The sequence below is a fragment of the Pseudomonas sp. GD03875 genome (assembly GCF_029840585.1).
In the GTDB taxonomy this organism is placed as follows: domain Bacteria; phylum Pseudomonadota; class Gammaproteobacteria; order Pseudomonadales; family Pseudomonadaceae; genus Aquipseudomonas; species Aquipseudomonas paralcaligenes.
On sequence record NZ_JAOCCV010000025.1, the window covers coordinates 1 to 57671 of the forward strand.

Here is a 57671-nt window from a genome sequence, read left to right on the forward strand (position 1 = left end):
CAGGCTCAGGCCTTCCTTGGCCACAGCTGTGCCAGCAGCATGCCGGCGAACATCAGCGCGCAACCGGCGTAGCCCTTCAGGGCTAGTGCTTCGCCGAGCAGCAGCGCACCGGCGATGGCGGCGAACACGGCCTCGAGAGAGAGGATAATGGCGGCGTGGGAGGCGATGGCGTGCTTCTGCGCCACCACCTGCAGGGTGAAGCCCACGGCCACGCCGAGCAGGCCCCCATAAAGGATGGCCGGGCCGGCGGCGAGGATGGCGTCCAGCCGTATCTCTTCGAACACCACCGCCAGGACCAGGCTGAGCACCGCGCAGGTGGCGAACTGCAGCAGCGCCAGGCGCAGCGGATCGTGGCGGCTGGCGAAGAAACTTACCATCAGCACGTGGATGCCCCAGACGAAGGCGCCGGCGAGCTGCAGCCAGTCGCCGGAGGCGACCTGGAAGCCCTCGCCGACGCTGAGCAGGAACATGCCGACCACCGCCAGGCCCGCGCCCAGCCAGGTGCCCAGGCCGGTGCGCTGGCCGATCAGCAGGCCGAGCAGCGGTACTACTATGACGTACAGGCCGGTGATGAAGCCGGAGTTGGTCACGCTGGTGAACAGCAGGCCGACCTGCTGCAGGTTGATCCCCAGCGACAGCGCCAGGCCCATCGCCAGGCCGCCCAGCAGCAGGCTTCGGTTGAGCGGTTCGGGTCTGCTGGTCGTGCGGCGGCCGAGCCAGAGCACCAGCGGCAGCAGCGCCAGGGTGGCGAGGGTGAAGCGCAGGCCGGTATAGAGGAAGGGCCCGATGGCGTCCATGCCTAGGCGCTGGGCGACGAAGGAGGAGCCCCAGATCATCGCGGTCAGCAGCATCAACAGGTCGGCGCGCAGGGCTTGGCTTCGCATGGTGGTTCTCGGCGGGAAAAGCTGGCGACTTTGCCGCAAAGCACGGAACTTGACCACCCCGTCACGGCTGGGCATGCTGAGCGCCGCCTCGCTGGCCCGCTCGACAACAACAACAGGAAAGTACATGGCCGCTTACGAGATTCTCATCGCTGACGACCATCCGCTGTTTCGCAGCGCCCTGCAGCAGGCGCTGACTCTGGGGCTGGGCTCGGAGGTCCGCCTGGTCGAGGCGGCCAGCATCGCCGAACTGGAAGCCTGCCTGGGCGAGAAGAGCGACTGGGACCTGGTCCTGCTCGACCTCAACATGCCCGGCGCCTATGGCTTCTCCGGCCTGGTGCTGTTGCGCGGCCAGTACCCGCAGATTCCGGTGGTGATGATCTCGGCGCAGGAAGAGGCGGCCGTGGTGGCGCGCTCGCGGGAGTTCGGTGCCAGTGGCTTCATTCCCAAGTCCAGCCCGCTGGAGATCATCCAGCAGGCCGTGCGCCAGGTGCTCGATGGCGATGTCTGGTGGCCGCCGCAGGTTTCCGCCGCCGCCGCTGTCTCGGCCGAGGCGAAGGCGGCCAGCGCGGGTCTGGCGAGCCTGACGCCGCAGCAGTTCCGCGTGCTGACCATGGTCTGCGAAGGGCTGCTGAACAAGCAGATCGCCTTCGAGCTGAGCGTCTCCGAGGCCACCATCAAGGCTCATGTCACCGCCATCTTCCGCAAGCTGGGCGTACGCACCCGCACCCAGGCGGCCCTGTTGCTGCAGCAGATGGAGTCGATCCCGGGGTCATGAGCCTGTTCAGAACTGACCGTGAGAGCGGCCTTGGCCGCGAATCGGGCAAGATGGGAAAAAGCTTCGCGGCCGAGGCCGCTCCTACAACGGTGCGTCTTTCCTTGCTTGCGAGATCACAAACAGGTTCATAGAGCCTTCACGCATTTTTGACGGTGTGGCCCCTAAGGTGCCGCGCTTCATCGCTCAGGACAGCCATTCTTCCATGTCGCCATTCAAGGGCCAGACCGGCCTGAAACGTATCCTCAACGCCGCTGGCTATTCCTTCGACGGCCTGCGCGCGGCCTTTGTCGGAGAAGCCGCCTTCCGCCAGCTGGTGCTGCTCAACGCGGTACTGATTCCCCTGGCCTTCTGGCTCGACGTCAGCCCCGTGGAGCGGGCGCTGATGGTGGCGGTGAGCATGCTGTCGCTGATCGTTGAGCTGCTCAACTCGGCGGTGGAGGCGGCGATCGACCGCATTTCCCTGGAGCGCCATCCGCTATCGAAGAACGCCAAGGACATGGGCAGCGCCGCGCAGCTCACTTCCCTGGCGGTGATCGCGTTGGTCTGGGGCATCATTCTGCTGGGGTGAGTCGGGCCCGGTGCGCGTGGCGCACCCTACGTCCATCCACGACGTGCATCGTTCTCGATGCGCGTGCGGGTTTTACCCGCCCTACAGGACGCCGGCCTTCTTCCAGGCCAGGTAGCGGCCGACCAGCTCCGGTCCCAGTTCGTTGGGGCGCGCGTCCAGTACGGGCACGCCGTGGGCGAGCAGGCGCTCGTGCAGGCCGGCGCGGGCGTTGAGGTAGTCCACCGTGCCGCAGTAGGCCAGGGCCTGTTCGTAGTTCTGCACCTGGGTGTGGCGCAGGCGGTCCAGCACTTCCTCGCGCAGGCTGGCGATCAGCACACGGTGCTGATGGCCCAGGCGCTTGACCGCGCCGAGCAGTTCCTCATCGTCCTCGTCGCGCAGATTGGTCACCAGCACCACCAGGGCGCGGCGGCGCTGGCGGGCGAGCAGGGCGTTGATGGCGGCGGCGTAGTCCGCCGGCCTCCGGGTGCTGTCGAGGGCGTAGACGGCGTTGAGCAGGCTGCTGATATGGGCCTGGCCCTTGACCGGCGCGACGTACTGGTCCTGATTGCCGGCGAAGGTGGCCAGGCCCACGGCGTCTCCCTGGCGCAGGGCGACGTAGCTGAGCAGCAGGCAGGCGTTGAGTGCGTGGTCGAAGTGCGACAGCTCGTCGTCCTGGCTGCGCATGCGCCGGCCGCAGTCGATCAGGAAAACGATCTGCTGGTCGCGTTCGTCCTGATACTCGCGGGCGATGGGAGTACGTTTGCGCGCGGTGGCCTTCCAGTCGATCTGGCGCAGGGTGTCGCCGTCGCGGAATTCGCGCAGCTGGTGGAATTCCATGCCGAGGCCCCGCCGCTGGCGCTGGCGCACGCCCATCTGGCTGAGCCAGTCGTCGACGGCCATCAGCTGGGCGCCATAGAGGCGGGCGAAGTCGGGGTAGACACGGGTCTCGCTGGCCTGGTCGAGGAAGCGCCGCGACTGCCACAGGCGCAGCGGGCTGGGCAGCAGCAGCTCGCAGCGCGGGAAGCGGAAGTGGCCGCGCTTGAGCGGGCGTACCCGGTAGCCGAATTCGGTCTGTTCGCCCGGATGCAGCTCCACCCGCTGCGGCAGGAACTCGAAGTCCATGTGCTCGGGCAGGTGGTCGAATGCCTGCACGGCCAGGGACTGGCGATAGTCGTGGTGCAGGGCCAGACGCACCTCGCTCCAGCGCCCCAGCGGCAGGTTGCCCGGCAGCTGGCGCTCCATGCGCGGCGAGGGCAGGCGGTGCAGCCAGGCGGCGTCCAGCGCCGCGACCAGCAGCAGGGCGAGCAGCAGCCCCCACCACAGCGGCTGCAGCGTCGCCGGCAGCTTGGTGCCGAGCAGCGGCAGGCTGCCGAGGACGATGGCCAGGGCGAGCAGGCCGCCGAGCAGGCCGAGGAACAGGCGGGATGGCTTCATGCGATCACAGGCGCGGGGCCGGAACCTGGTCCAGCAGTTGCTGCAGCACCTGGTCCACGGAGAGGCCCTCGATATCCAGTTCCGGCGCCAGGCGCACGCGGTGGCGCAGCACGGCCAGGGCGCAGGCCTTGACGTCATCCGGCAGGACGAAATCGCCGCCGCGCAGCAGGGCGCGGGCGCGACCGCCGCGCACCAGGGCGATGGAGGCGCGTGGGCCGGCGCCCATGGCCAGGCCTGGCCAGGTGCGGGTGGCGCGGGCCAGGCGCACGGCATAGTCGAGCACCTGGTCGTCGATAGGCAGCTCGCTAGCGATCTTCTGCAGCGCCAGTACGTCCTTGGCCTGCAGCAGGGTGCGCAGCGGCGCGACCTCGAGCATGTCGGCCCTGGCCGAGCGGGTCACCTGGCGCACCAGGCTCAGCTCCTCGTCGGCCTGCGGATAGTCCATGCGCAGCTTGAGCATGAAGCGGTCGAGCTCGGCTTCCGGCAGCGGGTAGGTGCCTTCCTGCTCGATGGGGTTCTGGGTGGCCAGCACCAGGAACGGCTGGGGCACCGGCAGGGCGCGCCCTTCCAGGGTGATCTGGCGCTCCTGCATCACTTCCAGCAGGGCGGCCTGGGTCTTGGCCGGGGCGCGGTTGATCTCGTCGGCCAGCAGCAGGTTGGTGAAGGCCGGCCCCTTGCGCAGCTTGAACTGCTCGCTCTGCAAGTCGTACACGGCATGGCCGGTCACGTCGCTGGGCATCAGATCCGGGGTGAACTGGATACGTGCGAACTCGCCGCCGAAGCAGCGGGCCAGGGCGCGTACCAGCAGGGTCTTGCCCAGGCCGGGTACGCCCTCGACCAGCACGTGGCCGCCGGCGATCAGGGCGGTGAGCACGTCGTCCACCACCTCGCGCTGGCCGACCACGGCCTTCTGCAGTTCCAGGCGCAGGGCCTGGAGCATCTGGCTGGCGCGCTGGCGCTGCTGGCCCGCAGGGTTGGCGGGCGCCGCCGCTGCGGTAGCCGGCGCGGCGGGTGCGGCGGCCGGGGCTGGGGGCGCTTCTGCACCGGTATCGGGTTGCTGCGGAATTTGTTCGCTCATAGGGCATTCCTGAGGGTTTGCAGGTTGGCGACCTGGCGGGTGAAGTCGGCGGCGGAAAGGCGGCGGGTCGGCAGCGGACGCATGGCGGCGCTCACCGCGCCGCTGGGCAAGCGGGTGAGGCGGCCGAGCACCTGCCACTGGTCGGCGACCGGCAGCCGCTCGAAGCCTGGGTGGCGATGGCGAGCGCGGCGCAGGATGTCGCGCTGCAGGCTGCCCAGCAGGTGCTGCTGGCCGGCGCGGCGCAGGAGGAAATCGGCGCCGGCGCGCAGGTGTTCTTCGAGCTGGCGGCGCGCGTGGACCGGCGGTGCGAGCAGCGGGCCGTGGCGCATGCCCACGTGCCACAGCAGCAAGCCGATCAGCAGTGCCAGCGCGGCGAGGGCGGCCGGGTAGTGTTTCAGCAACTGGCTGAAGAGGCCGTCGCGCTCGGCGTTGTAGACCAGGGTCACCGCGCTGTCCTGGCCCAGATACCAGAGCAGCCAGGCGTTGTCGTAGTCGCCGATGCTGTCGTTCTGCCAGAGCCAGGCGTCGGTGAGCACCGTAACCAGGCCCTTGCCGTGTTCCAGCTGCAGCATGTGGGTGGCCTCGGCGCTGTTGGCCCAGGCGTAGGCCCGGTTCTCGCCGTCCAGCAGGTGATAGCCGGTGTCGAACTCGACGTAGGCCGGCGCTTCCTCGTTCTCCAGGTAGATCTTGGTCAGCTCGGGGTAGCGGTCTTCTTCTTCGGCCTGTTCTTCTTCGGGCGCTTGCTCCGCTTCGGCCTCGTCTTCCGCGGCCTCGTCTTCTTCCTCGATGGTCTCGCCGTCCTCGGACTCGGCTTCCTCGTCGTCCTCGTAGTCGTCTTCTTCGTAGACGCTGGTCTGGCGGATGCCGAGGCTGTCCAGCAGCAGGTCGCCGCTGCGGCCGTCCTCTTCGTCCCAGATCTCTTCGGCGACGAACACCAGGTGGCCGCCCTGGGCCGCCCAGTCCAGGACCTGGCGGGCCTGGCGCGGCGTCATGTTGTGGCGCGGGGCGAACAGCATCAGCGTCTGCCCGGTCGAGGGCAGGCCATTGAGCACGTCCAGGCCGTCCGCTCGCTGGACCGTGATCTTCTGCTCGCGCAGGAACATTTCCGCCGCCAGGTATTCGTTGGCGCGGGCTTCGGGCGAGGGACCATGCTTGATGGTCTGCTCGTAGGGTTCCAGGCGCTGCACGACCAGCAGGCCCACCCAGAGGGACACGACCAGCAGGAGGCCCGTGAGGCCGATCTTGAGCGGGCGGCTCATGCGGCGGCCCCCGCTGCGAACAGGCGCCGCCAGCCTTCGCACAGGCCGCGCTTGAGCGTGTCCGGCGGTGGGCGGTGGCCGTAGGCGAGGTTCTGCCAATGGCGGGTCAGCACGCCGCTGAACCGGCTCAGCTCCTCGCGATCCAGGCGCTCGACCATGCGCAGCACCTCGCCCTCGGTATGCGAGCCCTTCAGCGGCAGGCGGAAGTCATGCAGCAAACGGCTGAGCAGGGCGCGGTAGAGGAGGCCGAGCGCCTCGCGCGGGTGTTCGTTCCAGAGCCTCTCGGCTTCGCTCGCCACGTCGTCGGGCAGACTTTCCGGCGCGACCTCCAGGCCGAACAGCTGGCTCGGCATCTCGCGCACGCGGTGGCGCTGCAGGCCCAGATGGCTGGCGAAGGTTTCCAGCCATTCCCGATAGCGCCACAGCAGCAGGCCGATGGCGAGGAACAGCAGGGTCCACAGCAGTATCTCGAACCCGTGCGCCACCACGTCGAGCTTGCTCCAGAACTCGCCGAGTTTGAGCAGCTTCTTGATCATGTCGATGAAGCTCTGCACATCCTCGTCGCTGGGCTCCTCGGCCTTCTCCTCCTCGCCGAAGCGCCACAGGGTCACCGTCTCGTTGTTCTCGAAGGGCGGCGCTTCGAGCATCTTGCCGATGCTGTCCTTGGCGGCCTGGCTGCTCAGCGGCTGGTTGAGCAGGCGCTCGGATTCCGGCCCCAGGGGATCGTCGATGGGCACGGGGCAGGCGGTCGGCGCCTTGGCGGCCAGCGCGTCGGTCGCCGGCAGGACGAGCATCAGCGCGGCGCAGGCCATCAGCAGGGCGTAGGCGCTGCCGACGAGGCGCTGGCGCAGGCGTCGGAAGGTCAGCTCAATGTCCCATGCCTCGAGTTCGGTGCGCCGGTTGAGGTAGAGGGTGAAGCCGCAGGCGACGTAGATCGGCTCCCAGAACACCAGCACCAGGGCGTAGAACAGGTTGGACAGGTGCTCGACCCAGACCCATTTGCCGCTGCTGGCTTCGACCAGGGTGTCCCAGTCCAGCTGGATTTCCACCTGCTGCGGCACCATGAGCCAGATCAGGGTGATCACGCCCATCCACAGCAGCATTTCCAGATGCACGCCGAGGATGGTCAGCCAGGCCGCGCTGCCCGCGTGACGCTGGCCAAGCACCATCAGGCGCTTGCTGCGGGCTTCTCCGCCCAGGCCTTCGAGCTGCAGCACCGGCAGGTCGAAGCTGCGGGTGGGGCTCAGGCGGCGCCAGGTCAGGCTGGCGAGCAGTTGCGGCTTGAGCAGGCGCGGGAAGGCCTTGAGCGCCTCCTTGAACGTCGGGACGTCGCCGAACAGTGAGCGCGAGAGGATGTGCAGGGGCAGCCGCTCCCAAGCCGGTTTCAGCCACCAGAGCAGGATGCCGACGACGGTCGGGTACTGCCAGAACAGCGCCGTGAGCACGGCGAACAGCGGCAGGGTCACGATGGCCCAGCTGGCCATCAGCAGGCCGGCGTGACGGCGCGCCAGGAGCACGCCTAGGTCGATGGCCTCCCAGGCGCTGCGCGGGCGGATGGCGACGCTGGCGTCAGTCAGGCGCATGGCGTTTCCGTCCGGCAAACACGAAGTAGGCGATCACCAGCAGCCACAGGCCCGCGCCCACCCAGTACTTGATGGTGGGGGTGGTGTAGGTCATGGACGACCAGTAGGCCTCGACGAAGGCGGCGATCAACAGGAACAGGATGACGCCCGCGACCAGTTGGATGGCCTTGCCGGCGGCCTGGCGCAGCGCTTCTCCGCGGCCCAGGCGGCCGGGGGAGAGCAGGGCCCAGCCGAGCTTGAGGCCGGCAGCGCCTGCGAAGGCGATGGCGGTGAGTTCGAAGGCACCGTGGCCGATGACGAAGGACCAGAACGTCTCGCTGTAGCCGATGCGGGTCAGGTGGCCGGCGACGGCACCGATCACCAGACCGTTGTAGAGCAGGAAGAACAGGCTGCCGAGGCCGAAGATCAGGCCGCCGGCGAAGGTCTGAAAGGCAATGCCGATGTTGTTCATGATGTAGTAGCCGAACATCATCCAGTCGTCCCCGGAGTCGCGTTCGGCGAAGCGGCCGACGCGGCGCGCGGAGGGGTCGTACATTTCCTCCATCTGCCTCACCTGCTCGGGGTCCATCAGGCTGTAGATGAGGTCAGGGAACAGCCAGGTCAGCAGCCCCATGCCGATCAGCGAGCCGAAGAATAACGCGCTGCCGGCCAGCACGGCCCGCCATTCGCGGCGCACCAGTTGCGGGAAGCCGGCCAGGATGAAGCTGATGATCTGTGCGCCCAGGTGGCTGCGGTGGCGGTAGAACTGCTGGTGGCCGCGCATGGCCAGCCGCTGCAGCTGGTCGATGAGGTGGCTGCTGTAGCCGCGCTCCTGAGCCAGGGCCAGGTGCTGGCAGAGATGTCGGTAGTCGGCGGCGAAGCTCTCGCAGTCGCGGCGCTCGGCCTTGCCCTTCTCCATGGTGTCCAGGCGTTCGGCGAAGCGTTGCCAGTCGGCGCCGTGGCGCTGTTCGAACAGGTGCTGTTTCATACCGTGCCCACCAGGCCGCGGGCGATGCCGTGCAGGCGCGCTTCGGCGTGTTCGGGCAGGCTTTCCAGCGGCTCGGCGAGGATGCCGGCCAGCTCGGCGCGGCGTGCGCCGGACAGGCTGGTGTGGCGCTCGGCGAAGTCCATCACGGCGCGCTGTTCGGCCAGGCTCAGCGGGAAGGGTGCGCGCTCGACATCGGCCTCGGGAATCTGCGGGCGCTTGAGTTCATCTTCCTGATAGACCACTAGGGTGCCGGCGGCGAGGTCGCCGAGGCGCTTGAACGAGGGATGGCTGAGGCTGCTGATGGCGCCGACGCAGTAGGCGAAGGGCAGCATGTCCACCGCGCGCAGCAGGTTGCGGGTCAGCGAGGCGGCCCAGCCCACGGGGGTTCCGTCATCGTGGACCACGCGCAGGCTCATGGCCTTCTTGCCTGGCGTGCGGCCCTGGTAGAGCACCTCGAACAGCACCGGGTACCACCAGTTGATCAGGAAATACAGGATGGTCCCCAGCCCCATGCCGAACTGGCCGAGGATGCCGAGCACGATGAAGGCACCCAGGAGGATGGCGCCGCGGATGAGCAGATCGATGCCGAACGCGAGAGCCCTCGGCATCAGGCCGGCGGGGCGGAGAATCAGGTCGATGCCTTCCGGGGTTTCCACCTGTCGGCGGGTGTCCAGGAGTGGCAGGTCGGAAAGCTCCGACTGAAGCGGGGAGTTGGGCTGCATCGGTCGACTGCATCGAGGAAAGCCCCGATGCTAGCCAGCAGCAGGGTGCTAAAGCAATCGGGCCGCCAGAGGCGGCCCGAACTTCTGTAGCGGATCAGTTGGACGCAGGCAGCACGCCGAAGATGGTGCGGTACAGGGCGCCGATGGTGATGATGCACAGCGGCAGGGTCCAGATCAGGCCGATGCCCAGCGGAATCATGCTGACCAGCATGATCAGGCCGAGGACGATGAACAGGCCGAAGACCTTGAACCAGTGCTGGGTGATGGCCTTGCGGGAGGTTTCCAGCGCTTCCCAAGGCGACAGACCACGCTCGATCACCAGCGGGATGGCCAGGATGTAGGCGATGCTGAGGTAGATACCGGGGATGACCAGCAGGATCATGCCGAGAGCGACCAGCACGTTCATCAGCAATGCGGTGATCAGCAGTGGTACGAACAGTCCCAGGCCCTTGAACACGTCATTGAAGCTGACGGTCTGGTCTGCTGCACGGCGGATGCCGACCAAGTTGACGCCGGCTAGGAATGGGTAGGCCATCGCCGAAGTCAGGGAGAAGAGGAGTTGGCCGCTCAGTCCACTGATTATGCTGGCTTCGGAGAGGATGCCTAGTGCGCTGAATACCATGCTAAGGATGACGAAGGCGAAGGACATCACTATGTAGAAGATGACGAATCCGCCGAAGATGATGCCCTTAGTGCCCTTGACGCGCTGCCAGGATTCGCTGATCAGGTCGCCGATGTTGAAGTCATATCCGCGGCTGAGTGCCTCGGCGATGGTGGGAACCTGACCGCTCGGGGTTTCCTGCAGGTTGCTGCTGGGGGCGGCGTAGGGATTGGGAGCGGTAGTATCACTCATGAGATGACGGTCCTTGCTGGGAGGGGAATTTCCTGACCGAAGCATCCTATAACCGGAGGCAATCGCCCACAAGCCGGGCGGCGTGAGCTACTTCAAGCTTTCGCCTCGGGACTCTCATGAAGCGGATGCTAGACTGCCGCGGCATGTTTTCCGGGGAGCTTCATCTTGTCCGCAAGTATCTTCTGGTACGACTACGAAACCACGGGTATCAACCCGCGCTGCGATCGGCCGCTGCAGGTGGCGGGCATCCGCACCGACGAGCAGTTGAACGAAATCGGCGAGCCGCTGAATCTCTACTGCCGTCCTTCCGACGACATACTGCCGCATCCGGCCGCCTGCCGGATCACCGGGATCACGCCCCGGGTGCTGCGCGACAAGGGGCTGACCGAGGCGGAGTTCGTGGCGCACGTGCATGCCGAACTGTCGCTGCCGGGCACCTGCGGCGCGGGCTACAACAGCATCCGCTTCGATGACGAGGTGACCCGCTACGCCCTGTACCGCAATTTCTACGACCCCTACGCCCGGGAGTGGCAGGGGGGCAACAGCCGCTGGGATCTGATCGACCTGGTCCGCGCGGCCTACACGCTGCGTCCCGAAGGCATCGAGTGGCCGCGGGACGAGGAGGGCAGGGTCTCGCTGAAACTGGAGCGACTCACGGTGGCAAACGGCATCGAACATGGTCAGGCCCACGATGCGTTGTCCGACGTGCGTGCCACGATCGGCCTGGCGCGCCTGATCAGGGACCGGCAGCCGCGTCTGTACGACTTCTTCTATCAGCTGCGCAGCAAGGCCAGGGTGTCGGAGCAGATCCAGCTGCTGCAGCCGCTGGTGCATGTCTCGGGGCGCTTCGCCGGTGCGCGCGGCTACCTGGCGGTGGTGCTGCCGCTGGCCTGGCATCCACGCAATCGCAACGCCCTGATCGTCTGCGACCTGCAGTCCGATCCCCAGCCGCTGCTGGAGATGGATGCCGAGGGGCTCCGGCGGCGTCTGTATACCCGGCGCGACGAGCTGGCCGAGGGTGAACTGCCGGTGCCGCTCAAGCTCCTGCATATCAACAAGTGTCCGGTGGTGGCGCCGCTCAAGGTGCTGCGGCCGAACGATGTCGAACGCCTGCAGATCGACCTGGGGCTGTGCGAGCGACGTGCCGAAACCTTGCGTGGCGCGCGGACGCAGTGGACGGGCAAGTTGTCCGAACTCTACGCCGCGGATGAATTCGAGCCGCAACAGGATCCGGAACAACGCTTGTATGAAGGTTTTCTCGGCGATCGCGACCGCAGGTTCTGCGAACAGGTCAGGCATTCGACCGGAGAACAACTGGCGCGAGGCAACTGGGCTTTCGAGGATGAACGTCTGCCGGAATTGTTGTTCCGCTATCGGGCGAGGAATTTCCCGGACTCATTGAACGATGCCGAGCGAGTGAACTGGCAGGAGTTCTGTCGGGACAGGTTGAATAACAGTGCTGCCGGGGCGCCCAATACCCTGGCCGACTTCGAGCAGGCGCTGCAAGTGGAGTGGTCGCAGGCTTCTGCCGAACAGCAACAAGTGCTGCAGGTCTGGCGCGAGCATGCGCAATGGCTGCGGGATCGTTATTGCGCCGTCTAGCTTTTCGCTGAAATAAAAAATGCCGGCGATTGCCGGCATTCTTGTCTTCCGATGGATTAACCGAGCAGGGTGGCCCAGCTTTCCACGGTATCGGCGCCCCACTTGGCTTTCCACTCTTTCAGAGTCTTGTGGTTGCCGCCCTTGGTTTCGATCACTTCACCGGTGTTCGGGTTCTTGTATTGCTTGACCTTGCGCGCGCGCTTGCTGGTGGCTGGCTTGGCTGCGCGGGTGGTCTTGCCGCCCTTGGCGCCTTCCGGGTCGAGCAGGGCGATGACGTCGCGCAGGGACTTCTGATATTCGCCCATCAGGGTACGCAGCTTGCCTTCGAATTCGAGTTCTTTCTTCAGTTTGTCGTCTTGCGACAGATTCTTCAGGCGCTCTTGCAGCTCTTTGATGGCTTCTTCCGTCGCGCGATATTCGTTGATCAGAGACATGATGTGTTCTACCCGATGGCCAGTTGCAGTTGTAAGTAACGGGATAATAGACAGGCCAAGTCGGCAAAGTAAACAAGCAGAATAAGTTTCGAGTGTTCTAATGTGCATGCTTCGCGGCGTATGGGCGGCTTATCCCGTGGTGATGTCGAAATTGTTGCAGCATTTGCATACGTAACGGCGGAGCAGCCGAGATCGAAGTGTCTTCGTAGTTGGTGGCGCGGTCAGATATGAAGTTTTCCCGGCTGCGGCTAGAATGGCGCCCTCGCGAAGTTTCTGGAGTTCTCTTTCATGCGTACCTTTCGGCTGGTGATCGCCTGCCCGGACCGCGTCGGCATTGTCGCCAAGGTCAGTAATTTCCTGGCTACCTATAACGGCTGGATCACCGAGGCCAGTCATCACTCGGACAATCAGAGTGGCTGGTTCTTTATGCGCCACGAGATTCGCGCCGATTCGCTGCCTTTCGATCTCGATGGTTTCCGCCAGGCCTTCGCGCCCATCGCCAAGGAATTCTCGATGGAGTGGCGCGTCACCGATTCGCAGGCGAAGAAGCGCGTGGTGCTGATGGCCAGCCGGGAGTCCCACTGCCTGGCCGACCTGCTGCACCGCTGGCACAGCGACGAGCTGGATTGCGAGATTCCCTGCGTCATTTCCAACCACAACGACCTGCGCAGCATGGTCGAGTGGCATGGCATCCCGTTCCACCACGTACCGGTCGACCCCAAGGACAAGGCTCCGGCTTTCGCCGAGGTTTCGCGCCTGGTCGGCGAATACCAGGCGGACGTGGTGGTGCTCGCCCGCTACATGCAGATCCTGCCGCCGCAGCTGTGCCAGGACTACGCCGGCCGGGTGATCAACATCCACCACAGCTTCCTGCCGTCCTTCGTCGGCGCCAAGCCCTACCACCAGGCGTCCATGCGTGGCGTCAAGCTGATCGGCGCCACCTGTCACTACGTGACCGAGGAGCTGGACGCCGGGCCTATCATCGAACAGGACGTGGTGCGCGTGAGCCACCGCGACAGCATTGAGGACATGGTGCGGCTCGGCAAGGACGTGGAGAAGATCGCGCTGTCGCGAGGCCTGCGCTTCCATCTGGAAGATCGTGTGCTGATTCACGACAACAAGACGGTAGTGTTCGACTGACCGTCGGGAGGTGAGGATGAAACGGGGCGAGGCGATACCGCCACCCACGCTCGGCGAGGGCTGCCTGCAGCGTTACGATCCGGAGGCCCTGAGCGAGACCGACGGCACCGAGTTCCCCGGTGCCGCCGAACTCTGGCGGCGACTGCGGCAAGTCGCCGAGGAGGAGGGTGCGGCGCAGGACTTGCCCGCGCCGGATGAGCCATAGGCTCTGTACGAAAAGTGCCTGCGTTCGGTGATGCTTCGTTAAAAACGGGTTCGGAATGCTCATTTACAGCTCGTAAACTCGCATGCGAGCCCAGTCCGCTTCCTCACCTGTTTTTGTGGGGGCGCCTAGCCCTTGCCTGACCTTCGCTCGACGACTTTTCGTACAGACCCTAGAACCTGTTTACGGTCTTTCCGAGCCTGGCCAGCCGCTCGGTTTGTCCCTAAGACTGAGCTATAGGCCCGTCATGCCGGCGTAGGCCGATATCCAGGTGCCCGCGCCGAGTCGCCTGGTGGTTTTCTGGACCCCGGCCTGCGCCGGGGTGACGGGTTGGAAAGCAAGGCTTCAGTACAAGAGCCGTGTTGCTCAAAAGATCGTAAACGAGCTCTTAGATACGGAAGCTGTCGACCAGGTGCTTCAGGCGCGAGGCCTGCTGCTCCAGGTCGCCGCAGGCGCGCAAGGTGGCCTGCAGGTTCTCCACGCCTTCCTGGTTGAGGGTGTTGATCTCGGTGATGTCCATGTTCAGCGAGTCGACCACAGCGGTCTGCTCCTCGGTCGCGGTAGCCACCGACTGGTTCATCCCGTCGATCTCGCCGATGCGCTGGGTCACGCTGCCCAGGCGCTCGCCGGCCTGGTTGGCGATGGTCACGCTCTCCTCGCTGTAGCGTTGGCTCTCGGTCATGGTGGTGACCGATTCGCGGGCGCCCACCTGCAGTTCCTCGATCATCTTCTGGATTTCCTGCGCCGACTCCTGGGTGCGGTGTGCCAGGTTGCGCACTTCGTCCGCCACCACCGCGAAACCGCGCCCGGCCTCGCCGGCGCGCGCCGCCTCGATGGCCGCGTTGAGCGCCAGCAGGTTGGTCTGCTCGGAAATGCTCTTGATCACCTCGAGGATCTGGCCGATGTTCACCGTCTTGCCGTTGAGTGTCTCGATGTTGCGGCACGAGGCGCTGATCTTCTCCGACAGCTCGTTCATCGCGGTGATGGTCTTCTCCAGCACCTGGCTGCCGTCCTCGGCCAGGTGACGGGCGTCGGAAGCCTGGTGCGAGGCGTCGGCGGCGTTGCGGGCGATTTCCTGGGCGGCGGCGCCCAGCTCGTTGATCGCCGCCGCCACACTGTTGGTGCGGCTGGCCTGTTCGTCGGAGTTGGCCATCGACGAGTTGGAAGCGTTGACCACCAGCTTGGCCACTTCGTTGAGCTGCTGGGTGGCCGAGGACACCTCGCGGATCGAGCCGTGGATGCGCTCGACGAACTGGTTGAAGGACGACGCCAGTTCGCCGAATTCGTCGCGGCTGTGCACGCTCAGGCGCTTGGTCAGGTCGCCTTCGCCCTTGGCGATGTCGCTCATGGCGCGGCCCATCAGGTGCAGCGGCTGCATCAGCACACGGATCAGCATGCCCAGCAGCAGGATGATGATCACCACGGCGATCACCGTGGCGATGATGGCCGAGGCGCGGAATTCGGTGAGCATGGCGTAGGCGGCGGACTTGCTGACCGACAGGCCGATGTACCAGTCGACCGAGGGCAGGCCCTGGACGTGGGCGAAGGTGAGGATGCGGGTCTCGCCGTCGAGTTCGGATTCGCTGAACTCCGAGCTGATGCGCGGGGTGTCCTTGGGATAGACGTCCCTGATCGTCTTCATCACCATGTCCTTGTTCGGGTGAACGAGGATCTTGCCGTCGGCGCTGACCAGGAATGCGTAGCCGATGCCGTCGAAGTCCAGCGAGTTGATGATTTCGACCAGGGTGTTCAGGCTGAGGTCGCCGCCGACCACGCCGGCGTTGCCCGCCGGGGTGGCGATGGTGATGATCAGGTTGCCGGTGGCCGCATCGATATAGGGTTCGGTGAGGGTCGAGCCGCCGGCGCTGACTGCGTCCTTGTACCAGGGACGGGTGCGCGGGTCGTAGTCGGCCGGCATCTCGTCCTCCGGGCGCATGGTGAAGTCGCCCTGCGGAGAGCCCAGGTAAGTGAAGGCGAAGGTCGATTTGAGCGCGGGGCGTTCGAGGATCGAGGCCAGTTCGTCCGGCGAGGTATCCGCCGAAACCGACTGGGCCACGCTCTCCACCAGCAGGATGCGCCCGGAGAGCCAGTGCTGGATGTTGCTGGCGGTGACGCTGCCCATCTCCTGGAGGTAGCTCTCCAGGTCCTGTCGGATGGCGCTTCGCTGCAGGTAGTCGTTGTACAGGGTGAACAGCGAGAACGCGGCGATCACGACAAGTGACGCGGCGAGGAGGATCTTGTGGCTGAACTTCAGATTCTGGGTCATGGTCACTTGCGTCCGGTAAGGTCTGGCAGCAGTCTTGTAAGCAGTGGGTGCTCGAGTTATTGAGTGGCGCCCTATTTATAACGACCTTATTGCAGTAAAGCTTTAGCTTGAGGGATGGCAAGATGCCTGTATCCGATTCTTTGATTCTCGGCGCCGACCCGCAGGGGCAGCCGATCGCTCAGGCACTGCGCCTGGCCAACCGTCACGGACTGGTGGCCGGCGCCACTGGAACCGGCAAGACGGTGACCCTGCAGCGCCTGGCGGAGCTGTTCAGCGATGCCGGCGTGGCGGTGTTCGCCGCCGACATCAAGGGCGACCTGTGCGGCCTGGGCGCCGCCGGCAATCCCCAGGGCAAGGTGGCCGAGCGCATCGCCAGCATGCCCTGGCTGGAGCACCATTCCCAGGCCTATCCGGTCACCCTGTGGGACGTGGCGGGCAAGAGCGGCCATCCCCTGCGTACTACCCTGAGCGAGATGGGGCCGCTGCTGCTGGGCAACCTGCTGGAGCTGACCGACAGCCAGCAGGCCGCGTTGTATGCCGCGTTCCAGGTGGCCGACCGGGAAGGCCTGCTGCTGCTCGACCTCAAGGACCTCAAGGCCCTGCTCAACCACCTCAAGGACAATCCCGAGCTGCTGGGCGAGGACCGTGCCCTGTTCGCCGGCGCGTCCGCCCAGGCGTTGCTGCGCAGACTGGCGACCCTAGAGCAGCAGGGTGCGGAGGCACTGTTCGGTGAACCGGCGTTGCAACTGGAGGACATCCTTCAACCTGATCGCGACGGCCGGGGTCGCATCCATCTGCTGGACGCCAGCCGTCTGGTCCACGAAGCCCCCAAGGTCTACGCGACCTTCCTGCTGTGGCTGCTGGCCGAGCTGTTCGAACAGCTGCCGGAGCGCGGCGATGCCGACAAGCCGGTGCTGGCGCTGTTCTTCGACGAGGCGCACCTGCTCTTCTCCGGCACGCCGAAGGCGCTGCAGGAGCGCCTGGAGCAGGTGGTGCGGCTGATCCGTTCCAAGGGCGTGGGCGTATATTTCGTCACCCAGTCGCCGAGCGACCTGCCGGACCAGGTGCTGGCCCAGCTCGGCCTGCGCATTCAGCACGGCCTGCGCGCCTTCACCGCCAAGGAGCAGAAGTCGCTGCGCGCGGTGGCCGACGGTTTCAGGCCGAACCCTGCGTTCGACAGCCTGAGCGTGCTCACCGAACTGGGCATCGGCGAGGCGCTGGTCGGCACCCTGGAGGAGAAGGGCACTCCGGCCGTGGTGCAGCGGGTCGCCATCGCCCCGCCGCAGTCGCGCATCGGGCCGCTGAGCGAGGCGGAGCGGGCGGCACTGTTGCGCAGTTCGCCGCAGGCAGGCCGCTACGACAAGCCGGTGGACCGCGAGTCGGCCTACGAGATTCTCATGGCCCGTGCTGCCGAGGCGCCCGTGGAAGCGCCAGTGGCGAAGGGCAAGGCCGGCAAGAACGCCGATCAGGGGCTGGGCGACATGGCAGGCGAGCTGCTGGGTGGCCTGGCCAGCCAGGTGATGAAGACGGCCGTGCGCCAGGCCGCCAACCAGATCGGTCGGCAGCTGGTTCGCGGCCTGATGGGGTCATTGCTGGGCGGCAGTCGCCGCCGCTGAGCGGCGCTGGAAGGGCCGGGCGTCCGGCCTATTCCGTCTCGCGGGCCTTTTCGATCTTCTGCAGTTCCTGCTGGAACGCCTGGTCCAGCAGACTGGGCCTCTTTCTCCAGGGCTTGCGCTCCGGATCGGGCTGGGCGGCGTAGGTCACTACTTCGCCGCCATAGACATCCTTGTAACGTTGCGCCTGGCGATCCAATTCCGCGCGCAATTCGTCTTTCGTCACATGTTCACCATTCGGGCTGCGGGAATCGCCTGCAGCCATGAGTATTGCCGGAAGTTCTGGAAAGTATGAGAGCGGCGCGATTATAGCGACAGCCTCGGACATTGTCAGAGGCGGTCTTGATGCACGGCCGTACTTCCTGAGAGGCGCTGGGGCGCGGGGAGTTCATGGATTATTGCCGCCGTACAGTGCGCTCCTGCGTTCGCTGGATACCGACGAAGGCCTGATGATTCGTGGCGTAGAGCCATATTGCCCATATGGGCGAGTTGTCTCTTTTGCATTGTCAGGGTGCTTTATCGAACGCCGCCCTGACAATGCACATTTATATAGTCAGCCGAGCAGACCGAGTTCGCGAAGTTGTCCGACGATGAGATCGGCGGCTTCCTCGGCGCTGTGTTTCAGTGTTTCGATGCGGATTTCGGGACTTTCCGGCGCCTCGTAGGGCGAGTCGATACCGGTGAAGTTCTTCAGTTCGCCTCGCCGCGCCTTCTTGTAGAGTCCCTTGGGGTCGCGCTTCTCCACTTCATCCAGAGGCGTGTCGACGAATACTTCGACGAATTCCCCTTCCGTTACCAGGTCCCGGGCCAGCTGGCGTTCGGAGCGGAACGGCGAGATGAAGGCGGTGACCACCATCAGCCCGGCATCCACCATCAGTCTGGCGACTTCGCCGATGCGGCGGATGTTCTCCACCCGGTCGGCAGCGGTGAAGCCCAGGTCCTTGTTCAGGCCGTGGCGCACGTTGTCGCCGTCCAGCAGGTAGGTGTGCACGCCCAGGGCGTGCAGGCGCCGTTCCAGCAGGTTGGCAATGGTCGATTTGCCGGCGCCGGACAGGCCGGTGAGCCAGATCACGCAGGGCTTGTGGCCGTTGAGCCGGGTGCGCGCCGTCTTGTCCACCTCCAGGGCCTGCCAGTGGATGTTCTGCGAGCGGCGCAGGGCGAAGTGCAGCATGCCGGCACCCACGGTCTGGTGGGTGAAGCGGTCGATGACGATGAAGCTGCCCATGTCGCGGTTTTCCGCGTAGGGGTCGAAGGGCGTGGCGCGGTCCAGGCTCAGGGTGCAGACGCCGACCTCGTTCAGACCGAGGGTGCGGCACGGCAGCTGGTCGAGGCTGTTGACGTCGATCTGGTACTTCGGCTGGCCGAGCGCGCCGCCGATGCTGCTGGCGCCCAGCTTGATCAGGTACGGCCGCCCTGGAAGCATGGCTTCCTCGCTCATCCATACCACGGTGGCCTCGAACTGGTCCGCCACCGCTGGCGGAGCGTCGGCGGCGGCGATCACATCGCCCCGGCTGATGTCGATCTCGTCGTCCAGGGTCAGGGTCACCGATTGGCCGGCGATGGCTCGTTCGAGATCGCCGCCGAGGGTGACGATGCGCCGTACCCGGCTGGTCTTGCCCGATGGCAGCACGCGGATGGCATCGCCTGGACATACGCTGCCGCCAAGGATGCGCCCGGAGAAGCCGCGGAAATCCAGGTCCGGCCGGTTGACCCATTGCACCGGCATGCGCAGCGGCGCGTCCTCGCGGGCCTGTTCCAGCTCCACCGTCTCGAGGAACTGCATCAAGCTCGGGCCGCGATACCAGGGGGTGTTCGGGCTGGGCTCGGTGATGTTGTCGCCGCGCAGAGCGGACAGCGGAATACTCTGGATGTGCTCGATGCCGAGCTTGCTGGCGAAGGCCCGGTAGTCGGCGTCGATCTGCTCGAACACTTCCTGGGAATAATCGACCATGTCCAGCTTGTTGATCGCCAGCACCACCCGGCGGATGCCGATCAGCGACACCAGGTAGCTGTGCCGGCGGGTCTGGGTCAGCAGGCCCTTGCGCGCGTCGATCAGGATCACCGCCACGTCGGCGGTGGAGGCGCCGGTGATCATGTTGCGGGTGTACTGCTCGTGGCCGGGGGTGTCGGCGACGATGAACTTGCGCTTCTCGGTGGCGAAGAAGCGGTAGGCCACGTCGATGGTGATGCCCTGCTCGCGCTCGGCGGAGAGGCCGTCCACCAGCAGCGCGAAGTCCAGTTCGCCGCCCTGGGTGCCGTGTTTCTTCGAGTCGCTCTCCAGGGCGCTGAGCTGGTCTTCCAGCAGGGCCTTGGCCTCGTACAGCAGGCGGCCGATCAGCGTGCTCTTGCCGTCGTCGACGCTGCCGCAGGTGATGAAGCGCAGCAGGGTCTTGTCCTGGTGCGCCCGGAGGTACTGCTCGATGTCCTCTTCGATGAGCTGGGTCTGCGCATTCATCAGAAGTACCCCTCGACTTTCTTCTTTTCCATGGAGCCGGCGCTGTCGTGGTCGATCACCCGGCCCTGGCGTTCGCTGGTGGTGGCCAGCAGCATCTCGCGGATGATCGCCGGCAGGCTGTCCGCCTGCGACTCTACCGCACCTGTCAGCGGGTAGCAGCCCAGTGTACGGAAGCGCACGCTCCTCAGCTCGGGTTGTTCGCCGCCGTGCAGCGGCATGCGCTCGTCGTCGACCATGATCAGCACGCCGTCGCGCTCCACCACGGGGCGCCGTTCGGCGAAGTACAGTGGCACGATCGGAATCCGTTCCAGATAGATGTACTGCCAGATGTCCAGTTCGGTCCAGTTCGACAGGGGAAAGGCGCGGATGCTCTCGCCCTTGTGCTTGCGAGCGTTGTACAGGCGCCAGAGTTCCGGACGCTGGGCCTTGGGCTCCCAGCGGTGCTGGGCGCTGCGGAAGGAGAATACCCGCTCCTTGGCCCGGGACTTCTCCTCGTCGCGGCGGGCGCCGCCGAACGCCAGGTCGAAGCCGTACTTGTCCAGGGCCTGCTTCAGGCCCTCGGTCTTCCACAGGTCGGTGTGCAGGGCCGATCCGTGGGTGAAGGGGTTGATGCCGCGGGACAGTGCCTCCTGATTATGGTGGACCAGCAGCTCCATGCCCGATTCGCGGGCCATCAGTTCGCGCATCTCGTACATGGCGCGGAATTTCCAGGTGGTGTCCACGTGCAGCAGCGGGAAGGGCGGGCGCGAGGGGAAGAAGGCCTTGCGCGCCAGGTGCAGCATCACCGCGCTGTCCTTGCCGATGGAGTAGAGCATCACGGGGTTTTCCGCCTCGGAAACCGCTTCGCGGAAGATGTCGATGCTCTCCGCCTCCAGGCGTTCAAGATGGGTCAGGGGCATGTCGGGTGCCTCATGGTGGCCGGTACTGCTGTTCATGGAGTACCGCCCGTCCCTTCGTCCTGAAGAGGCGGGAGCGGCGTTGGGCAGGAAAAGGCGCGGCGGCCGTGGCCGCCGCGCGGGGGCTCAGTCGTTCTTCTTGAATTGCCGGGCGAATTCCCAGGCGGCCTGGCTGGCGGAGAAGTTACCGCCGTACAGCTTGCGGTTGCGCCGGCTGTCGCCGCCCGGCCAGACGTGCTCGCCGTTGGGGATCAGGCGCAGCTGCAGCGCGGCCTTGCCCCTGCAGTTCCAGGTGGTCAGCTCGGAGCCGTCCGGCAGATCCTTCTCGCTGGCGTCCGCGTTGCAGCCGTGGGCGCTGGCGATCATCCGCAGCGAATCCGGCACCGAGCGGTGGTCGACTCCGGCGATGGCGTTCTCGCCCCGGCCACCCTTGAAGGGCACGTTGCTGTCCTTGCCGCCGTGGATGTGCAGCACGGGGATGTTCTTCGCCCCGGGACAGCTGTTCAGCGCCAGGGTGCCGGACACCGGCACGATGGCGGCGATGTCGTCGGGCAGTTCGCAGGCCAGGCGGTAGGCCATCATGGCGCCGTTGGAGATGCCGGTGGCATAGACCCGCGAGCGGTCGAAGCTGTGGTGGCTGGCGATGTCGGCCAGCATGGCGTGGATGAAGGCGACGTCGTCGACCTTGCGCTCCACCGCCTGGCCGCAGCAGCGCCCGGCGTTCCAGGTGCGCCGGTTGGGCAGCAGGCGGGCGCCGGTGCCGTTGGGGTAGACCACCAGGAACCCGCTGGCCTGGGCCACCTTGTTCATGCCGGTGGTGCGTTCGGTCTCGTCGGCGTTGCCCAGGCCGCCGTGCATCACGATCATCAACGGCATCGCTTCCTGGCCCGAGCCCTTGGGCACGAACAGCTTGTAGCTGCGTTCCGCGCCGGCGATCTGCATGCGGTACAGCTCGCCCTCGGCGGCCGTGGCCCGGCCGGCGCACAGCGCCAGGCCGAGGATGAACAGGGGAATCAGGCGCATGGCGCTCTCCTCAGTAGTCTTCTTCGGCCCGCTGGACGCTGGCCACGTCCATGGCCGCGTCTTCCAGTTCGAGCACCACGCCGAGGTCGCTGCGCAGCTCGACCAGCACCGCCTCCAGCCACTGGATGTCCGTCTCGATCTTCTGGCGGAACTTGACGATTTCCTTGAGGCTGAGGTTTTCCGAGGGCCGCCCCTGGCCGTCGAACAGCAGGCGCACGCTGGCGGCGATCTCGCGGTTGCCGCTGAGGTGGGACAGCTCGCGGTCCAGGTAGTGGCGCACGCGGCTGGCCTGCACGCGTTTCTGCAGGTCGTCGCGCAGCACCTGCAGGTGCGCTGGCAGTTCGGGGAGCAGGTCGCTCGGGGTGCTGATGTTGCCCAGCCGGGTACGGGTTGGCATGGCTCGTCTCGCTCAGTGGGAGTAACCGAACTCGAGCGCGAGGCGCTGGACTTCCGGTTTCAGGCAGGCGCCGTCCATGCGCCAGGGCAGGGGCGCGCGCAGCGGCGGTTGTTTCGGCCGGTGCGGTTCGAACACCGGGTTGCGCAGGTAGTTCGGGTCGTTGCCGAACAGCGCGTTGATCGGGCCGACGGTGGCGAAGGGCGACAGCTCCGGGTGGAGCATGTCCTCCAGCGCCTCGAAGTCTTCGCGCAGGCCGAGCCAGCGGCAGATGCGCGGCAGGCACTGCAGCGGGTCGGCCATCACGTCCTCGCCGCGCACGTGCATCTTCTGCCGGGCGGGAATCTTCTCCAGCAGCTCCATGATGTTCAGGTTGATGTCGTGCCAGGCGATCTGCGGGTCGATCAGCGCCTGTCCGTCGCAGTAGTCGATGGAGTTCACCGACAGCGCGTAGCCGCCGTCCTGGATCTTCATCACCGAGTTGCCCTGGTTGGTCGGGTGGCGGGTCAGGTGCAGGTAGAAGGCGTCCGGGTAGTTCTCATAGATGCGCTGCAGGTACACCGGGCTGACCACGTGGGCGGGGCTCTTGTCGATGGCCATCAGCGGCGACACCGCGTCGACGATCTCGCGGAACACCTGGATGCCGCTGCGGTTCTGCCGCGCCGCCACCCAGTGGTTGGCCATCACCACGGCGGCGCTGCTCTGCTCGCCGGCGTAAATCTCCGCCACCGCGCGCAGGATGCCGTGGCGCTGGAAGCGCGACATGCCGGTCTTGTCCTGGCCGTCCTGCCACATCTCGATGAGCCGGTCGACGGTGAACAGGTTCAGCTCCGGCAGGCCGTAGGCCTGCGGATGCTGGCCCAGCATGCCGGCGATCAGCGAGGTGTAGGACCTCGGCAGCGCCAGGATGAACAGCGGCTGACGCATCAGGCCTTGCCCGCGAAACCTTCGACGAAGGGAACCTCGAAGCACTTCTCGTGCATGATCGGGCCGTGGCCGAAGTAGCCGTCCTCGCCGAACAGCTCGCCGTGGTCGGCGGTGATGATGAACCAGGTGTTCTCCGGCGCCTTCTCCATCAGCTTGCCGATCAGGCCGTCGACGTACTCCACGCAGCGCACCTGCTGCTGGCGCAGCATCTCCATCTGCTCCTGATCGAAGAACGCGTCGCTGTCCGCGGCGTTGTGCTGGGCCTCGCCGCCCAGGGTCTTGAACACCCCGTGCACGCCGGAAATGCGCGGCAGGTTCTCGTCCTTGAGCATGTAGGGGTAGTGGGTCTCGCCCAGGTTGAGGAAGTAGTAGTGCGGCTCGTCCTCGGGGAAGGTCATCTCCTCGACCATGCCGGCGAAGTCGTTGTGGTTGCTCATCAGCTTGTAGTCGTCGAAGTGCTGGTTGATCGCGGTCTGCTGGTTGAGCACCGGCATCGACACCCGGGCGACGGTGCGGTAGCCCAGCTGGCCGAGCACCTTGGGCAACGACAGCTCCGGGATGAAGTCGCGGAACGACACGTCGGCGATGCCGGTGCGCTCCACCCACTGCACGAACTCCTCCTTGTACACCTCCGAGGCGTAGACCTCGCGCGGCGTGCTGTGCGGCAGCATGCCCATGGTGAAGGCGTAGTGCGACGGCGCCGTCCAGGAGGCATAGGAATAGCGCTTCTCCACCTGGCCGACGCGCTCGATGTTCGGGGTGCTGGCCGCCATGCAGGAGTCGTAGCGGCAGCTGTCCATGATGATGAAGACGATGTGGTTGATGGGCGCGCTCATGGGGTTGTCCTCTCTGGGCTGATTCAACGGGGGTGGGTCAGCGCGGGGCGCTGCGGCGGGCGGGTGACGGGGGAGCGGTCGGCGGGACCGCCTGGCAGGCCAGGGGACGGCGATGAGGGGTTGGGGCGTCCATACCTTGCTCCTTAAGTGCTCGTTGGGCCGCGCCGAGCCGGCGGCTGCCGGGCCCGGCGCAGGACCGAACCACCGATGTGGCCGTGCCCCTCCCGGGGAAGGGGTGCGACACGCCGGAATTCTGATTCAATCGAGTGCTGGTTTTTTGACTTATTTATTTTTGTGTTGTGTGTCTGGATGGAATTTTGACATTATTTGAGCGCTGGTGTTAAGTAGCCAGCAGCAGAGTTTTTGCCTTGATGTGTTCCGAGTCGCACTGTATCGGTTCAGGTCATTGAAAGTTCAAAGAAAAATAAAACTGTGCTGTTGCCTTGCGTCATGGATCTGTCTGACGTGCCGCGCCGCCGCCCGCCGAATCGGGTGTCGTCGAGGCCGGTGCAAGGGAGTGCTGTGGGGAGGGTCGAGTCATACGCCGGCCGGGCATCCGCCCGTGTTCCGCGTCCGACTCTTCGTGTAGCCGCTGCAAGCTAATTGGCCCCCGAGCGTGAGCGGACATCCGCCGCACGGGGTTTTTTGGCCTCGGAAAGGGCTACGAACATGCAAGTCACCCGCGCTCACGTCGGTCTCACCAAGCTGCTGCTGTCGCCCGAGGGCCTGGGCCATCCCGCGCTCGCCATCGCCGCGTCCCGCGCCGGCGGCCTGGGGGTGCTGGATCTGGAGCTGGGTGCCGCCTCGCTCGCCACCCAACTGGAATTGCTGCGCCGCCATGCCGGCGAAGCCGGCTTCGGCGTGCGCCTGGGCGACTTCGATGCCGCGCTCGCCGCGCAGCTCGCTGGCTATCTGGAGAGTGGCCTGTGCCTGCTGGTGCTGGGGCGCGAGCAGTGGGGCGACTGGCAGGGCTGGCTCGCCGGTCTGGCGGACGAAGGGCCGGAGCTGCTGCTCGAACTGAGCGACAACGATCCCCTCGATACCGCCATTGCCGCCCGCGTCGACGGCCTGCTGCTCAAGGGCCACGAGGCCGCCGGCTTCGTCGGCGAGAGCAGCGCCTTCATCCTCGCCCAGCACTGGCGGGCGACCAGCGACCTGCCGCTGTACCTGCGCGGCGGCATCACCCCGCACACCGCCGCGGCGGCCGCGCTGGCCGGTTTCGCCGGCGTCGCGCTGGACAGCCAGGTGCTGCTGCTGCAGGAGTCGCCGGTGGCCGCCGATCTCCAGCCGCACCTGCGCAGCCTGTCGGGCAGCGAGACGGTCGCTGCCGGCAACGGCGAGTCCGGCCGCTACTGCCGCGTCCTCTCGCGTCCGGGCTTCGCCCGCGCCCGTGCCTTCGTCGCCGATGCCGAGGCGCTGAGCCCCCGGCAGATGCGTGAGCGTCTGCTGGCCGAGGTGGAATGGCGCAACCCGGCCGCCGGCCTGTTGCCGCTGGGCCAGGACGTGGCCTTCGCCGCCGCCTGGCAGAAGCAGCATGGCAGCGTCGCCCAGCTGTTCCAGGCCATCGACGCGGCCGTGCGGCACAATCCGCAGATCGCCCTGAGCGCCCGAGCCCTGCGCGGCGAGCGGGCGCCGCTGGCCGACGCCCTGGGCCTGGACCTGCCGCTGGTGCAGGGACCGATGAGCCGGGTCTCGGACAAGGCCGAATTTGCCGCCGCGGTGGCGGAGGGCGGTACACTGCCGATGCTGGCCCTGGCCCTGCTCAAGGGCAAGCCGCTGGCCGTCCTGCTGGAGAAGACCGCCGAGCTGCTGGCCGGCCGCCCCTGGGGCATCGGCCTGCTCGGCTTCGCCCCGCAGACCCTGCTCGACGAGCAGATCGCCGCCGCCCGGCCGCACCGGCCCAGCTACGCGATCATCGCCGGCGGCCGCCCGGACCAGGCGGTGCGCCTGGAGCAGTCCGGCATCCCCTCGTTCCTCCACGTGCCGTCGTCCAATCTGATCCCGATGTTCCTCAAGGAAGGTGCGCGGCGCTTCATCTTCGAGGGCCGCGAATGCGGCGGCCACGTCGGCCCGCTGAGCAGCTTCGTGCTGTGGAGCAGCATGATCGACCGCCTGCTGGAGGAAATCGCCCAGGGCGTGCCGGGCGAGGAAATCCAGGTGCTGTTCGCCGGCGGCATCCACGATGCCCGTTCCTCGGCCATGGTCCAGGCCATGGCCGCGCCGCTGCTGGCCAGGGGCGTCAAGGTCGGCCTGCTGATGGGCAGCGCCTACCTGTTCACCCGCGAGATCGTCGAGGCCGGCGCCATCGTCGACACCTTCCAGCGGCAGGCCATCGAGTGCGCCCGCACGGTCAATCTGGAGTCCGGCACCGGCCATGCCAGCCGCTGCGCCTACACCCCCTTCGCCGCCGCCTTCTTCGCCCGCCGCAACGAACTGAAGCAGCAGGCGGTGCCGGCCGACGAGGCCCGCGAACAGCTCGACGACCTGATCCTCGGCCGCCTGCGCCTGGCCTCCAAGGGCAGCATGCGGGTGGGCGAGGAGGGCACGCTCAAGACCTTCGAGCCCGCCGAGCAGGTGGCCGACGGCATGTACATGATCGGCCAGGTCGCCACCCTGCGTGACGCCATCACCGACATCGCCAGCCTGCACCGCGGTGTCACCGACGACTCGCTGGCGCTGCTGGAGGACTACCAGCAGGCCCAGCTCGAAACGGCTGTCGAGCCCGGCGCGCCGGCCGATATCGCGATCATCGGCATGGGCTCGATCCTGCCCGGCTCCAGCACCACCCGCGAGTACTGGCAGAACATCCTGGCCAAGGTCGATGCGATCACCGAGATTCCCTCGCACCGCTGGGACTGGCGCCTGTACTTCGACGAGAACCGCAGCGCGCCGGACAAGATCTACTCGCGCTGGGGCGGCTTCCTCGACGACCTGGTGTTCGACCCGACCCGCTACGGCATGCCGCCCAAGTCCATCGAGTCGGTCGACCCGATGCAGCTGATGGCCCTCGACATCGCCCGCCAGACCCTGGCCGACGCCGGCTACGAGCAGCGCGGCTTCGACCGCGAGAAGGCTTCGGTGATCATCGGCGCCAGCGGCGGCGCCGGCGACGTCGGCATGCAGTACGGCCTGCGTTCCGAGCTGCCGCGCTTCAAGGGCGACCTGCCGGGCGAGATCGCCGGGCGCCTGCCGCAATGGACCGAGGACACCTTCGCCGGCATCCTGATCAACGTGATGGCCGGGCGCATCGCCAACCGCCTGGACTTCGGCGGCGTCAACTTCGCTACCGACGCGGCCTGCGCCTCGTCCCTGGCCGCCGTCTACCAGGGCATCAACGAACTGATGGCCGGGCGCAGCGACCTGGTCATCGCCGGCGGCGTGGACACCGTGCAGGGGCCGTTCGGCTACCTGTGCTTCAGCAAGACCCAGGCCCTGTCGCCGCGCGGCCGCTGCCGCACCTTCGACGAGTCTGCCGACGGCATCGTCATCTCCGAAGGCATCGCCATGCTGGCGCTCAAGCGCCTGAGCGACGCCGAGCGCGACGGCGACCGCGTCTACGCGGTTATCAAGGGCATGGCCGGCAGCAGCGACGGCAAGGCCAAGGGCCTCACCGCGCCGTTGCCCGCCGGCCAGCTGCGCGCCATGCGCCGCGCCTACCGCCAGGCCGGTTTCGGCCCGGACAGCGTCGGCCTGTTCGAGGCCCACGGCACCGGCACCGTGGCCGGCGACACCGCCGAGCTGGACAGCACCACCGCGCTGCTGCGCGAGGCCGGTAGCCGTCCGGCCCAGGCGGTGGTCGGTTCGGTGAAGACCATGATCGGCCACACCAAGGCCACCGCCGGCGTGGCCGGCATGATCAAGGCGGCCCTGGCCCTGCACCACAAGGTGCTGCCGCCGCACCTGGGCGTGCAGTCGCCCAACGCCGTGCTGAAGCAGGCCGACAGCCCGCTCTGCGTGCTCGACGAGGCGCAGCCCTGGCTGGCCCGTGGCGACGTGCCGCGCCGCGCGGCGGTCAGCGCCTTCGGCTTCGGCGGCACCAACTTCCACGCGGTGCTCGAGGAATACGCCGGCGAATACCGGCCCTGGCTGGAACAGGGTGTCAGCGACGCCTGGAGCGCCGAGCTGCTGCTCTGGCGCGCCGGCAGCCGCGAGCAGCTGCAGGTTCAGGTGGGCCAGCTGCAGGCGCAGCTGGTGGCGCCGGGCAAGGTGGCGCTGCGCGACATCGCGGCCCATCTGGCCGGCGACCTGGGCCAGGGCGAGCACAGCCTGGCGATCGTCGCCTGCAGCCTGGACGAACTGGCCGACAAGCTGGACAAGGCCCAGCGCCGCCTGGCCGGCGAGGCGCTGATCGACCCGGCCGTGGTGCTCGGCGACAGCCGCGTCGAGTCGGGCCAGGTCGCCCTGCTGTTCCCCGGCCAGGGCTCGCAGAACATCAACATGCTGCGCGAGCTGGCGGTGCTGTTCCCGACCGTCGCCGAGACCCTGGCCGAGGCCGACGCGCTGCTGGCCGCCGGCACCGAGCGCTTCGCCGCCAGGCCGCTGAGTCGCTTCATCTACCCGCGCGCCTGCTACGACGAAGCCGCCAGGCAGGCGGCCAGCGCCGCCCTGACCAGCACCGACGTGGCCCAGCCGGCCCTCGGCGCGGTGGAGGCCGGCCTGCTGCGCCTGCTGCGAGAGCTGGGCGTCGATGGCGACATGCTCGCCGGCCACAGCTACGGCGAGTTCGTCGCCCTGTACGCCGCCGGGCAGATTGACTTCGCCGGCCTGATGAGCCTGTCCGAGGCCCGTGGCCGCTTCATCGTCGAGGCCGCCGCCAGCGCCGGCAGCGAACTGGGCGGCATGGCCATGGTGCAGGCGCCGCGCGAGCAGGTGGAGCGGGCCATCGCGGCCATCCCGGACCTGCTGGTGGCCAACCACAACGCGCCGGAGCAGAGCATCATCAGCGGCTCCACGGCCGGCATCGCCCAGGCGCTGGACGTGCTGCAGCAGGCCGGCGTCAACGCCAGCCCGATCCCGGTGGCCGCCGCCTTCCATTCGCCCTTCGTCGCCCCGGCCCAGGGCCTGCTCGCCGCCGCCATCGAGGCCACGCCCTGGCAGGCCGGGCGCCTGCCGGTCTACTCCAACGCCAGCGCCGCCCTGCACGACGTCGAGCCGGCCCGGGTCCGGCAGGCCATGGCCGAGCATCTGGTCAGGCCGGTGGAATTCGTCAAGCAGATCGAGGCGATGCACGCCGCCGGCGCCCGGGTGTTCATCGAGGTCGGGCCCAAGGCGGTGCTCAGCCGCCTGGTCGGCCGCATCCTCGACGGCAAGCCGCACCACGCCGTGGCCCTGGACGAGCGCGGCGGCGGCCTCGCCAGCCTGCTGCTGGCCCTGGCGCGCCTGCACGCCCTGGGCGTGGCCTTCGAGCCCCTCCGCCTGTTCGCCGGGCGCGCCTGCCAGCCCAGCGCCAATGGCCGCCTCGAAGGCCTGTGGCGCGACGCCAGCCTGCCCCGGCAGGCCTGGCTGCTCAACGGCAGCGGCGCCCGCCGCGCCAGCGAGGCGCCGCGCCAGATCGGCGTGCTGCAGGGCGACCTGCTGCCGGCCGCCGAACCGAAAACCGAGTCGCACCCGGTGGTGGTGCCGCTCAACCGCAACCCCGCAACCCCGCCCCACAGCGCAGCCCCGGCTGCCCCGCGACACAAGGAGAGGCTGGTCATGTCCGAACCCATGGCAATCCAAGGTGACGAAACGTCATCGGTGATGGCGGAATACTTCGCCACCATGCGCCAGTTCCTGGAGACCCAGGAGCGCGTCCTCAACGCCTACATGGTCGGCGCCGCCGCTCCGGCGCTGCCCCGTGGCCTGCCGTCGATGCCGGCCGCCGCGCCTGCATCGCGTCGCCCGGTGGCCGTTGCGCCGGCCGCGCGTGTGGCACCGGCCTCCGTTGCGGCGCCTGTCGCAGCGCCAGCTCCGGTCGCCACCGCGCCCGCACCCGTTGCCGCACCGGTGGTGGCCGCTGCCGCGCCGGCCCCTGCGGCTGCGCCGGCAGCCCAGGTGGAGGGCGGTCGGATCAAGGACATCCTGCTGTCCATCGTCGAGGAGCGCACCGGTTACCCGAGCGACATGGTCGGCCTGGAGCAGAACCTGGAAGCCGACCTCGGCATCGACTCGATCAAGCGCGTGGAAATCGTCGGCGCCCTGCTGCAGACCCTGCCGCCGGCCTACGGCAGCGCCCTGGGCGAGGCCCGCAGCCAGCTCAATACCCGAGCGACCCTGGCGGACATGCTGAAGATGCTCGAAGGACTCGAAGTCGGCGAGGTGGCCGTCCCTTTTGAGTCCGCCGGGGCGAGCCCGAAGACTGCGCCTTTCCAGGCCAGCCACTCGCCCCGGCATATCGTGGTGCCCGAGGAGGAAGCCATCCCTGAGCAGGCCCTGCGCCAGTTCGAGCCCGGCTACTTCATCCTCACCGCCGATGATCACGGCCTCGCCCTGCGCCTGCAGGAGTGGCTGGAGCAGCGTGGCTGCACGGTGTCCCTGCTGAGCCCGGGGCTGCTGGCCGACGAGGCGGCGCTGGCCGCCTGGTGCCGGGAGACGGCGGCCAACCCGGACAAGCAGATCGCCGGCGTGATCCATCTGGCCGCTCTCGGCGCGCATGCGCTGCCGGTGGATGCCGGGCTGGACGCATGGCAGCGCGAGCTGCTGGTCAACGAGAAGTCGCTGTACCTGATTCTTCACGCCCTGGCTGCCCAGCTGCGCGACGACGCCTATGTGGTGACGCTCAGCGCCCTCGGCGGCCTGTTCGCCCGTGGCCTCGACGAGCAGCGCCAGGCCTTGACCCTGCAGGGCGGCGGTAGCGGGCTGGTCAAGTCGATCCGTGAGGAGCGCCCGGAGCTGCGCACCCGCGCCATCGACCTCGACCCGGCGCTCGGCGACGCCCAGCAGCTGGCGATCATCACCACCGAGCTGCAGCTGGTCGGCGGGCGCCAGGAGGTCGGCTACCCGGCCGGCCGCCGCACCGTGTTCCGCACCCGGGAGGACGAGGTCGTCGCCGAGGACCTGCTGCCTGTGGTGGAGAACGCCGTGGTGTTGGCCACCGGCGGCGCCCGTGGCATCACCGCCGAGGTGCTGCGCGAGATCGCCCGTCCCGGCAACGTGCTGGTGCTGACCGGGCGCAGCCCGCTGGCCGAGGAGGGCGCCGACACCGCCGGGTTGAAGGACGAGGGCCAGTTGCGCCAGCACTTCATCGGCGAGGTGCGCGCCGGCCGCCTCAAGCTGACCCCGGCCGAGATGCAGAAGCGCATCGCCGCACTGGTCGGCCTGCGCGAGATGCACAGCAATATCGCCGACCTGCGTGCCCGCGGCGCGACGGTCGAGTACGTCGCAGTGGACGCCACCGACGAGGCGGCCCTGGCTGCCGCCATTGGCGGTATCCGCCAGCGCCACGGCAAGCTCAGTGGCGTGGTCCACGGCGCCGGGGTGATCGAAGACAAGCTGCTGGAAGACAAGACTCCCGACAGCTGGATGCGCGTGGTTGGCACCAAGGTGCTGGGCATGCTCCTGCTGCAGAAGCTGGTGCGGGTCGAGGAGCTGGAATTCTTCGCCGTGTTCAGCTCGGTGGCCGGGCGCTACGGCAACAGCGGCCAGCTCGACTACGCCACCGCCAACGAACTGATGAGCCGCCTGTGCAGCCAGTTGCAGCGCCTGTGGGGCAACAAGGTCAAGCTGCTGTCGCTGAACTGGGGCCCCTGGGGGCCGACTCTGTTCGGCGCCGGCATGGTAACCGCCGAGACCGAGAAGAAATTCGCCGACAAGGGCGTGGCCCTGGTCGGTGCCGCCCAGGGCCGACGCCTGTTCGACGAGGCCCTGCGCCTGAAGGCCGGACATGCGGTGGAAGTGGTGGCCGGTGATGGTCCCTGGGAACGTCACGAGGCGGAGGTCGGCCGCTGGCAGGAAGACGCCGGTGACGCCCCGCAGGCCGCCCGCCAGCCGCTGCTGACCCAGTGCCGCATCGAGGATGGCGAGAAGGGCACCCAGGTCCTGCACTTCAACCTGGACGCCAGCCACGGCTACCTGCAGGAGCACTGCATCGACGGCATCCCGGTGCTGCCGGCGGCCGTGGCCCTGGAGATCATCGCCGAGGCCGCCACCCTGATGTGGCCGGGCTGGCTGGTCGCCGAAGTGGCCGAACTGCGCCTGCTCAAGGGTGTGCAGCTGAGCGAGCCGACCCAGGCCCTGTCGGTGCTGATCAACCCGCCGACCTACGCCAGCAGCGAAGGCTTCGACGCCAGCATCAGCATCCGCTCCGGTAGTGGCCAGCAGCAGCGCATGCACTACCGCGCCGCGGTGAAGATGGCCCAGCAGCTGCCCGAGGCCCCGCGCCACGCGCCCCGCGAGTACCGCGAGCGCGAGCTGCCGGTGGCCAAGGCCTATCAGGAGTGGCTGTTCCACGGCCCGCGCTTCCAGGTCATCCGCGGCATCAGCGGCCTGTCCAGCCAGGGTGCGGCGGCGCTGATGTGTCCCAGCTCGCCGCAGCAGTGGCTGGCCGGCGGACGTGCCGAACAGCAGTGGATCATCGACCCGGCCGTGCTCGACGCCGCGCCGCAGATGGCCCTGCTCTGGGCCCGCACCTTCCACGACGGCTCGGCGCTGCCGGCGCAGTTCGGCCGGGTGATCCGCTACGTCGAGCAGTTGCCCGAGCGCTTCCACATGGACTTCCAGTGCCTGCCCGGCGAGGCTCAGCAGGTGCGCGCCAACGTCTTCTTCAGCGACGACGAGGGCCGCCTGCTGCTGCTGATCGAAGACCTGCAATGCATCGTCGATGCGCGCCTCAATCGCCTGGGCGGCACCCACCTGCGCAAGGAAACCGAGTGATGAGCAACGCGCCTATCGCCATCATCGGCATGGCCTGCATCTTTCCGCAGGCCCCGGACCTGGCCGGCTTCTGGCGCAACATCCTGGCCGGCACCGACGCCGTCGGCGAGCCGCAGGACGAGTGGGAGGCGCAGCGCTACCTGGACTCGGGGCGCATCAACACCCAGCACGGCGGCTACCTGAACGACCTGTACCGCTTCGATCCGCGCGAGTTCGGCATCATGCCCAACTCGGTGGATGGCGGTGAGCCGGACCAGTTCCTCGCCCTCAAGGTGGCCTTCGATGCCCTGCAGGATGCCGGCTACGCGGGCGACGGCGTCGACCATCGCGACACCGGCATCATCCTCGGCCACAGCACCTACCTGCACCGTGGCCAGGTCAGCCATATCCAGAACCATATCGTCCTCGACCAGACCCTGGAGCTGCTCAAGGCCGCCCAGCCGAGCCTGAGCGAGGACGACCTGGCGCGCCTGCGCGCGGCGCTGCAGAAGCAGCTTCCGCCGTCCAACACCGACATCGCTCCGGGCCTGGTGCCCAACGTGATGACCGGGCGCATCGCCAACCGCCTCAACCTCAAGGGGCCGAATTACATAGTCGACGCCGCCTGTTCGTCCTCGCTGCTGGCGGTCAACGCCGCCATGGACGAGCTGCGCAGCGGGCGCAGCCGCCTGATGATCGCCGGTGGGGTCAACGCCTCGCTGCCGGCCGAGGTCTCGGTGATCTTCACCCAGCTCGGCGCCCTCAGCGGGCGCGGCAAGGTGCGCCCGTTCGAGCAGGGCAGCGATGGCACTCTGCTCGGCGAAGGCCTGGGCATGGTGGTGCTCAAGCGCGTGGATGACGCCCTGGCCGACGGCGACCGCATCTATGCCGTGCTGCGTGGCATCGGCCAGGCCAGCGATGGCCGCGGCACCGGCCTGCTGGCGCCGAGCGAGGAGGGCGAGGCCCTGTCGATCCGCCGCGCCTACGAGAGCAGTGGAGTCGACCCGGCCAGCATCTCCCTGGTCGAGGCCCACGGCACCGGCATCCCGCTCGGCGACAAGACCGAGATCACCGCCCTGCGCAGCGTGCTCGGCGAGCGCCAGGGCCTGCTCGGCAGCGTGGCCATCGGCTCGGTGAAGTCGATGATCAGCCACTGCATTCCTGCCGCCGGCATCGCCGGCCTGATCAAGACCAGCCTGGCCCTGCACCACAAGGTGCTGCCGCCGACCCTGTGCGGCACGGTCAACCCGGCGCTGGGCATCGGCGCCACACCGCTGTACGTCAACACCGCCAGCAAGCCCTGGATCGCCAGGCCGCAGAGCCCGCGCCGCGCCGGCATCAACTCGTTCGGCTTCGGCGGCATCAATACCCATGCAGTGCTGGAGGAGGCGCCGGCCGCCGCCCAGCGTCCGTTGAGCTTCGCCCGTCGCGAGTGCGAGCTATGCGTGTTTTCTGGCGCCGACGAGGCTGCGCTGCTGGCCCAGCTGCAGCAGGTGCAGCAGTACATCGACAACAACCCCGGCGTGGCGCTGCTGGATCTGGCCGCCACCCTGGCCGCCCGCGATGCGACCGACAAACCGGTGCGCGTGGCCGTGCTGGCCGGCGATGTGGCCGAACTGGCGAAGAAGCTGCAGCAGGCGGCGAAGAAGATCGCCGAGGCCAAGAGCCCGCGCTGGATGACCCGCACCGGGCTGGTGTTCAGCCGCCAGCCGCTGCAGGGCAAGCTGGCCTTCCTGTTCCCCGGCGAGGGCTCGCAATACCTGAACATGCTGGCCGATCTGGCCCAGCAGTTTCCCGAGGTGCGCGAGTGGTTCGATTTCTGGCAGGGCCTGTACGACGAACAGCCCGGCTCGACCCGCACCGACATCCTGTTCCCGCCGGCCAGCGAATTGGACGACGAACTGCGCCAGCGCCTGGAGGCGCGCCTGTTCGACATGGACGTGGGTTCCGAGGCGGTGTTCGTCGCCAGCCAGGCCCTGTTCAGCCTGCTCGGCGCCCTGGGCGTGGAGCCGGACGCCATGCTCGGCCACAGCACCGGCGAGTCCTCGGCCCTGGCCGCCAGCGGCGCCATCGCCTTCAGTGACAGGGAGCAACTGGCCGACTTCATCCGCGAGCTGAACCAGGTCTACCGTGGCGTGCTGGATGGCGGTGGCATCGCCACCGGCGCGCTGCTCACCGTCGGCGCGCTCAAGCGCGAGCTGGTGGACCGCCACATCGCCGCCTGTGTCGAGCCGGTGGCGGTGGCCATGGACAACTGCCAGAACCAGCTGGTGCTGTTCGCCGACCGCGCCACCATCGAGGGCCTGCTCAAGACGCTGAGCGAGGAGGGCGGCATCTGCTCGATCCTGCCGTTCGACCGCGCCTACCACACGCCGCTGTTCGCCGCGGTGACCACGGCCTTCCACCAGTACTACCGCGATGTCGGCCTGCAGGCGCCGAAGACTCCGCTGTATTCCTGCGCCAGCGCCGACCTGTTCCCGGCCGAGTCGGCGGCGGTGTGCGAGCTGGCGGCGGCGCAGTGGTCGAACACTGTGCGCTTCCGCGAGACCGTCGCCCACATGCACCGCGACGGCGTGCGTTACTTCGTCGAAGTCGGCCCCTCGGGCAACCTGACCGGCTTCGTCAACGACATCCTCGGCGGCGAGGAATACCTGGCCATCGCCTCCAACGCGCGCAAGCGCAGTGGTGTGGAGCAGCTGTTCAACCTGCTCGGCAGCCTGTTCGCCAACGGCAAGGCGGTGGACCTCGGCAAGCTCTATCGCGGCATCGCCTGCCGCGTGCTCGACCTCGATCAGCCATTGCCCCAGCCCAGGCGCGGCATGCTGGTGAAGAACACCATGCCGGTGGTGCATGTGAGCGAATCGCTCGGCGAGCTGCTGCGCGAACTGTTCCAGCCGGTTGCGGCCGTGCCTGCGCAGCCGCTGGCCGCGAGCCCGACGGCGCCGCTGCTGGCGGATATCCAGCGCCAGGGCGAGCGGCTCAGCGCCCAGTGCCCGCTGTGGTCCACCGACCGCTTCCTCGCCGACCACGTGCTGTCCGGCCCCAGCTCTTACCATCAGCCCGAGCTGCAGGGCCTGGCCTGCGTGGCGATGATGGCCAGCCTGGAAATCATGGCCGAGGCCTGTGCGCTGCTGGCCGGCAGCGTGGCGATCAACCTGATCGAGAACGTCCGCGCCTTCGACTGGGTCGCCCTGGATCGCGGCGAGCTGACCTTGCAGGTGCAGGCCGAGCGCGTCGCCGACAACCACTACCGGGCCGAGCTGCACAACGCCGGCAGCCTGGTGATGAGCGCCGAATTCCGCTTCGCCGCGCCTCTGGTCGGCGCGCCGCTGGCCGAGCTGCAGGGCGGCATCGGTTACCGCTGGCCGGATCACGAGCTGTACAGCACCGGCATGTTCCACGGCCCGCTGTTCCAGAGCATCGCCAGTGTCGGTGCCTGGGCGGAGGAAGGCATCGACGCACAACTGGCGTCCTGCTCCATCCATGGCTTCGTGCAGGACGGCGAGCCCTGTGCCCTGGTGCTCAACCCGGTGCTGCTGGACGCCCTCGGCCAGCTGGCTGCCTACTGGCTGGCCCAGCAGGTGGGCACCGACTTCAACAGCTTCCCCTCGCACATCGCACGCATCGAGCTGCACGCGCCGGCTCCGGCCGACCTGTCCGGCGCCTGGCTGCGTGGGCGCCAGCGCCCGGTGGATGCGGCCAACGGTGGCCTGGATGCACCGCGCACCTGGACCTTCGACTGCCTGCACGAGGGCCGCCTGCTGCTGCACGCCAGCGGCTTCGCCAACCTGTTTTTCCCGGTGCCCAACGCCTTCTACCAGCTGCGCCGCGAGCCCATGAACGGCTGGCTCGGCGCACCGTTGGCTAGCGCGGTGCCCGAGGCGCTGCTGTGGCAGCTGGAGCAGCTGCCCGAGGACTTCTGCAAGCAGTCGGCGGCGATCTTCCTGCGCATCCTCGCCCATGCCGTACTGGCCGCCGAGGAACGCGAGGAATGGGAGGCCGTGCGCCAGACCCGCCGCGCCCGCGAGTGGCTGCACGGGCGCCTGTGCCTGAAGGAAGCGACCCGCTACTTCATCTACCAGCAGACCGGTGAGCTGCTCTGCCCGGCGGACGTGGTCGTACGCCACGACGCCCTGGGCGCGCCCTTCGTCGATGGCTGGTGGAACGGCCACTGGTTGAGCGCGCCGGCGGTGTCGCTGAGCCACGACCGCGACGGCTGCCTGGCCGCGCTGGTGCCGGCCGGCGCCGTGGGCGTGGACGCCGAACGCCTGGACCGCCTGCAGCGCCCGGAGCTGGTGGCCGGCTCCTTCACCGCCCATGAGCAGCAGGTGCTGGCCGCGGTCGACCCGGCCTGGCAGGGCGAGCTGACCCTGCGCACCTGGTGCGCCAAGGAGGCCGCCGCCAAGTACCTGGGCTGCGGCCTGCGCGGTGCGCCGCAGGATTTCGAGGTGCAGTTCGCCGAGACCGGCGACCTGGCCGAAGTGAGTTTCGCCGGGGACGCCAGCCTGGCGCCGGCGCGCGTGAACGTGGCCTTCGAGGTCCACGGCGATCGGCTGATCGCCCTGGCCGGGGCCGAGAGCGAGTTGTCTGTACAGGAATACGGAGTGGCCAATGGCTGAGAGCAAGAGCGCAATCGAGCAAACCCTGATCCACATCGCCGCCGACCTGACCCAGGACTGGGGCATCGAGCTGGACGAGCCGCTGAGCGCCAAGACCCGGCTGGTGGCGGACATGGAGTTCGCCTCGGTCGACATCATCCAGCTGATCGTCGCCATCGAAGAGCACTACAACCGCCCGAAAATGGGCTTCCAGGATCTGCTGATGAACGACGGCAGTTACGTCGACGATCTCTCCATCGGACAGCTGATCGATTTCGTTCACGAAAAACTCACAGGAGTGCCGGCATGACCACTCGTACCCTCTTCATCGGCATGGATGGCTGCACCTTCACCATCCTCGACGACCTCTGCGTGGAGAAGGACGGCCAGCCGGCCGTGATGCCCTTCCTCGGTAGCCTCATGGCTCGCGGCACCCGCGCCAAGCTGCGCTCGACGCCCAACCCGCTGACCCCGCCGGCCTGGGTGTCGCTGATGACCGGACGCAGCCCGGGCAACCACGGCCTGCTGGATTTCATCCGCGCCGAGGAGAAGAACGGGGACGTGTTCTTCACCCTCTACGATTCGCGTGACAACCGTGCCGAGACCATCTGGTCGATCGCCAGCCGCCAGGATCGCCGCGTCGCCGTACTCAACCTGCCGTTCACTGCGCCGCCGCCCAAGGACCTCAACGGCTTCATGGTGCCGGGCTTCATCCCGTGGCGGCACCTGCGCCGCAACACCGTGCCGGCCAACTTCTACGACCGCCTCAAGCAGGACCTGCCGGGCTTCGACCCGAAGGAACTGGCCTGGGACTTCGAGCAGGAGAAGCAGGCGGTCAACGACCTCACCGACGAAGACCGCGAGAACTGGGTGCGCTACCACCTGCCGCGCGAGAAGCAGTGGTTCGAGATCGCCAAGTTCCTGCTCAAGGAAGAGGCGCCCGAGCTGATGGCGGTGATGTTCGACGGCGTCGACAAGCTGCAGCACCAGGCCTGGCTGTTCCTCGACCCGGCCCTGCAGCACGACGGCGTCAGCGACTACCACAAGCGCATGCGCAAGCTGTGCCTGGACTACTTCCGCCAGCTCGATGGCTTCATCGAGGAGCTGGTGACCATGGCCGGCCCGGACGTGCAGGTGTTCATGGCCTCCGACCACGGCTTCACCGCCACCACCGAGGTGGTGCGGATCAACGCCTGGCTGTTCGAGAAGGGCTACCTGCACTGGAAGGAAGTGCTCGATCCGGACTCCGAGGCCGCCAAGCGTCGCGAGGAAAGCATGTTCGCCAACCTCGACTGGACCAAGACCACCGCCTACTGCCGGACTCCCTCCAGTAATGGCATCAACATCCGCGTGGCGCGCAATCCGGGCGAGACCGGGATCAAGCCGGAAGACTACGAGGCCTTCCGCGAGCAGCTGATCATCGACATCAAGGCGCTCAAGGACCCGGTGACAGGCGAGAGCATCGTCAGCGAGATCCACCTGCGCGAGGAAGTCTTCGCCGGCCCGGCGATGATGGACGCGCCGGACCTGCTGCTGGTGCTGCGCGACTTCGGCTTCGTCTCGATCAAGAACAAGCTGCCGATCGTCGAACCGCGCGAGGAGCCGGCCGGCACCCACCACCCGGATGGCATCTTCATCGCCTGCGGCCCGGGCATCCGCAAGGGCGTGCAGATCGACCGCCGGCACATCTGCGACGTCGGCGCGACCCTGCTCTACAGCCAGGGCCTGGAAGTGCCCGGCGACTTCGAGGGCAAGGTCCCGGCCGACATGTTCATCAAGCCGTGGCTGAACCAGAACCCGATCCGCATCGGCGAATCGACCCGCGGGGTGAACAAGGACGAGAACGCCGAAGGCATGGCCGACGACGAGAAGGACAAGCTGATGGCCCAGCTGCAGATGCTCGGCTACATGGAGTAACGCGCGATGGCGATGGCCGAGGTCAACGGAGTCCGGCTGCACTATCAACAGCTGTCCTGCGAACGCACGGAGGGGGAGGTCGAGGACGTGGTGCTGATCCACGGCCTCGCCGCCAACCTGGCGTTCTGGTACATGCAGATCGGCCATGCCCTGGCCAAGCACTACCGGGTGACCATGTACGACCTGCGCGGCCATGGTCGTTCGAGCATGCCGCTGCGCGGCTACACCCCGGCCGAGCAGGCCGAGGACCTGCGCCAGCTGCTCGACTGGCTGGGCATCGGCCGGGCGCACTTCATCGCCCACAGCTTCGGCGGCACCATCGCGCTGAACCTGGCCTGCGAGCAGCCCCAGCGCTTTCGCAGCCTGACCATCGCCGACACGCACATCGCCGCCATCCGCAACGTCGGTTGTGATTGGCGCTATGCTGACCATATCCAGCGCATCCTGGACGACAACGGCATCCCGCTGAACACCCGCGAACCCTATTTCGGCTATCGCCTGCTCAAGGAGGCGGCGACCCTGCAACTGAACCAGCGCGAGCTGCCCGAGGCCCTGCGCGAGCTGATCAACCCGCTGATGGGCGCGTCCGGCAAGCGCACCGCCGACCAGTGGGTGAAGCTGCTGGAGACCACCGCCGCCCAGGACGAACTGATGGGCGACGACGGTCTGGTGGTGGAGCGCCTGCGCCAGCTCGATTTCCCGCTGCTGGCGATCTACGGCGAGCGTTCCCAGGCGGTGACCACCGGCGAGCTGCTGCTGACCGTCTGGCCACGGGCGGACTTCCGCCTGGTGCGCGGCGCCGGGCACTTCTTCCCGGCCTCGCGGCCGCAGAAACTGATCCGCTCCTTCACCTTCTTCCTGCGCAGCGTCAGCGGCCGGCGCCAGGGCCGCGCCGACGACGCCGAGGCCAGACCCTACTTCCGCAGCGACCGTATCTACAGCCGTGCCGAACAGTGGTTCTACGCCACCCGCGAGGGCAAGGAGCAGGGGCCGTTCGACGGCTTCGAGGAGGCGCTCGACCACCTCAATGCCTTCATCGCCGAAGTGCTGGCGCGCAAGACCCGGGCCGGCTCGATGTTCAACCTGTCGAGCAAGGTTCGCGTGCCGGCCGGCCTTGGCGAGGACGACTTCCGCCTGATCGCCCGCAACGGCTTCGGCGACGGCGTCAACGCCTACGCCCACGCCATGGCCTGGTTCAACGACTACCTGTACGTCGGCACCACCCGTGGCAACTTCCCGCTGATGAAGGCGCGCCTGCCGATCAGCATGGACCCCTGGCCGGTGGAGTGCCCGGCCAACCCCTTCGATCTCGATCTGCACGCCGAGATCTGGCGCTACAACCCGCGCACGGACGAGTGGAAGCGGGTGTTCAAGGCGCCCACCATCGTCGGCAGCGATGGTTCGCGGATTCCCCGCGAGCTGGGTTTTCGCGGCATGTGCGTGTACCCCGGCAGCGCCGGGCGCAAGCCGTCGCTGTTCGTCAGCACCTGGTCGCCGGCCAAGGGGCCCGGCCCGCTGCTGCTGCGCAGCGAGGACGGACTGAAGTTCACCCCCAGCTGCGAGCCGGGCCTGATGGGCCTGCCGGTGACCACCATCCGCACCATGGTCAGCTTCAAGGGGCGCATGTACACCACCCCGGCCGGCTCGCGCGGCGGCAACCCCAACGTCTCGTCCCACTCCATCGTCTACGAGAGCGAGGCGCCGGAAGAGGGGCACTGGGAGCCGGTCAGCGACTTCGGTTTCGGTGACGAGGGCAACAAGACCATCTTCGAGATGTGCGCCTTCGGCGACCACCTCTACGTCGGCACCTTCAACCTCAAGGGCTACCAGATCTGGCGCAGCACCTGCGACCGCAAGCCCTACCAGTGGGAGCAGGTGATCGCCGACGGCGCCGGGCGCGGCCCGCTCAACCAGTCGGTGCTGAGCATGTACCCGTTCAAGGGCGCGCTGTATGTCGGCAGCGCCATCCAGGGCGGCGGCATCGACCGGCAGAACGGCGTCGGCCCGGCGCCGCCCGAACTGATCCGCATCCGCCCGGACAAGAGCTGGGACCTGCTGGTGGGCGACGCGCGGCAGACCGAGGGTGGCTGGAAGGAACCGCTGTCCGGCTACATGGCCGGCTTCGACAACTTCTTCAACGGCTACTTCTGGCGCATGGCCGAACACGAGGGCTGGCTCTACCTGTCGACCTTCGACTGGAGCGGCCTGCTCGGCTACGCCCGGCGCGACAGCTGGCCGGAGCCGTTCCTCAACATCGTCAACGAGGTTGGCGAGAAATTCATCTTCGAGCGCCAGTCGGGCTTCGACCTGTACCGCAGCTACGACGGCGAGAACTGGGTGCCGGTGACCACCGACGGCATGGGCAACCCCTACAACATCGGCATGCGCACCATCGTTTCCTCGCCCTACGGCCTGTTCCTCGGCGCCGCCAATCCCTTCGGCCCCAAGGTCTGGCCGCTGGGCGGGGACCGCTACATCGACAACCCGCGCGGCGGCTGCGAAGTGTTCTTCGCCCCGCGCAAGCAGATGACCTCGGCCGCACCCAGTGCCGGTATCCGTGACCGGTCGAAAGGAAGCCCCGTGCTATGAACGGCAACATTTCCGCGAAGAAAGAATCGGACCTGGGCGACGCCCGCAAGATCGCCACGCCGCTGCTGCTGCGCAAGGGCCTGCAGGTGTTCCTGCGCAACGGCCGGCAGGAGCCGCTGTACGTGATCGTCGACCCGGCCAGCCAGCAGCAGTGGGAGCTGGAGACGCACCAGTTCTTCGTCCTGGAAATGCTCCAGGTGGACGAGGAGTTCGTCGCCATCGCCGCCAGCTACGAGCGGCGCTTCTCGCGGATGCTCAGCCGCGGCGACCTGGACGCGCTATTGGTCGGGCTGATCGACCAGCGCCTGCTGGGCCTGGCCGCCGCCGCCCATCCGCTGGTGGCGCAATACCGCGAGCAGCTGCAGGAAGACCTGCAGCGCCTGCTCGAGGAGAAGGTCGCGCGCTTCCGTGACAAGGCCGCGCCGCCGGCCAAGCGCCAGTCTCCCGCGCCGGCGCCGGTGACCATCACCGCCATGCCGGTGCAGGCCGCGGCGCCCGCCGGTGGAACGGCGCAGCAGCCGGGCGCGGGGGCTTCCAACGACGCCCGGCGCGGCGACGCCGACCACCTGCAGGCCGGCGTGCGCGATTCCGCGGGCATGGACGACACCCTGCGTATCCCGGTGCTGCACCTGTTCAACCCACACCGCCTGCTCAAGTCCATGCAGGGCTGGACCGAACCGCTCAAGTACGGGGTGTTCGTCCTGCCACTGCTGTTCGCCATGGCCCTGGGCACCCTGATCAACAACTTCGCCCTGGCCCGGCTCGACGCGGCGACCATGCTGTCCGGCATGGGAGCGCTCGGCCACGTGGTGTTCAGCCTGTTCACCGTCAACCTGCTGTGCACCCTGACCCTGGCGCTGACCGCGCAGAAGTACCGGGGCACGGTGTACAGCCTGTCGCTGGCGTTCATGCTCGGCTTTTTGCCACGCTTCATGCCGCGCATCCGCCACCTGGTCGGCCTGAGCCGGCGCGAGCGCCTGTGGCTGCACGGCGGGCCGGTGCTGATGCGCCTCGCGCTGTTCAGCCTGGGCGTGTTCACCTGGTACCTGACCCGTGCCTCCAACGGCCTGCTGCCGGCCGCCGGCCTGGCCCTGGCGCTGACCAGCGCGGTGGCCCTGCTGCTGACCCTCAACCCGCTGTCGAAGAGCAGCGGCTATCACCTGATCGCCGTGCTGGTGGATGAACCGCAGCTGCGCGGTAAGGCCTTCAAGGCGCTGTTCGGACGGATCAGGGGCAACGCCTACCGCGAGGCCAACGACACCGCACTGATGGCCTACGGCCTGGCCTCGGTGCTGTACTCGGTGCTGTTGTTCGTGGTCGCGCTGATGCTGATCGGCAGCTGGCTCAAGGTACATTTCGGTGGCACCGGTGTGCTCGCCGCGGTGGTGCTGATCGGCTACCTGAGCGTGCTGACCTACCGCAAGTTCAAGTCGGCCAACGAGATGTACGAGCGCGCCGTGCAGTTCGAGCGCTGGAAGCGTCGCCGCCTGCCCGAGAACCTCGAACAGAAGGTCGGTGCCCAGCCCTCGAACAAGACGGCCCGCTACACCGGCCGGGTGCTGGCGCTGTCCCTGCTGATCTGCCTGTTCCTGCCCTATCCCTACGAGCCGGGCGGCTCCTTCGTGATCCTGCCGACCGAGCAGCAGCAGGTGGCCAGCGACATCGGCGGCATCATCACCGAAGTGCTGGTGGAAGGCGGCGAGCAGGTCAAGGCCGGCCAGGTGCTGGCGCGCCTGGCCACCGGCGACTACGCCGGCCACGTGAAGATCGCCGAGGCGCGCATCGCCGAGGAAATGGCGACCGTCGCCGAGCTGAAGTCGCGTCCGCGCCTCGAGGAAGTGGAGGTCGCCCAGCGCAGCCTGGACATGGCGCGCACCCAGACCCAGTTCAGCCAGACCAATCACCAGCGCCACATGACCCTGCTGGCCAAGGGCGGCGTCTCCGCTCAGCAGGCCGACCAGGCCCGCCGCCAGTACGAGGTGGACCTGATGGCGGTCAAGGTGGCCGAGGCCAACCTGGCCCTGGCCAGGACCGGCGCCACGCCCGATACCATCGCCGCCGCCGAGGCCCAGGTGCAGCGCTGGAACAGCGAGCGTGACCTGTACCTGGCTAAGATCGAGCGCTCCCAGTTGCGCGCGCCCATGGACGGCAAGCTGATCACCCTGCTGCTGCGGCAGAAGGTCGGCAAGTTCCAGCCGCCGGGCGAGCCCTTCGCCGTGGTGGAGAAGGCCGACCGGGTGTTCGCCGAGATCGAGGTGCCGGAGACCGAGATCGGCTACGTGCAGCCGGGCGCGGTGCTCAAGGTCAAGCCGCTGGCCTATTCCGAGCGGCTGTTCGACGGCACGGTGACGCAGATCGATGCCAACGTGATCGAGAAGGCCACCGGCAAGTATGTCAAGGTGCTCACCACCATCGACAACCCGGCCGGTGAACTGAAGTCGGGCATGACCGGCTACGCCAAGGCGGCCGGCGAGACCCTGCCGGTGTGGAAGGCCTTCACCCGGGCGATCTTCCGCTTCATCGACGTGGAACTGTGGTCGTGGATTCCCTGAACCCGTAGCCCGGATGAAATCCGGGAGCGGAGCTGCCTGCTTCCCCGGATTTCATCCGGGCTACAGACCAGACCGATCCTGGTAGGGTGCGCCGCGCGCACCATAAAAACCGTCAGGTGCGCACGGCGCACCCTACGAAAAACACCGGCCTCGGCCGGCGTTTTCGTTTGCGTCGGCGATCAGGCCGCCGGAACGGGCAGCAGCTCCTTCAGCGGCCGGCTGTCGTCGGCCAGCTGCTCGGCGGTCACGGGAATGCCCTCGGCGACCAGGCGCTTGGCGGCGATGAAGTCCTGCGGGCGGTTCACCGTGTCGGCGGCCAGCACCTTGCCGTCCTTGAGGTAGAAGGCGCTGAAGCTGTCGCTCAGCGGGTCGCCGCGCAGCACCAGGCGCTCGAAGCCTTCCGACAGGCCGACCATCTTCAGCTTCAGCTCGTACTGGTCGGACCAGAACCAGGGCACCGAGGCGTAGGTCTTGTGGAGCTTGCCGGCCATGGCGGCGGCGGCCACCCGCGACTGTTCCAGGGCGTTGGGCACCGACTCCAGGCGCAGGCGGCGGCCGAGCACCGGGTTGGGGTGGTTGGTGCAGTCGCCGGCGGCGTGGATGTCCGGGTCGTCGGTGCGGGCGTACTCGTCGACCAGGATGCCGTTGTCCACCGCCAGGCCGGCCTCGGCGGCCAGCTCGGTGTTGGCGATCAGGCCGATGCCGACCACCACCAGGTCGGCCTCCAGGCGGCTGCCGTCGGCGCAGAGCACGGCGATCACGGCGCCGTCGGTCAGCTCCAGGTCGGCCACCAGCACGCCGGTGCGGATGTCCACCCCGGCCTCGCGGTGCTTGCGTTCGTAGTAGGCCGACAGCTCGGCGGCGGTGACCCGCTGCAGCACCCGCGGCAGAGCTTCCAGCACGGTGACCTGCAGGCCCTGGGCGACGGCGGCGGCCGCCACCTCCAGGCCGATGTAGCCGCCGCCGACGATGGTCAGGCGCTTGCCGGGTGCCATCTGCGCGCGGATCAGCTCGACGTCGTCCAGGGTGCGCAGATAGTGGAAGTTGGCGCAGCGCTCGGCCGCCGCGGCATTAGGCACGGCCAGCGGGCGCGGGCGGCCGCCGGTGGCGATGGCCAGCTTGTCGTAGGTCAGCTGCTTGCCGTCGGCCAGCTCCAGGCGCTTGTTGGCGCGGTCGATGCGCACCACCCGCACATTGCCGAAGAACTCCACGTTGGCCTTGTCGTAGGCCAGCTGCGGGCGGATCGACAGGCTGGTCTTCTCCACGCTGCCGGCCAGGTAGGCCTTGGACAGGGGCGGGCGATGGTAGGGCAGGTGCGCCTCCTCGCCGAGCAGCAGGATGCGGCCCTCCCAGCCCTCGTTGCGCAGGGCGATGGCCAGTTCGCCGCCGGCATGGCCGGCGCCGATGATGATGGCGGTGGAGGAAGCAGCGTCTGTCATGGTGGCCTCGGGCGTCGGGAAAAACTGGCGGCTAGTGTATGCATCCAGGCGGGCCAAGTCCCGGCCGAAGATGCCAATCGTCATGCCGTCGCCGCAATGCCGCCGGGGGCCGGCGTTCGTCCTCGCGGGCTGTCGATGGCGGGCTTCCCTGTTGACCCGCGCCAGGCTTTTCTATAGTTGAAGCAAACCAGCCGAAGTCGGACTGCGGTATCGATGAATATTTCTACGGACAGCGGAGGAAGTTTGCGCCGTTGGTGGCAGAGGCCGACGATCCTGTCGCTGGCCCGGATCTTCGTCGTTCTGGTCTGCGTATCGCTGGTGGCGACCGATGGCTGGCTGATCTGGAAGGCCCGCCAGGTGCAGTTGCGCGATGCCGAGATCGAGACCTCGAACCTGGCGGCGGCGCTGGCGCGGCAGGCCGGCGACACCCTGAAGAAGGCCGACATCGTGCTGCTCGACCTGGTCGAGCGCCTGCAGGTGGACGGCACCCGGCACGGGCAACTGCAGCGTCTGCAGGGGCTGATGCGCCAGCAGGTGCAGCAGCAGGTCGAGCTGCACGGCCTGTTCGCCTACGACCGGGACGGCAACTGGCTGGCCAACTCGTTCGGCGAGATCCCGCCCGGCGCCAACAACGCCGACCGCGAATACTTCATCTACCACCGCGAGCACCCGGACGACCACGGCGCCCACGTCGGCGTGCCGGTGCGCAGCCGCACCACCGGCGACTGGATAATCCCGCTGTCGCGGCGGGTCGAGGACGACCAGGGCAATTTCCTCGGCGTGGCGCTGGCGACCATCTCCATCGACTTCTTCCGCCGCTTCTACGGCACCTTCGACATCCGCGAGAGCGGCTCCATCAACCTGGCGCTGAACAACGGCACCGTGCTGATCCGCGTGCCCTACACCGACGCCTCCATCGGCTCCAGCCTGGCCCATGGCCCGATCTTCAGCCAACTGCTGCCGCACAGTCCGTCCGGCACCTCGGTGTTCCCGTCGATCGTCGACGGCGTACGGCGGGTGTACAGCTACCGGCAGCTGGAGGAATACCCGCTGGTGGTGGTGGCAGCACTGGCCGAGCGCGACATCCTGGCGGACTGGCGCGAGGACACCAACCGCCAGCTGTTCGTGGTGATCCTGCTGGCCAGCCTGCTGGCGCTGTTCGGCTTCTACCTGCTGTACCTGATCAAGCAGAGCCAGAAGGCCGAGGTGGAGCTGATGGCCACGCGCGACGCGCTGCGCAGCTTCAACAAGCGCCTGGAACAGCAGGCGCTGGAGGACGAACTGACCCGCCTGGCCAACCGGCGCCGCTTCCTGCGCGCCCTCAGCGAGGAGTTCGCCCGCGCCGTGCGCAGCCGCAAGCCGCTGGCCCTGGTGCTGTTCGACGTGGACTACTTCAAGCAGTACAACGACCTCTACGGCCACGTCGTCGGCGACGAATGCCTGCGCCAGGTGGCCGAAGTGATCCGTGGCGGCCAGCGGCGCCCCGCCGACCTGGCCGCCCGCTACGGTGGCGAGGAGTTCTGCCTGCTGCTGCCGGAAACCGACGCCCAGGGCGCGCTGCAGGTGGCGGAGAAGATCCGCCTGGCGCTGGGGGACCGGGCCCTGGAGCACGCCGGCTCGCCCTGGAGGTGCGTCAGCATGAGCGCCGGCGTGGCCGTCTGCCAGCCGTCCCCGGACGAACCCGACGACGGCGGCCCCGAGCGGCTGATCCAGGGTGCCGACAGGGCGCTCTATGCGGCCAAGGCGGCTGGCCGCGACCGCGTGGTGCTGCACGACGACAAGGTCGATCAGCCGATCGGCTGAGCCATTGGCGCCGGTGAGCGATTACTCCGCCAGCGCCGCCTTCGCCGCCGCCCGGGCGTGCAGCAGGGTGGTGTCGAACAGCGGCACGCGGGCGTCCGCGTCGCCCACCAGCAGGCCGATCTCGGTGCAGCCGAGGATCACCGCTTCGGCGCCCCGCTCAACCAGGCGCTCGATCACCTGGCGGTAGGCCTGGCGCGATGCCTCGCGCACCTGGCCCAGGCACAGTTCGTCGTAGATCACCCGGTGCACCAGGTCGCGGTCCGCCTCGTCGGGCACCAGCACCTCGATGCTGTGGTGGTTCTCCAGGCGCTCGCGGTAGAACGGCTGCTCCATGGTGAAGCGGGTGCCGAGCAGGCCGACCCGGCGCAGGCCCGCGTCGCGGATCGCTGCGGCAGTCGGGTCGGCGATGTGCAGCAGGGGGATGGCCACGGCCCGCTCGATGCCGTCGGCCACCTTGTGCATGGTGTTGGTGCAGAGCACCAGGAAGTCCGCGCCGGCCCGTTCCAGCGCCGCCGCCGCCTCGCCCAGCAGCGCGCCGGCGCGGTCCCACTCGCCGCTGCGCTGCAGTTGCTCGATCTCGTGGAAATCCACGCTGTACAGCACCAGGCGCGCCGAATGCAGGCCGCCCAGCTCGGCCTTCACCGCTTCGTTGCCATAGCGGTAGTAGGGCAGGGTGGATTCCCAGCTCATGCCGCCGATCAGGCCCATGGTCTTCATCGCTGTCTCCTCGTGGGTCGAGCCGCCATGGTGCGTCGGCGCGGCTGCGCCGGGCAGCTACAGTGGGCGACGAATCCGGGCCTACAGTCCCTGGACGGACGGGCGGCATTTTTCTCCCGCCTGAGGAATAATGCGCGGCTTTCCCGTCAGGCTCCCAGCATGTCCCGGCCACCCCTGCACGTTCGCCCCAGCTACCTGCACCTGCCGCCGGGCGACTGGCCGACCGTGCTCGACTGCCTGTGCGCGCGCTTCCCGCGGATACCCCGGCAGACCTGGGAGGCGCGCATGGCGCGCGGCCTGGTGCTGGACGACCGGGACAATCCGCTGGACGCCACGACGCCGTACCGCGAAGCCATGCGCGTGCGCTACTTCCGCGAGATCGACAACGAGCGCCGGATACCCTTCGAGGCCCAGGTGCTGCACCAGGACCGGCACCTGCTGGTGGCGGACAAGCCGCACTTCCTGCCGGTGATGCCGGCCGGCGACTACGCCGAGGAAACCCTGCTCACCCGCCTGGTCCGCGACACCGGCAATCCGCACCTGGCGCCGCTGCACCGCATCGACCGGCACACCGCCGGGCTGGTGCTGTTCTCAGCCGACCCGGCCAGCCGCGGCGCCTACCAGGCGCTGTTCCGCGAGAAACGCATCGACAAGCGCTACCAGGCCATCGCCCCGGCATTGCCGCAGCACGAATTCCCGCTGCGCCGGCACAGCCGCCTGGAGAAGGGTGAGCCGTTCTTCCGCATGCGCGAGGTGGCGGGCGAGCCGAACAGCGAGACCCTGCTGGAAGTGCTGGAGCGGCGCGACGATCTGTGGCGCTACCGGCTGTTCCCGGTCACCGGCAAGCAGCACCAGCTGCGCGTGCACATGGCGGCCCTGGGCGCGCCGATCCTCAACGACACCTTCTACCCCGAACTCGTCGACGAGAAGGGCGTGGACGACTTCGCGCGGCCGCTCAAGCTGCTCGCCCACAGCCTGGCCTTCACCGACCCGCTGAGCGGCGAGCCGCGCCGCTTCGAGAGCCGCATCGAGCTGGAGTGGTAGTCAGCCCGCGCGCAGCCGCGCCAGGTCGCGCACCGGCGGTTCGCCGAACAGGCGGCTGTATTCGCGGCTGAACTGGGACGGGCTCTCGTAGCCGACCTTGTAGCCGGCGCTGGACACGTCCAGGTTCTCGCACAGCATCAGCCGCCGCGCTTCCTGCAGGCGCAGCTGCTTCTGGTACTGCAGCGGGCTCATGGCGGTGACCGCCTTGAAGCGGTGGTGCAGGGTGGAGGTGCTGAGGTTGGCGACCCGGGCCAGTTCGTCGATGCGCAGCGGCTCGTCGAAGTGGCGGTTCAGCCATTCGATGGCGCGGTTGACCCGGTGCGCCTGGCTGTCGGCGGTGGCGATGTCGCGCAGCAGCTGGCCCTGGGGGCTCTGCAGCAGGCGGTAGAGGATTTCCCGCTGCACCAGCGGGGCGAGCATGGCGATGTCGCGCGGGGTTTCCAGCAGGCGCAGCAGACGCAGCACGGCGTCCAGCAGCGGGGCGTCGATGGGGTCGACGTGCAGGCCGCGGCCACCGCTGCGGTTGGGTACCCCGAGCGGGCCGGCGGAGGCCAGCAGGCTGCCCAGCTCGCCGGGGGCGATGTCCAGGCGCAGGCTGAGGTAGGGCGCGTCCGGCGAGGCCAGGGTGACCTCGCCCTTGACAGGCAGGGTGACCGAGGTCACCAGGTAGTGCAGCGGGTCGTAGCAGTAGACCTCGTCTTCCAGGCGCACCTTCTTCTGGCCCTGGGCCATGATGCACAGGGCCGGGCGGTACAGGGTGTGGGTGATGGGCGAGGGCTCGGCGGCGCGGAACAGCGCCAGGTTGGGCACGGCCGTCTCGACGACGCCGTCCGCGGGGCAGAACTGGGCAATCAGCCTGGCCAGTTCCTGGCGCTGGGTTTCCACATGGGGCTCGGTAACGGGTGCTGGCATGGCGGGTCTCCGGTTGCCCGCAGCTTAATCCGCGCAGCGGGGGAAATCCTGCCCCAGCGGCGATATCGGCAGGAATGGGCAAGGCGCCTGCAGTTTTGTGCAGATCGCCTCAGTAGGCGAATGCGCCATGCAGCCGTTGGTAGCGTCCGTCTCCCTTCAGGCGCTCCAGCGCGTCGCGCCAGCGTTGCACGTCCTCCGCCGAGGTCTGCCGCGACAGGGCGATGTAGCCCCTGTCCTGGCCCAGCGACACCGCGCTCGGCGTCACCTCGTCGGCGTTCACCCCGGCGTCCGCCAGCTTGCTCGCCAGGTCGCTGTCGGCGGAGGCCACCAGCCGCACGCGGCCGGCGGCGAGCATGCGGAAGCAGCCGGCATAGGAATTGGCGCGGCGCAGCCGGGTGAAGCCCCGCTCGCCGAGCAGGCGGTCGTGCGAGCTGCCGTTGAGCACGCACACCGTCAGCCCCGCGGCGTCGCCGATCTCGCGGATGCCGGTCGGCTGCGCCTTCAGTTCGTACAGGTAGTCGGTCTCTTCCAGGGTGGGGCCGACCCAGTGCACCAGGTGTTCGCGATCCGGCGCGCGGCTGAGGTTGAACAGCACCACGCGGGGGCGCGACTGCACCAGCAGGAGGCCGCGCGCCAGTGGCACCTCGACCATCTCGTCGGGCAATCCCACTTCCTTCAGCAGCTCGCGCACCAGCTCGACGTGGAAGGCGCGCTTGCCGGCGTGGGGAATGCCGTGCAGGGTGCCGTCGACGGCGTGGGCCTGGTTGCCCAGGCTGTGGGTGTAGACCTGCCAGTCCGCCCCGTGTGCCGGGAGCAGGACGAGCATCAACAGGGTGGTCAGCAGGCTTTTCAAGACCGGTCTCGGCGGTTCGGGGATGGCGGCAGGGTGCAGCTTCCGGGCCGCCCGTGCAACCGGTCGGGGGAGTCGGAGCATCGGCAGGATCGGGCAAACGGCGTGCAGTTTCCGGCTAACGCGACCGGCGCTGCGGGCTCCATGCTCTGCAACGTCAAGGGCGCCCGTTCAAGGAGAAGCATGCCATGGCATCGATTGCAGAGAGACGACGCGCCGCCGGGCAGCCGGCCTGGTCATGGCCGGGCGGAGCCGCGGCGGTCACCAGCCTGGCCCGCCTCCAGGCCCGGGACGGTGCCGGCGAGGAACTGGGCCGTTGCCTGCGCGAGCTTCAGGCGCTGGCCCGTGGCGATGCGGCCTGCCTCGGCTGCGAGCTGTTGCGCGAGTCGGCCGGCGACACGTGGCGGCTGAGAGGGTACTGGACGTCCGAGCAGGCGCTGGAAGCCCATCTGCGGCTGCCGCACCTGCAGTTGCTCGGCCGACTGGTGAGCGACGGCCTGGTCCGGCACATGGAGATGCGGGTGGAGCGCTACTCCACCGCGCTGGCGTCGTAGCGGTAGGAGCCGCTGTCCAGGTCCAGTTCGATGCGGACGTTCCACTGGCTCTGGTCGTGGCCGTTCTCGACCTGCCCCTCGATCCGCAGCTGCGAGCCGCCATCGCTGGAACAGGTGAGGCGGGAGAAGCTCAGCTCGGCGTGGTCGTTGTTGACCTCGGCGAAGCCGTAGCCCCGCTCGACTTGCCAGGTTTCGCCGGCGTGGTCGGGGGTGACGCGGTCGACGAAGATCAGGTCCTGGGCGTACATCGTGAAGCGCAGCAGGCGCAGTTCGTTGACCCGCTCGCCCTGTTCCCAGGTGCCGCATTCGACCACTTGGCGCAGGTTGGCGAAGCGCTCGCGGGCCTCGTCGTAGCCGACTTCCCGGCCCAGGGCCATGGCCTGGCCGGCGATGCAGAGGCCGAGCAGGCCGCAGAGCAGGGCGCGCATCAGCCGCAGCTCAGGCGGATGATGGTGTCGTCCTCGTCGATGTCGATGTTCAGGCGCCGCGGGTTGTACTCCAGGGTGACCGCCTGGTTGGGCGCGGTCACGCGCAGGTGCTCGGCGCCGGATTCCACGCGGGCCTCCTCGGCCATCTCGGTGGTGATGCGCTTGTCCACCAGGTGCTGCACCGCCTCCGCGTCGCAGCGGCCGTCGCCCTTGGCGGCGGCCGGCCCGTCCTGGTCCGGGGAGGAGGCGCAGCCGGCCAGCAGGCCGGCGAGGAGCAGGGCGGGGAGGGGATGGATGCGGGGCATGGCGGACGTCCTTGGCAGCTGAAACAGGCCCCCACCGTGCCACCGTCGGCCCGCCCAGGCAACCGCCCCGGTCACAATACGCGATACACCTGCCCGGTCTGCCGGCCCTCGGCGCTCTTGGCGTAGGCCAGCGCCACGGTGGCCGCCGGCACCGCCCTGAAGCCACGGAAGTAGGCGCCGTAGGCGGGCAGCGACTCTTCCAGCACGGTCGGGCTCACGCTGTTGATGCGCAGGCCGCGCGGCAGCTCGATGGCGGCCCCGCGGACGAAGCCGTCGACCGCCGCGTTGGCCATGCTCAGGGCGCTGCCGTGGCGGATCGGGTCCTCGCTGAGCACGCCGGAGGTGAGGGTGAAGGAGGCGCCGTCGTTGGCGAACTCGCGGCCGATCAGTACCAGGTTGACCTGGCCCATCAGCTTGTCGTCCAGGCCGACGGCGAACTCCTTGGCGGTCAGTTCCTCCAGCGGGCCGAAGTGGCCGTTGCCGGCGGCGCTGATCAGCGCGTCGAAGCGGCCGGTGCGCTCGAACAGGCGGCGGATGGAGTCGGGGTCGGTGATGTCGACCTGCAGCTCGCCGCTGGTGCGGCCGACGCGGATGATCTGGTGGCGGTCCTTCAGCTCGTGGTCGATGGCGCGGCCGATGGTGCCGCTGGCGCCGATGAGGATGATCTTCATGGTGAAACTCCCGTGTGGGTGGATGACGGGGACCAGCTTAGGCGAGGTTCTGTTGCCAATAATCCAGGCAATGTGAAACCTTTGGTTCTCAAAAGGAAACAATGAGAGCCCACCATGAGCGATCTGGAAGACCTGGCCGCCTTCGCCCTGCTGATGGAGGCCGGCAGCTTCACCGCCGCCGCCGAGCGCCTGGGCTGCAGCAAGGGCCAGCTGTCCAAGCGCATCAGCGCCCTGGAGCGCGGCCTCGGCAGCCAGTTGCTGCACCGCACCACCCGGCGCCTGCACCTGACCGCCGCCGGCGCCGCGCTGCTGCCCGAGGCGCAGGCGCTGCAGGCCCAGGCCCAGCGCGCGCGCCAGGTGGTGCGCGGCCTGCAGGAAGAGGTCAGCGGAACGGTGCGGCTGACCGTGCCGGTGTCCCTCGGCGAGACCTTCTTCGACGGGCTGCTGCTGGACTTCGCCAGCCGCCACCCGCAGGTGCGGGTCGAACTGGACCTGGCCAACGCCTATCGCGACCTGCTGGCCGAGGGCTTCGACCTGGCCATCCGCTCCAGCCAGCAGCCGGACGAGCGCCTGGTGGCCCGGCCGCTGTTCGCCCTGCAGGAGATCACCTGCGCGGCGCCGGCCTATCTGGCGCGCCAGCCGGTGCCGCGCACGCCGGCCGAGCTGGCCGCGCACAACTGCCTGCTCAACACTCACTACAGCGGCTTCGAGGAGTGGCTGTACCACCGCCAGCACCAGCTGGAGCGGGTGCGGGTGTCCGGCCAGCTGGCCAGCAACCACTACAGCCTGCTGAAGAAGGCGGCGCTGAGCGGCGCCGGGGTGGCCCGCCTGCCGTCCTACATGATCCAGGAGGAACTGGCCGACGGCCGCCTGGTCTGGCTGCTGCGCGACTACCAGACGCGCAGCACGCCGGTGTTCCTCGTCCATCCCTGGCAGGGCGGCCTGCCGCGCCGCACGCGGGCGCTGGCCGACTACCTGCTGGGCTGGTTCGAGCGCAGTCGCCAGGCCCTGGATGGCCTGCGCTAGGTGTTGTACGAAAAGTGCCTGCGCTCGGCGATGCGTTGTTAAAAATCGGTTCGGAATGCTCATGTACCACTCGTACACTCCGCTTCCTCACCGGTTTTTTGCCTAGCATCACCTTCGCTCGGCCGACTTTTCGTACAACCCCCTGGCCTCCCGACCGATGCAACCAGATGAAACACTCCCCGGCGGATCGGGTTTGCTCCGGCCGGGCGGGTGTAGTAAGACTGGGCACAGCGATTCATCCGGACCGGGATCGTCCCGGTCCGTTTTCGGTTGTGCGGCATGGTGGGGGAGCGCGTCGACGGCGACGCGCGATACCGGGCAGGCAGCCACAGAGGAGACGCTTCGCCCGCCCGGACCTTGCAGCCGCCGACCTCAGGAAAGCGAGGAAGCCCTATGCAAGTTCAAGTTCACACGAACCAGATCGAAGGTAGCGCCAGGCTTCAGGAATGGGTCAGCGCCGAGATGGCGGACCGGCTGGAACACTTCGACGAGATGCTGACCCGGGTGGTCGTGCACATCAGCGACGAGAACGCGCAGAAATCCGGCAGCGACGACAAGCGCTGCCAGATCGAGGCCCGGCTGAAGGGTCACCAGCCCCTCTCCGTGAGCCACAAGGCCGACGCCGTGGGGGCGGCCATCGACGGCGCTGCCGAGAAGATGCGCCACGCCCTGGAACACCTGGCCGGCCGCCTGGAGGCCAGGGGCGTTTCCACCGGCCGCATCGCCGAGACCGCCGAGACGGAATCCACCGATTCGCTGCTGGAGGAGGAATTCTTCACCCGGCAGCGTGATCTGGAGCGTGGCTGACCGCCACGCTCAGGCAACCGCCCCTCACGGGGCGGTTGTCGTTTCAGGGGGCGTCGCGGATTGTTTAGTCGGCGCTGAACTGAGTGTGTAGAAAATCCGATTTAACCGCGGCTCGCGGCCATGCGAGTCTCACCGCCATGAGCTTGTCCCGCCTCCATTCCCGTCGTTGCCTCCGCCCGCGCCTGCTCAGGGCCGTCGGCGCCGACGTGCTGCTCCCCGAGATCCTGGCCTTCTGGGCGCTCTGGCACTGTCGCCACGCCCGGCCACCGGATGCCCGCCCCGCTATCGTCTGAACAACGCGACCGCGCCATGCACGCGGCTGCCACCTGACTTCTTGTCTGCCGTCATTCCAGACAGAGCGCCCCTGGCGCAAAGCGAGGCTCCATGCGATTCGCCCCCGTCGAGGAGGCCCAGGCCTTCCTCGAAGCCAACCCCGATATCGAACTGTTCGAACTCTTTGTCCTCGACGCCAACGGCGTGCCGCGCGGCAAGCTGCTGCACCGCGAGGAGCTGCCGGCGCTGTACGAGAGCGGCCGGCCGCTGCCCAGCACCATGCTCGGCCTGACCCTGCATGGCGAGGACGTGGAAGACTCCGGCCTGGTCTGGGAGGTGGGCGACATCGACTGCCGCGCCTACCCGCTGTCCGGCAGCCTGCAGCGCATGCCCTGGCGGCGCATCCCCACCGCCGCGGTACAGGTCAGCCTGCACCCCACCGAGGGCATGCCGGCCACGGTCGCCGACCCGCGCCACCTGCTGGTGCGGGTGATCGACGGGTTGAAGGCCGACGGCTACCACCCGGTGATGGCCTGCGAGCTGGAGTTCTACCTGCTCGACCAGCAGCGCGATGCCCAGGGCCGCCCGCAGCCGGCACTGGACGCCGACGGTGGCCGCCCGCGCAGCACCCAGGTGTACGGCCTGCGCGAGCTGGAGCAGATCGAACCATTCCTCGCCGACCTCTACGCCGCCTGCAAGGCCCAGGGCATCCCGGCACGCACGGCGATCTCGGAATACGCGCCGGGCCAGGTGGAGATCACCCTGGAGCACGGCGACGCGCTGCAGGCCATGGATCAGGCCGTGCGCTACAAGCGCCTGGTCAAGGGCGTGGCGCACCGGCACGGGATGCAGGCCTGCTTCATGGCCAAGCCGTTCGATCACTTGGCCGGCACCGGCATGCACATGCACGTGAGCCTGGCGGATGGGCAGGGCGACAACCTGTTCGCCAGCGAGGCGAAGGAGGGCAGCCCGCTGCTGCGCCAGGCGGTCGGCGGCATGCTCGCCAGCCTGCTCGACTCGCTGCTGCTGTTCTGCCCCAACGCCAACTCCTACCGGCGCTTCCAGGCCAACAGCTACGCGCCGCTGGCGCCGACCTGGGGCGTGGACAACCGCACCGTGTCGCTGCGTGTGCCGGGCGGCCCGGCGCCGACCCGGCACGTCGAGCACCGTATCTGCGGCGCCGACGCCAACCCCTACCTGGCCGCCGCAGCCATCCTCGCCGGCATCCACCGCGGCATCCGCGAGCGCCTCGACCCTGGCGCGCCGGTGGAGGGCAACGGCTACGCCCAGGCCACCGAACACCTGCCCACCGACTGGCTGGCCTCGCTGCGCGCCCTGGAGCGCTCCGACTGGGCGCGCGAGGCCTTCGGCGCCGAGTTCCTGAGCGTCTACCTGGCGGTGAAACGCGCCGAATACCGCCAGTTCATGGGCGAGGTGGGCGAGCAAGACTGGCGCTGGTACCTGACCAACGCCTGACGAATAGAAGCTTCGCGGCCGAGGCCGCTCCCACAAGGTGTGTCCGATGTGGGAGCGGCCTTGGCCGCAAAGCACCCGGATTCATCGGTGCGCGTAGCGCACCCTACGGCGGCGACCGCCACAAGGATTCTGCAATGAATGCCATCAACCAACCCGTCAGAGCGGCCGCCGAACGTGCACCGTCCTACTATTCGGCATCCCTCAACGTCGAGACCGACTACCCGACCCTGCAGGGCCAGGTCAGCGTCGACGTCGCCATCATCGGCGGCGGCTTCACCGGCGTCGCCACCGCCGTGGAACTGGCCGAGCGCGGCCTCAAGGTAGCCATCGTCGAGACCCACAAGATCGGCTGGGGCGCTACCGGGCGCAACGGCGGCCAGGTCACCGGCAGCCTGTCCGGCGATGAGGCCATGCGCAAGCAGATGCGCGACCGCCTCGGCGCGGAAGTGGACGACTTCATCTGGCACCTGCGCTGGCGCGGCCACGAGATCATCAAGAGCCGGGTGGAGAAGTACGGCATCCGCTGCGACCTCAAGCACGGCCACCTGCACGCGGCGATGAAGCCCAGCCACATGGACGAGCTGCGCGGCGCCTACGAGGAAGCGGTGCGCCGCGGCATGGGCGACGAGGTGACCCTGCTCGACGCCGCCGGGGTGCGCGAGCACCTGGCCAGCGACCTGTACCTGGGCGCGGTGAAGAACACCCGCAACATGCACCTGCACCCGCTCAACCTGTGCATCGGCGAGGCCAAGGCGGCCGAGAGCCTCGGCGCGCTGATCTTCGAGCATTCCGATGTGCTCGACATCGTCCACGGCGCGCGGCCGGCGGTGGTCACCGCCCACGGCCGCATCGACGCGGCGCAGGTGCTGCTGGCCGGCGACGTGTACCACAAGCTGGAGCGCAAGCAGCTCAAGGGCATGATCTTCCCGGCCATGGGCGGCATCGTCACCACCGAGCCGCTGGGCGAACGGGCGAAGCAGATAAACCCGCA

Annotated in this window: 44 protein-coding genes (1 of these 44 running past the window's edge); 20 read left to right on the plus strand and 24 right to left on the minus strand. The window is 68.1% G+C overall.

The features are described from left to right. Window positions 1-5 precede the first annotated feature (5 nt). Window positions 6-884, minus strand: coding sequence for a DMT family transporter (locus N5D30_RS19150; RefSeq protein WP_279910239.1), 879 nt, complete (start codon window positions 882-884; stop codon window positions 6-8). 124 nt (window positions 885-1008) lie between these two features. Here N5D30_RS19150 and erdR point away from each other — a divergent pair, with 124 nt between their 5' ends. Further along, a complete protein-coding gene (gene erdR, locus N5D30_RS19155) occupies window positions 1009-1659 on the plus strand; it encodes a response regulator transcription factor ErdR (RefSeq protein ID WP_220812736.1) in 651 nt (216 codons plus the stop codon). A gap of 202 nt (window positions 1660-1861) precedes the next feature. Beyond that, complete coding sequence (locus tag N5D30_RS19160; protein ID WP_279905015.1) at window positions 1862-2227, plus strand: diacylglycerol kinase; 366 nt, start codon at window positions 1862-1864, stop codon at window positions 2225-2227. Window positions 2228-2308: 81 nt separating this feature from the next. Here N5D30_RS19160 and N5D30_RS19165 read toward each other — a convergent pair whose 3' ends face one another. The 7 genes from N5D30_RS19165 to N5D30_RS19195 all read right to left on the minus strand — a co-directional run bounded on the left by N5D30_RS19165 (window position 2309) and on the right by N5D30_RS19195 (window position 10102). Then, on the minus strand, window positions 2309-3640 hold the full coding sequence (locus N5D30_RS19165; RefSeq protein WP_279910240.1) for a DUF58 domain-containing protein: 1332 nt from the start codon (window positions 3638-3640) through the stop codon (window positions 2309-2311). Window positions 3641-3644: 4 nt separating this feature from the next. After that, window positions 3645-4718 carry a MoxR family ATPase gene (locus N5D30_RS19170; protein WP_279910241.1) on the minus strand — a complete coding sequence of 358 codons (1074 nt, stop codon included), beginning with the start codon at window positions 4716-4718 and terminating at the stop codon, window positions 3645-3647. Beyond that, a complete protein-coding gene (locus tag N5D30_RS19175; protein WP_279910242.1) occupies window positions 4715-5977 on the minus strand; it encodes a DUF4350 domain-containing protein in 1263 nt (420 codons plus the stop codon). Before N5D30_RS19175 ends, N5D30_RS19170 begins: the two co-directional genes overlap by 4 nt. Next, the gene (locus N5D30_RS19180) at window positions 5974-7560 is read right to left on the minus strand and encodes a DUF4129 domain-containing protein (RefSeq protein ID WP_279910243.1); all 1587 of its coding nucleotides are present in this window, start codon (window positions 7558-7560) and stop codon (window positions 5974-5976) included. Before N5D30_RS19180 ends, N5D30_RS19175 begins: the two co-directional genes overlap by 4 nt. Further along, a complete protein-coding gene (locus N5D30_RS19185) occupies window positions 7547-8527 on the minus strand; it encodes a stage II sporulation protein M (RefSeq protein WP_279910244.1) in 981 nt (326 codons plus the stop codon). The genes N5D30_RS19180 and N5D30_RS19185 overlap by 14 nt, the downstream gene beginning before the upstream one ends. Continuing rightward, window positions 8524-9249 carry an RDD family protein gene (locus N5D30_RS19190; RefSeq protein ID WP_279910245.1) on the minus strand — a complete coding sequence of 242 codons (726 nt, stop codon included), beginning with the start codon at window positions 9247-9249 and terminating at the stop codon, window positions 8524-8526. Before N5D30_RS19190 ends, N5D30_RS19185 begins: the two co-directional genes overlap by 4 nt. Before the next feature lie 94 nt (window positions 9250-9343). Next, the gene (locus N5D30_RS19195) at window positions 9344-10102 is read right to left on the minus strand and encodes a hypothetical protein (RefSeq protein ID WP_279910246.1); all 759 of its coding nucleotides are present in this window, start codon (window positions 10100-10102) and stop codon (window positions 9344-9346) included. Between the two features lie 165 nt (window positions 10103-10267). On the opposite strand from N5D30_RS19195, the gene sbcB reads away from it, so the two are divergent. Next, complete coding sequence (sbcB, locus tag N5D30_RS19200; RefSeq protein WP_279910247.1) at window positions 10268-11704, plus strand: exodeoxyribonuclease I; 1437 nt, start codon at window positions 10268-10270, stop codon at window positions 11702-11704. A gap of 56 nt (window positions 11705-11760) precedes the next feature. On the opposite strand, the gene mvaT is transcribed toward sbcB, so the two are convergent. After that, the gene (gene mvaT, locus N5D30_RS19205) at window positions 11761-12138 is read right to left on the minus strand and encodes a histone-like nucleoid-structuring protein MvaT (protein ID WP_279905026.1); all 378 of its coding nucleotides are present in this window, start codon (window positions 12136-12138) and stop codon (window positions 11761-11763) included. Window positions 12139-12426: 288 nt separating this feature from the next. Here mvaT and purU point away from each other — a divergent pair, with 288 nt between their 5' ends. Next, entirely contained in the window at window positions 12427-13278 is an 852-nt protein-coding gene (gene purU / locus N5D30_RS19210; protein WP_279905028.1) for a formyltetrahydrofolate deformylase, read from the plus strand. Between the two features lie 16 nt (window positions 13279-13294). Further along, entirely contained in the window at window positions 13295-13483 is a 189-nt protein-coding gene (locus tag N5D30_RS19215) for a hypothetical protein (protein WP_279910248.1), read from the plus strand. Window positions 13484-13868: 385 nt separating this feature from the next. Here the strand turns inward: N5D30_RS19215 and N5D30_RS19220 are convergent, their stop codons facing one another. Further along, the gene (locus N5D30_RS19220) at window positions 13869-15746 is read right to left on the minus strand and encodes a methyl-accepting chemotaxis protein (RefSeq protein WP_279905030.1); all 1878 of its coding nucleotides are present in this window, start codon (window positions 15744-15746) and stop codon (window positions 13869-13871) included. Window positions 15747-15868: 122 nt separating this feature from the next. Here N5D30_RS19220 and N5D30_RS19225 point away from each other — a divergent pair, with 122 nt between their 5' ends. Beyond that, entirely contained in the window at window positions 15869-17362 is a 1494-nt protein-coding gene (locus tag N5D30_RS19225; protein ID WP_279910249.1) for a helicase HerA-like domain-containing protein, read from the plus strand. A 28-nt stretch (window positions 17363-17390) separates the two neighbouring features. On the opposite strand, the gene N5D30_RS19230 is transcribed toward N5D30_RS19225, so the two are convergent. From N5D30_RS19230 to N5D30_RS19260, 7 genes are all read right to left on the minus strand, one after another. Beyond that, on the minus strand, window positions 17391-17585 hold the full coding sequence (locus N5D30_RS19230) for a hypothetical protein (protein WP_279910291.1): 195 nt from the start codon (window positions 17583-17585) through the stop codon (window positions 17391-17393). A gap of 327 nt (window positions 17586-17912) precedes the next feature. After that, window positions 17913-19814 (minus strand): sulfate adenylyltransferase subunit CysN, encoded by a 1902-nt coding sequence (gene cysN / locus N5D30_RS19235; protein ID WP_279910250.1) that lies wholly within the window; start codon window positions 19812-19814, stop codon window positions 17913-17915. After that, window positions 19814-20749 carry a sulfate adenylyltransferase subunit CysD gene (gene cysD, locus N5D30_RS19240; protein ID WP_279910251.1) on the minus strand — a complete coding sequence of 312 codons (936 nt, stop codon included), beginning with the start codon at window positions 20747-20749 and terminating at the stop codon, window positions 19814-19816. The genes cysN and cysD overlap by 1 nt, the downstream gene beginning before the upstream one ends. 87 nt (window positions 20750-20836) lie before the next feature. After that, complete coding sequence (locus N5D30_RS19245; RefSeq protein ID WP_279910252.1) at window positions 20837-21733, minus strand: PHB depolymerase family esterase; 897 nt, start codon at window positions 21731-21733, stop codon at window positions 20837-20839. Between the two features lie 10 nt (window positions 21734-21743). Continuing rightward, window positions 21744-22130: a hypothetical protein gene (locus N5D30_RS19250; protein ID WP_220812754.1), complete on the minus strand. Its 387-nt coding sequence runs from the start codon at window positions 22128-22130 to the stop codon at window positions 21744-21746. A 12-nt stretch (window positions 22131-22142) separates the two neighbouring features. After that, entirely contained in the window at window positions 22143-23054 is a 912-nt protein-coding gene (locus N5D30_RS19255) for a sulfotransferase (protein ID WP_279910253.1), read from the minus strand. Next, window positions 23054-23890, minus strand: coding sequence for a sulfatase-like hydrolase/transferase (locus N5D30_RS19260; protein ID WP_220812756.1), 837 nt, complete (start codon window positions 23888-23890; stop codon window positions 23054-23056). The genes N5D30_RS19255 and N5D30_RS19260 overlap by 1 nt, the downstream gene beginning before the upstream one ends. A 669-nt stretch (window positions 23891-24559) precedes the next feature. Between N5D30_RS19260 and N5D30_RS19265 the strand changes: the two genes are divergently transcribed. From N5D30_RS19265 to N5D30_RS19290, 6 genes are read left to right on the plus strand one after another with little or no spacing between them, the layout of a single operon-like run. Beyond that, window positions 24560-32740: a type I polyketide synthase gene (locus N5D30_RS19265; RefSeq protein WP_279910254.1), complete on the plus strand. Its 8181-nt coding sequence runs from the start codon at window positions 24560-24562 to the stop codon at window positions 32738-32740. Beyond that, window positions 32740-37338 carry a type I polyketide synthase gene (locus tag N5D30_RS19270; protein WP_279910255.1) on the plus strand — a complete coding sequence of 1533 codons (4599 nt, stop codon included), beginning with the start codon at window positions 32740-32742 and terminating at the stop codon, window positions 37336-37338. Before N5D30_RS19265 ends, N5D30_RS19270 begins: the two co-directional genes overlap by 1 nt. Next, on the plus strand, window positions 37331-37627 hold the full coding sequence (locus tag N5D30_RS19275; protein WP_220812759.1) for a hypothetical protein: 297 nt from the start codon (window positions 37331-37333) through the stop codon (window positions 37625-37627). Before N5D30_RS19270 ends, N5D30_RS19275 begins: the two co-directional genes overlap by 8 nt. Continuing rightward, a complete protein-coding gene (locus N5D30_RS19280) occupies window positions 37624-39234 on the plus strand; it encodes an alkaline phosphatase family protein (protein WP_279910256.1) in 1611 nt (536 codons plus the stop codon). The genes N5D30_RS19275 and N5D30_RS19280 overlap by 4 nt, the downstream gene beginning before the upstream one ends. Window positions 39235-39240: 6 nt before the next feature. Beyond that, window positions 39241-41823, plus strand: coding sequence for an alpha/beta fold hydrolase (locus tag N5D30_RS19285; protein WP_279910257.1), 2583 nt, complete (start codon window positions 39241-39243; stop codon window positions 41821-41823). Further along, window positions 41820-44375, plus strand: coding sequence for an efflux RND transporter periplasmic adaptor subunit (locus tag N5D30_RS19290; protein WP_279910258.1), 2556 nt, complete (start codon window positions 41820-41822; stop codon window positions 44373-44375). The genes N5D30_RS19285 and N5D30_RS19290 overlap by 4 nt, the downstream gene beginning before the upstream one ends. Window positions 44376-44554: 179 nt before the next feature. On the opposite strand, the gene N5D30_RS19295 is transcribed toward N5D30_RS19290, so the two are convergent. Continuing rightward, on the minus strand, window positions 44555-45814 hold the full coding sequence (locus N5D30_RS19295; RefSeq protein ID WP_279910259.1) for an FAD-dependent oxidoreductase: 1260 nt from the start codon (window positions 45812-45814) through the stop codon (window positions 44555-44557). A gap of 243 nt (window positions 45815-46057) precedes the next feature. Between N5D30_RS19295 and N5D30_RS19300 the strand changes: the two genes are divergently transcribed. Then, a complete protein-coding gene (locus tag N5D30_RS19300) occupies window positions 46058-47617 on the plus strand; it encodes a sensor domain-containing diguanylate cyclase (RefSeq protein ID WP_279910260.1) in 1560 nt (519 codons plus the stop codon). Window positions 47618-47638: 21 nt separating this feature from the next. On the opposite strand, the gene N5D30_RS19305 is transcribed toward N5D30_RS19300, so the two are convergent. After that, complete coding sequence (locus N5D30_RS19305) at window positions 47639-48334, minus strand: aspartate/glutamate racemase family protein (RefSeq protein ID WP_279910261.1); 696 nt, start codon at window positions 48332-48334, stop codon at window positions 47639-47641. Between the two features lie 159 nt (window positions 48335-48493). Here N5D30_RS19305 and N5D30_RS19310 point away from each other — a divergent pair, with 159 nt between their 5' ends. Further along, entirely contained in the window at window positions 48494-49378 is an 885-nt protein-coding gene (locus tag N5D30_RS19310) for a pseudouridine synthase (protein WP_279910262.1), read from the plus strand. Here N5D30_RS19310 and N5D30_RS19315 read toward each other — a convergent pair whose 3' ends face one another. Together N5D30_RS19315 and N5D30_RS19320 are read right to left on the minus strand one after the other, a co-directional pair. Further along, the gene (locus N5D30_RS19315; RefSeq protein WP_279910263.1) at window positions 49379-50290 is read right to left on the minus strand and encodes an AraC family transcriptional regulator; all 912 of its coding nucleotides are present in this window, start codon (window positions 50288-50290) and stop codon (window positions 49379-49381) included. A gap of 109 nt (window positions 50291-50399) precedes the next feature. After that, window positions 50400-51143 carry a transporter substrate-binding domain-containing protein gene (locus tag N5D30_RS19320; RefSeq protein WP_279910264.1) on the minus strand — a complete coding sequence of 248 codons (744 nt, stop codon included), beginning with the start codon at window positions 51141-51143 and terminating at the stop codon, window positions 50400-50402. Window positions 51144-51328: 185 nt separating this feature from the next. On the opposite strand from N5D30_RS19320, the gene N5D30_RS19325 reads away from it, so the two are divergent. Continuing rightward, window positions 51329-51694 (plus strand): antibiotic biosynthesis monooxygenase, encoded by a 366-nt coding sequence (locus N5D30_RS19325; protein ID WP_279910265.1) that lies wholly within the window; start codon window positions 51329-51331, stop codon window positions 51692-51694. Here N5D30_RS19325 and N5D30_RS19330 read toward each other — a convergent pair. The 3 genes from N5D30_RS19330 to N5D30_RS19340 form a co-directional block, all read right to left on the minus strand. Further along, window positions 51670-52122, minus strand: a complete 453-nt coding sequence (locus tag N5D30_RS19330; RefSeq protein ID WP_279910266.1) for a hypothetical protein — start codon at window positions 52120-52122, stop codon at window positions 51670-51672. The two genes, N5D30_RS19325 and N5D30_RS19330, sit on opposite strands and share 25 nt — an antisense overlap. Continuing rightward, window positions 52122-52427: an I78 family peptidase inhibitor gene (locus N5D30_RS19335; RefSeq protein WP_220812770.1), complete on the minus strand. Its 306-nt coding sequence runs from the start codon at window positions 52425-52427 to the stop codon at window positions 52122-52124. Before N5D30_RS19335 ends, N5D30_RS19330 begins: the two co-directional genes overlap by 1 nt. Before the next feature lie 71 nt (window positions 52428-52498). After that, entirely contained in the window at window positions 52499-53098 is a 600-nt protein-coding gene (locus tag N5D30_RS19340) for a short chain dehydrogenase (protein WP_279910267.1), read from the minus strand. Window positions 53099-53212: 114 nt separating this feature from the next. Between N5D30_RS19340 and N5D30_RS19345 the strand changes: the two genes are divergently transcribed. The 5 genes from N5D30_RS19345 to N5D30_RS19365 all read left to right on the plus strand — a co-directional run. Then, window positions 53213-54124, plus strand: coding sequence for a LysR family transcriptional regulator (locus tag N5D30_RS19345; protein WP_279910268.1), 912 nt, complete (start codon window positions 53213-53215; stop codon window positions 54122-54124). Window positions 54125-54517: 393 nt separating this feature from the next. Continuing rightward, complete coding sequence (locus tag N5D30_RS19350) at window positions 54518-54931, plus strand: HPF/RaiA family ribosome-associated protein (RefSeq protein ID WP_279905052.1); 414 nt, start codon at window positions 54518-54520, stop codon at window positions 54929-54931. Window positions 54932-55068: 137 nt separating this feature from the next. Continuing rightward, a complete protein-coding gene (locus N5D30_RS19355; protein ID WP_279910269.1) occupies window positions 55069-55224 on the plus strand; it encodes a hypothetical protein in 156 nt (51 codons plus the stop codon). 91 nt (window positions 55225-55315) lie between these two features. Beyond that, on the plus strand, window positions 55316-56680 hold the full coding sequence (locus N5D30_RS19360) for a glutamine synthetase family protein (RefSeq protein ID WP_279910270.1): 1365 nt from the start codon (window positions 55316-55318) through the stop codon (window positions 56678-56680). A gap of 134 nt (window positions 56681-56814) precedes the next feature. Continuing rightward, window positions 56815-57671, plus strand: the 5' portion of a protein-coding gene (locus tag N5D30_RS19365; protein WP_279910271.1) for an FAD-binding oxidoreductase. Its footprint extends 457 nt past the window's final position; the window shows 857 of its 1314 coding nt (coding positions 1-857); it begins with the start codon at window positions 56815-56817; the stop codon falls past the right edge of the window.

Coding starts and splice junctions, on each gene's coding strand:
- erdR (WP_220812736.1), top strand. CDS start 1,009: ATGGCCGCTTACGAGATTCTCATCGCTGACGACCATCCGCTGTTTCGC.
- N5D30_RS19295 (WP_279910259.1), bottom strand. CDS start 45,814: ATGACAGACGCTGCTTCCTCCACCGCCATCATCATCGGCGCCGGCCAT.
- N5D30_RS19270 (WP_279910255.1), top strand. CDS start 32,740: ATGAGCAACGCGCCTATCGCCATCATCGGCATGGCCTGCATCTTTCCG.
- N5D30_RS19170 (WP_279910241.1), bottom strand. CDS start 4,718: ATGAGCGAACAAATTCCGCAGCAACCCGATACCGGTGCAGAAGCGCCC.
- N5D30_RS19150 (WP_279910239.1), bottom strand. CDS start 884: ATGCGAAGCCAAGCCCTGCGCGCCGACCTGTTGATGCTGCTGACCGCG.
- N5D30_RS19290 (WP_279910258.1), top strand. CDS start 41,820: ATGAACGGCAACATTTCCGCGAAGAAAGAATCGGACCTGGGCGACGCC.
- N5D30_RS19225 (WP_279910249.1), top strand. CDS start 15,869: ATGCCTGTATCCGATTCTTTGATTCTCGGCGCCGACCCGCAGGGGCAG.
- N5D30_RS19305 (WP_279910261.1), bottom strand. CDS start 48,334: ATGAAGACCATGGGCCTGATCGGCGGCATGAGCTGGGAATCCACCCTG.
- N5D30_RS19330 (WP_279910266.1), bottom strand. CDS start 52,122: ATGCGCGCCCTGCTCTGCGGCCTGCTCGGCCTCTGCATCGCCGGCCAG.
- cysN (WP_279910250.1), bottom strand. CDS start 19,814: ATGAATGCGCAGACCCAGCTCATCGAAGAGGACATCGAGCAGTACCTC.
- N5D30_RS19255 (WP_279910253.1), bottom strand. CDS start 23,054: ATGCGTCAGCCGCTGTTCATCCTGGCGCTGCCGAGGTCCTACACCTCG.
- N5D30_RS19275 (WP_220812759.1), top strand. CDS start 37,331: ATGGCTGAGAGCAAGAGCGCAATCGAGCAAACCCTGATCCACATCGCC.
- N5D30_RS19280 (WP_279910256.1), top strand. CDS start 37,624: ATGACCACTCGTACCCTCTTCATCGGCATGGATGGCTGCACCTTCACC.
- N5D30_RS19160 (WP_279905015.1), top strand. CDS start 1,862: ATGTCGCCATTCAAGGGCCAGACCGGCCTGAAACGTATCCTCAACGCC.
- mvaT (WP_279905026.1), bottom strand. CDS start 12,138: ATGTCTCTGATCAACGAATATCGCGCGACGGAAGAAGCCATCAAAGAG.
- N5D30_RS19345 (WP_279910268.1), top strand. CDS start 53,213: ATGAGCGATCTGGAAGACCTGGCCGCCTTCGCCCTGCTGATGGAGGCC.
- N5D30_RS19185 (WP_279910244.1), bottom strand. CDS start 8,527: ATGAAACAGCACCTGTTCGAACAGCGCCACGGCGCCGACTGGCAACGC.
- N5D30_RS19250 (WP_220812754.1), bottom strand. CDS start 22,130: ATGCCAACCCGTACCCGGCTGGGCAACATCAGCACCCCGAGCGACCTG.
- N5D30_RS19315 (WP_279910263.1), bottom strand. CDS start 50,290: ATGCCAGCACCCGTTACCGAGCCCCATGTGGAAACCCAGCGCCAGGAA.
- N5D30_RS19175 (WP_279910242.1), bottom strand. CDS start 5,977: ATGAGCCGCCCGCTCAAGATCGGCCTCACGGGCCTCCTGCTGGTCGTG.
- N5D30_RS19190 (WP_279910245.1), bottom strand. CDS start 9,249: ATGCAGCCCAACTCCCCGCTTCAGTCGGAGCTTTCCGACCTGCCACTC.
- N5D30_RS19325 (WP_279910265.1), top strand. CDS start 51,329: ATGGCATCGATTGCAGAGAGACGACGCGCCGCCGGGCAGCCGGCCTGG.
- N5D30_RS19310 (WP_279910262.1), top strand. CDS start 48,494: ATGTCCCGGCCACCCCTGCACGTTCGCCCCAGCTACCTGCACCTGCCG.
- purU (WP_279905028.1), top strand. CDS start 12,427: ATGCGTACCTTTCGGCTGGTGATCGCCTGCCCGGACCGCGTCGGCATT.
- N5D30_RS19265 (WP_279910254.1), top strand. CDS start 24,560: ATGCAAGTCACCCGCGCTCACGTCGGTCTCACCAAGCTGCTGCTGTCG.
- N5D30_RS19335 (WP_220812770.1), bottom strand. CDS start 52,427: ATGCCCCGCATCCATCCCCTCCCCGCCCTGCTCCTCGCCGGCCTGCTG.
- N5D30_RS19215 (WP_279910248.1), top strand. CDS start 13,295: ATGAAACGGGGCGAGGCGATACCGCCACCCACGCTCGGCGAGGGCTGC.
- N5D30_RS19195 (WP_279910246.1), bottom strand. CDS start 10,102: ATGAGTGATACTACCGCTCCCAATCCCTACGCCGCCCCCAGCAGCAAC.
- N5D30_RS19340 (WP_279910267.1), bottom strand. CDS start 53,098: ATGAAGATCATCCTCATCGGCGCCAGCGGCACCATCGGCCGCGCCATC.
- N5D30_RS19180 (WP_279910243.1), bottom strand. CDS start 7,560: ATGCGCCTGACTGACGCCAGCGTCGCCATCCGCCCGCGCAGCGCCTGG.
- N5D30_RS19245 (WP_279910252.1), bottom strand. CDS start 21,733: ATGCGCCTGATTCCCCTGTTCATCCTCGGCCTGGCGCTGTGCGCCGGC.
- N5D30_RS19360 (WP_279910270.1), top strand. CDS start 55,316: ATGCGATTCGCCCCCGTCGAGGAGGCCCAGGCCTTCCTCGAAGCCAAC.
- N5D30_RS19260 (WP_220812756.1), bottom strand. CDS start 23,890: ATGAGCGCGCCCATCAACCACATCGTCTTCATCATCATGGACAGCTGC.
- cysD (WP_279910251.1), bottom strand. CDS start 20,749: ATGAACAGCAGTACCGGCCACCATGAGGCACCCGACATGCCCCTGACC.
- N5D30_RS19355 (WP_279910269.1), top strand. CDS start 55,069: ATGAGCTTGTCCCGCCTCCATTCCCGTCGTTGCCTCCGCCCGCGCCTG.
- N5D30_RS19165 (WP_279910240.1), bottom strand. CDS start 3,640: ATGAAGCCATCCCGCCTGTTCCTCGGCCTGCTCGGCGGCCTGCTCGCC.
- N5D30_RS19285 (WP_279910257.1), top strand. CDS start 39,241: ATGGCGATGGCCGAGGTCAACGGAGTCCGGCTGCACTATCAACAGCTG.
- N5D30_RS19350 (WP_279905052.1), top strand. CDS start 54,518: ATGCAAGTTCAAGTTCACACGAACCAGATCGAAGGTAGCGCCAGGCTT.
- N5D30_RS19220 (WP_279905030.1), bottom strand. CDS start 15,746: ATGACCCAGAATCTGAAGTTCAGCCACAAGATCCTCCTCGCCGCGTCA.